A 56,534-nucleotide genomic window follows, 5' to 3' on the forward strand; every position below is an offset into this window, starting at 1 on the left:
CAGCCGGAACCGCAGCTCGTCCTCGGCCAGTTCGACGACCGGCAGGCAGAAGATGAAGCTGAGGTCGAGGTAGCGCAACGCGAAGCCGATCGCGTCGCGCAGGGTCGGGCTGCTGATGCAGGCGAACCCGAACACGCCGAAGGTCGTGACCCGGTAGCGCACCCCGGCGTCCAGCCCCAGGCCCGGCGGGTTTCCGAGCTCCCGCACGAGGTTGCGCGCCACGGCCAGCTCCTGGTGCGCGTCCACCTGCGCCGCCGGGTCGTCCAGCCGGGCCGGGGACAGCCCGGTCCCGCGCAGCAGGGCCTCCCGGGACACTCCGCGTTCGGCGCCGAACCGCACGAGCAACGCCGCGCTCGCGATACCCCGGGGGAAGTTCCAGTCGCGCACGGCGACGGGCAGCAGCTCAGCCATGGCCGGAAGTATGCACCCGGGGTGTCCGGAACTCTCGATTTCCTGGCCGCTGGTCTCTGGGGTTCCGCGCACCGAGCACCCTACTGTGGAGTAGCACCACCGGCACCGAGGAGCAGCATGGTATCGACCACCACCGGCCGACGGCCGTCCGTCCTGATCATCGGTGCCGGTTTCGGCGGCCTCGCCGTCGCGACCGAACTGGTCCGCGCCGGGTTCGCGGACTTCACCATCCTGGAGCGGGCGGAGGAGATCGGCGGCGTGTGGCGGGCCAACACCTATCCCGGTGCGGGCTGCGACATCCCGTCGCCGCTGTACTCGTTCTCGCACCGGCCGAACCCGGACTGGCCGAGGCGGTTCTCCCTCCAGCCCGCCATCAAGCGTTACCTGGAGGACGTGGCCCGCGAGTACGGCGTGACCGACCGGATCCGCTTCGGCACCGGCGTCGCCTCCGCCGAGTTCGACGAGAGCTCCCGGCGGTGGCGCGTGCACACCGAGGCGGGTGAGGTGATCGAGGCCGACGTGCTGGTCCCGGCCGTGGGCCAGCTGTCCCGCCCGGCGATCCCCGAGATCGCCGGCCGCGACTCCTTCCGCGGCCCGGCCTTCCACTCGGCGAACTGGGACCACGACTGCGACCCGGCGGGCAAGCGCATCGCGGTGATCGGCACCGGTGCCAGCGCGGTCCAGTTCGTGCCGCACCTGCAGCGGGTCGCGAAGCAGGTGACGGTGTTCCAGCGGTCCGCGCCGTGGGTGGTGCCGAAGAACGACGTGGCCTATTCGCGGTGGCAGCGCCGGCTGTTCCGGCGCCTGCCGGTGACCCAGAAGATCGAGCGGCTGCGCATCTGGCTGGTGTGCGAGCTGCTGTCGCTCGGGCTCGTCGACGTGCCGCTCGTGCGGTGGTTCCTCGGCCGGCTCGGCACCCGGCACCTGGCCCGGCAGGTACCGGACCCGCAGCTGCGGGACAAACTCACGCCGGACTACCCGCCCGGCTGCAAGCGGGCGCTGTTCTCCAACGACTACTACCCGGCCCTGACCCGGCCGAACGTGACCGTGGCGACCGAGAAGATCGTGGAGATCCTCCCCGCGGGTGTGCGCACCGCCGACGGCGTGGTGCACGAGGCGGACGTGCTGGTCTACGGCACCGGGTTCCACGCGACCGACTTCCTGGTCCCGATGACGGTCCGCGGGCGCGGCGGCATCGATCTGGCGCAGCGGTGGCGGGACGGCGCCTGGGCCTACCTCGGCATGACGGTTCCGGGTTTTCCCAACCTGTTCCTCGCCTACGGCCCGAACACCAACCTCGGCGGGAACTCGATCGTGTTCATGCTCGAGTCGCAGGCGCGCTACATCGTCCAGGCGGTCCGGGCGCTGGCGAGCCGGCCGGGGGCCGCGCTCGACGTCAAGCCGGAGGTGGCCGCCCGGTTCGACAGCGTGCTGCAGCGGCGGCTGGCCCGCTCGGTGTGGACCCGCTGCGCCAGCTGGTACCGGACCGAGACGGGCCGGATCGTCAACAACTGGCCGGGCACGGTCACCCGGTACCGGCGGCGGACGCGGAGACTGGACCTGCGCGACTACCGGGCGCTCACCGGCGAGGAGGCGGCATGACCGGCGAGCCGGACTACGACGTGGTGGTGATCGGCTCGGGGTTCGGGGGCAGCGTCAGCGCGCTGCGCCTGACCGAGAAGGGCTACCGGGTGGGGGTGCTGGAGGCGGGACGGCGGTTCGCCGACCACGAGTTCGCCAGGACGTCCTGGCGGCTGCGCCGGTACCTGTGGGCTCCGGCGCTGGGCTGCTTCGGCATCCAGCGGCTGACGTTGCTGCGCGACACCTTCGTGCTGAGCGGGGCCGGGGTCGGCGGTGGCTCACTGGTCTACGCCAACACCCTCTACGAGCCGCCGCCCGCGTTCTACGCGGACCGCCAGTGGGCGCACATCACCGACTGGCGCGCCGAGCTGGCGCCGTACTACGACCAGGCCAAGCGGATGCTCGGTGTCACCGCCTACCCCGGCACCTCCCGCGCCGACCGGGTGCTGCGCGAGGTGGCCGAGGACATGGGCATCGCGCACACGGTGCGGCCCGCCCCGGTCGGGGTGCTGTTCGCCACCGGCGGCCTGCGGCCCGGCCAGGAGGTGCCGGACCCGTTCTTCGGCGGCGCCGGCCCGCCGCGCCGGACGTGCACGCACTGCGGCGAATGCATGACGGGCTGCCGGCACGGCGCGAAGAACACCCTGGTCAAGAACTACCTGCACCTCGCCGAGCTGGCCGGGGCGCGGGTGCACCCGCTGACCACGGTGGTGGACGTCCGCCCGCGGCCCGGCGGCGGGTACGAGGTCGGCACCGTTCGCACCGGCTCGCGCCGGCACCGCCGGACGTTCACCTGCGAGCAGGTGGTGTTCGCCGCATCCGCGCTGGGCACGCAGCGGCTGCTGCACCGGCTGCGTGACTGCGGCTCGCTGCCGGAGCTGTCGCACCGGCTGGGGCACCTGTCGCGCACCAACTCGGAGGCGATCCTCGCGGTGCGGTCGCGGGACCGGCGCGCCGCCTACACCGACGGCGTGGCGATCACCTCCTCGATGCACCCCGACGACGTCACCCACATCGAACCCGTGCGGTACGGCAAGGGCAGCAACCTGATGAGCCTGCTCGCCACCGTGCTCGTCGACGGCACTGACGGACCCGACGGCACCGATGGCCGCGGGCGGCAGCGACGGTGGGTGCGGGGCCTGCGGGAACTCGCCCGGCACTGGCGTGAGCTGCCGCGCCTGCACAACCCGCGCCGGTGGTCGGAGCAGATGGTCGGCCTGCTGGTGATGCAGAGCGTGGACAACTCCGTCACCACCTACACGCGCCGCGGGTTGTTCGGTCGCCGGATGACCACCCGGCAGGGCGATGGTGCGCCGAACCCGGCGTGGATCCCGCACGGCCACGAGGTGGCCCGCCGCGTGGCGGAGAAGATCGACGGCGTGCCCCAGGGCGCCTGGACCGACTTCGCGAACATCCCGCTCACCGGGCACTTCATCGGTGGCTGCCCGATCGGGGACGCACCGGAGACCGGCGTGGTGGACCCTTACCAGCGCCTCTACGGCCATCCCGGGCTGCACGTGGTGGACGGCTCGGCGATCTCGGCGAACCTCGGCGTCAACCCGTCGCTGACGATCACCGCCCAGGCCGAGCGCGCGCTCGCGCTGTGGCCCAACAAGGGCGAGGCCGACCGGCGTCCCCCGCTGGGCGAGCCCTACGTCCGGCTGGACCCGGTCGCCCCGCGCACCCCTGTCGTCCCGGCGGCCGCGCCCGGTGCGTTGCGCCTGCCCGTCACCCCGATCTGAGGTCCCGATGGTTGATCCGGCCGGATACCCGCCCGAACCCTGGCACCTGCGTGGCCGGATGCACGCCTCCGTCTGGTGCGTCCCCGCCGCCGAACTGCCCGCGCTGCCGCCCGGGGTGCGCCCGCTGACCGTCGCGGGGCGCGCGTTCGTGATCGCCGCGTGGGCCGGCTACCAGCCACCCGGTGTGCTGTCCTACCGGGAGCTGATGGTCACCGTGGTGGTGCGGGGCCTGCCGTCGGTGACGATTCCGCACATCTGGGTGGACAGTCCGGTGTCCCTGGCCGGCGGCCGGGCCCTGTGGCACATCCCGAAGGAACTCGCCGAGTTCACGCTGGCCGACGAGCCGCACTTCACCGCAACGGCCCACGCGGACGGGAACCTGCTGGCGGGCGCGGAGTTCACCCGCCGCCGCACGGTGCCCGTCCGGCTTCCCGTGGCGTTCTCCGTGCGGCAACGCGGTCCCCGGCGCAGCCGGGTGCGGGTGACCGCCCGGCTGGGGGTGGCGCGTGCGGCCTGGCGGGTCGGCGCGAGCGGTCCACTGGCGTTCCTGGCCGGCCGCCGGCCGGTGATCAGCCTGGTCGCCCGCGACTTCCGGATGCGCTTCGGCGGCGCCTGACACCCAGGTGATCCGCGGGTACTTCACACCGGCGGGTTAAATTCATGATCGAATGCGCTGACGGTGCGTGGTCGCGGTGGTACCGCATCAGGCGCGTTTCGCCGCGGCACATCGCGCTGTCACGCACAGTGATAACGCTCTGTGAAGTAGGCGCGCACGGAAACTACCGGATCATCGCAGCGCACGACACGTGTGGGTTGGAAAAGGCCGATCCGCACGGAATGAAACGTCGTTCGTCCGGGTGATCGCGCGGTGGGCTCGAAATCGTCGCCGGGCGGCGCCGGCGGGCTGCTAGCGTCTGCCGTGCTCGTGACGGGACTCCCGTCGGGGCAGAACTGCAAGCGAGTCGATGGGAATCACAAGGTGCTCAAGAAGTCTGCAATTGTGGCGGCTGTCGCGGCCGGTTTCGTGATGATCGGTTCCCCGGCCTTCGCGGCCCAGGGTGCGTGGGACGAGGGCGGCGACACCGGTCAGGTCGGCCTGGTCAACGTCGACGACGTCCTCAACGACAACAACGTCGGCGCCTGCCACAACAACGTCAACGTCCTCGGCGTCCAGGTGGCCGACGCGCTGAACGGCGCCGGCCTGTCCGTTCCGGTGCTGTCCGGTGTCTCGCACGCCCACCAGGGCGAGGCCCCGGACACCTGCATCGCCGACGCCGAGAACTGATCCGGCCGCACGCCGGACCGGCCCGGTCCGGCTGATCAGGGGCGCGGGTGGGAATCACTGGTACTGATTCCCACCCGCGCCCGCTGTTGTCCGAGTGACAACGACGCACACCCGCATCCGAATCGGAGGCGGGTGTTTTGTCGTGCGCGCCTTTTCCGCACGTTGGGGCCGGCCGGGTGTGCCGATTGCCGGGAGACCGCCGGGATTTCGTGAAACGGACGGGAATGACTCGCCGGTACGTCACACGGCCGGGCTAATTGCCGGCTCACCTTCCTTCACCCGCCGTATCTGCTTCTCTACCTGATCGGAGGGTTTAGTGGCGGCCGGCCCGACCCGTTCGGGGCGGGATAACCGTCGGTGAAAACTCCGGGACAGGTGTGGAGTGGATAACCGCAGCACACCGCGTATGCGGGTGCGGAACACCCGGTGAGGTGCTGGTGAAACGTCGATCGACCGGGTGATGCCGGAACACGCGCCGATTTGCTTTCGACGTGCCCGTGCTGCTGATAATGTCTGCCGTGCTCGCGACGGAAGTCACGTCACGGCGAAACTGTAGTCGAGTCGATGGGGAATATAAGGTGCTCAAGAAGTCCGTAATTGTCGCCGCTGCTGCGGCCGGTTTCATGATGATCGGTTCCCCGGCCTTCGCCGCCCAGGGCGGCGGATGGGGTCACCACCACGGCGGCGGCGACACCGGTCAGATCGGTCTGATCAACGTCGACGACGTCCTCAACGACAACAACGTCGGCGTCTGCCACAACAACGTCAACGTCCTGGGTGTCCAGGTGGCCGACGCCCTCAACGGCGTGGGCCTGAATATCCCGATCCTGACCGGTGCGGCCCAGCAGGAAGCCGGCTCCGCCCCGGACACCTGCATCGCCGAGGTCGAGAACTGAGGCCGGATCCCGGACGGGGTTCCGCGCCGGAACGACTCTGATCCGGCCGAGAGTCCCGGCGGTCCGACTGCACTCCGGATGGCCCGGGACGGTTTTCTGGGTGAGAGCCGGCCGGATCGGAAAATGCGGGAACGGACGGGAACTACTGGTACTAGTTCCCGTCCGTGCCCGGTGTTCTTCGGGTAGTACGACGACAGGCACCCGTATTCGCATCGCGAATGCGGGTGTTTGCCGTGTCCGCGATTCTAGCGGCGTACCGGTGGTGGTGCGACCGCGTGACGGGCTGCGGTCAGCCGCTGCCACTCACGGTCGTTGAAACTCCACCACGACGTCGTAGAGGGCCGGGTTCGGGGAAACGGCGCCCGGCACTCCGCGCATCGCCGCCCGGAAGCCGGGTTCGGCGGTGGCGGCTTCCCACGCCTCGGCACTGTCCCAGTGCGCGACGTTGACGAGCTGGAAGCGGGTGTCCGGGAGCTGGGCCCGGTGCAACCGCGAGTCCCGGAATCCCGGCGCGTCCCGCATGAGCTTCGCGCGTTCCCGCCACTGCTCGACGAACGCGTCCACCTCGTCGGCGGGCAGCTCGATGACGTTGATGAAGGTGACACCTTTTTCAACCATGAATGAATTCTGGGACCTCGACCGCGGTGGAGGTCAAGAGGGCGGCCGGGATGTCCGCAACATCACCTCCCGGCGGCACCGCGGGCAGGTGATTCGTGTCTCCGCCGGATGGCGGGACGGGTTAGCGCTCCGCCGCCCGGGGTAGCCGGTTGACGAAGGGCTTCCGGCGGTGTGCGCGGCACCGCACCCGACGAACGCAAAGCAGGGGTAGGCACCATGTTGTGGCTGATGTTGTTAGTTCCGGTCGTGATCCTGATCAGCACGGTGAGCATGCAGAAGTTCGAGGCCGTGATGCTGGAGACCGACCCGCTGCGCGACCGCGACCGGTATCGATGAGCCATGGTCCGGGTGTTCCTCGTCGACGACCACGAGGTGGTCCGGCGCGGCGTCGCTGACGTCGTCGGGGCGGAGGCGGACCTGGAGGTGGCGGGCGAGGCGTCGACGGCGGGGGAGGCGCTGGCCCGCATTCCGGCGGTGCGGCCCGACGTCGCGGTGCTCGACCTGCGGCTGCCGGACGGCAACGGCATCGAGCTGTGCCGGGAGCTGTGTTCCCGCATGCCGGAGCTCCGTTGCCTGATGCTGACCTCCTACACCGACGAGCAGGCCATGCTCGACGCCATCCTCGCCGGCGCGCGCGGGTACGTCGTCAAGGACGTGCGCGGCATGGAGCTGGTGTCCGCGGTGCGCCAGGTCGGCGCCGGGAAGTCCTTGCTGGACAACCGGGCCGCTGCGGCGCTGATGGCCCGGCTGCGGAACGAGCCCGCCGTGCCGCGGGCCGTGGCCGGGTTGTCGGACCGGGAACGGGCGCTGCTCGACCTGATCGGGGAAGGCCTGACCAACCGGCAGATCGCCGAGCGGATGTTCCTGGCCGAGAAGACCGTGAAGAACTACGTCTCCCGGTTGCTGCACAAGCTGGGCATGCAGCGGCGTACGCAGGCTGCGGTGCTGGCCACGAGCCTGCGCCGGGAAGTGCCGGGCCGCCGCTGAGGCAGCCCGGCACGGCCGTCAGCGCATGTTGAAGGTGTCCGGGTCGGGACCGGTGCGCAGGCCCTTCTCCAGCTTCGCCAGCTCGGCGAGGTCGCCGCCGTCCAGCTCGAAGCCGAACAGGTCGAGGTTTTCCCGCACGCGGGAGGGCGTCACCGACTTCGGGATGACCACGTTGCCCAGCTGCAGGTGCCAGCGCAGCACGATCTGCGCCGGTGTGCGGCCGTGCTTGCCCGCGATCGCGGTCACGGCCGGCTCGGCGAGCAGCTCGCCGCCTTTCGCCAGGGGGCTCCACGCCTCGGTGACGATGCCGTGCGCGGCGTGGTAGGCCCGCAGCTCCGCCTGCTGCAGGTAGGGGTGCAGCTCGATCTGGTTGACCGCGGGCACGATGTCGCTCTCCTGCGCCAGCCGGTCCAGGTGGTGCGGCTGGAAGTTGGACACGCCGATCGCGCGGACACGCCCCTCGGCGTGCACCTTCTCCAGCGCGCGCCAGGTGCCGACGTAGCGGTCGGCGTCCGGGACCGGCCAGTGGATCAGGTAGAGGTCCAGGTGGTCCAGGCCGAGGTCGGCCAGGCTCCGGTCGAACGCACGCAGGGTCTCGTCGTAGCCCTGGTCGGAGTTCCACAGCTTGGTGGTGACGAACAGCTCCGCGCGCGGGAGGCCGGACCGGTGCAGCGCCCGCCCGACCGCGGCCTCGTTGCCGTAGGCGGTGGCGGTGTCGATGCTGCGGTAGCCGGCCTCCAGCGCGGTGGCGACCGCCTGGGTGGTCTCCTCGGCGGGGACCTGGAAGACCCCGAAGCCCACCCGCGGCATGGCCACGCCGTTGTTCAGATCGACCGTGGGAATGGTGGTCATGTGTGTCCTTTCGTTGTCGTCGGTCAGTGGAGGGCCGGGATCTCCGGCTCCGTCCGGTGCGCCGGGCGCCGGTCGAGCGCGCCGGAGAGCAGCGCGGCACCGAGCCCGGCGGCGGCCAGCACCGCGCCGATCCAGTTCGGCGCCGTGTAGCCGAGGCCGTGGGCGATCGCGAGGCCGCCGAGCCACGAGCCGCCCGCGTTGCCGAGGTTGAACGCCGCGATGTTCGCGGCCGAGGCCAGGGCCGGGGCGTCGCCGGCCTTGGCCATCACCCGGGCCTGCAGGGGCGGCACGGCCGCGAACCCGGCGACGCCGAACACCGCGATCGTGACGGCGGCCGGCAGCTGTGCGTGGGCGGTGAACACGAACACGACGAGCACGACGGCCAGCACCGCCAGGCTGACGTACAGGCTCGGCATGAGCGCGCGGTCCGCGCTCCGGCCCCCGATCACGTTGCCCACGACCAGGCCCCCGCCGAACAGGACGAGCAGCCACGCCACCGCACCGGAGGAGAACCCGGCGACCTCGGTCATCATCGGCGCGATGTAGCTGAACGCCGCGAACATGCCGCCGAAGCCGAGCGCGGTCATCGCCAGCGCGAGCCACACCTGGGGGCGGCGGAACACGGCCAGCTCGGAGCGCAGGCTGTGGCCCTCGGCGACCGGGCGGCTGGGGACCAGCGCGACGACGCCGATCAGCGCGATCACGCCGAGGACGGACACGGCCCAGAACGTCGAACGCCAGCCGAACTGCTGGCCCAGGGCGGTGCCGGCGGGCACGCCCAGGACGTTGGCCACGGTCAGGCCGGCGAACATGATCGCGATCGCGCTCGCCCGGCGCGACGGGGGCACCAGCGACGCGGCGACGACCGACCCGACGCCGAAGAACGCGCCGTGGGAGAGGGCGGCGACCACCCGGCCGGTCATGAGCAGACCGTAGCCGGGCGCCAGGGCGGAGACGAGGTTGCCGGCGATGAACAGCACCATCAGGCCGGTCAGCACCGTCTTGCGCGGGACCTTCGAGCCCAGCGCGGTGAGCAGGGGAGCGCCGACCACGACGCCGAGGGCGTACCCGGAGATCAGGAGCCCGGCCGTGGGCACGGAGACCCCGAGGTCGGTGGCGACGTCGGGCAGCAGGCCCATGATCACGAACTCCGTGGTGCCGATGCCGAAGGCGGCGATGGCCAGCGCGAGCAGGGCGACAGGCATGTCTTTCCTCGAGGTTGTGCTGCGTTGGTCGAACTACCGAGGTAGTTGCACACGCGGGTTATTTCGAACGACGACTACGTTAGCAGTCAAGGACATGAGGGGCAGGCTGCGCGGCCCCGTCGGGCGGTGAAACGGGTCACGAGGACGGGTGTATAACGCCCTATACGCGACGGCGATCAGCAGCCGAGCGTGGCGGCCAGCTCCGGGAAGCTCGAGACGACCACATCGGCCGGGACGTCGCCGGGCCGGTCCGCGGCCTGGTGTGGGCCCTTCTCCTCGGGCCGTTCCAGGAACGCGGTGCGCAGCCCGGCGGCGCGCGCACCGGTGAGATCCCACCCGTGCGCGGCGACCATCAGCATCTCGTGCGGCGCGACGTCCAGCAGGGCGGCCGCCGTGCGGTAGACCTCCGGGGCGGGCTTGTAGGTACGCGCCAGCTCCGCCGACAGGACGCAGTCGAACGGCAGCGCCGCATCCTTGATCAGGTGGGTCATCAGGGCGAAGCCGCCGTTGGACAGGGCCGCCACCACGAACCGCGACCGCAGCCGCGCCAGGCCCGCGGCGGAGTCGGGCCAGGCCGGCAACCGGTGCCAGGCCCGCACGAGCCGGTCGCGCTCCTCCTCGCCCAGCGTCACGCCGTGCTCCTCGAGCAGCGCGTCGAGGGACTCGCGGTGCAAGGTGTCCAGCACGGCCCAGCCGCGCGAGCCGTCCTGCACGCGCCGCATCGAGGGCAGGTACTCCGCGCGCCAGGCCGAGGCGAACTCACCCGCGTCCAGGTCCACCCCGGCGGCGCCGAACACCCCGGCCACCTGGTCCCGCACCCCGCGGTACCAGTCCACGGTGGTGCCGAAGATGTCGCAGGCGATGACACGGATGCCGCCGAGGTCGCTCATCCCGCCATCGTGCCGCAACACCACCCGCTCCCGCCGGGGACCGGCCCCGTAACGGTGGTCCCTGCCGCGGCTCGGCGGCTACCTCGCCGCCCGCGGGCTCCGGCCCGTCGAACCCCGCACCGCGAGCGCCGGCGTCGGCGAGATCACGCACCCGGGTGCCGGGCACGGGCAGAGCCTGGATCTAGGCTCGAAGGTGGACGGTACGCACGCGGAAACGGGGACAGTGTGACATCAGCGCAGGCCCACGACTTCACCTCGCTCTACCGGCACGGGTTCGTGCGGGTGGCCGCCGCGGTGCCCGAGGTCCGGGTGGCCGATCCCGAGTTCAACTGCGACGCAACGCTGGCACTGGCCCGCCGCGCAGCCGCGGACGGCGTCGCCATCACCGTCTTCCCCGAACTCGGTTTCTCCTCCTACACCGCCGACGACCTGTTCCACCAGAACGCGTTGCAGGCCGCGGTGGACGACGCGGTGGCGCGGTTCGTGCACGAGTCCGCGGAGCTGCCGGGCGTGTTCGCGATCGGGGCGCCGCAGCGGATCGACGGTCGCCTGTTCAACTGCGGCATCCTGGTGCACCGGGGCCGGGTGCTCGGCGCGGTGCCCAAGAGCTACGTGCCGGGTTACCGCGAGTTCTACGAGAAGCGGCAGTTCGTGGCCGGCCGGGACGCGGTGTCGGAGCGGGTCCGCATCGCCGGCCAGGACGTGCCCTTCGGCAGCGACCTGCTGTTCGACCCGCCGAACGTGCCGGGTCTGGTGTTCCACGCCGAGATCTGCGAGGACGGCTGGGTGCCGGTGACGCCGAGCGGGTTCGGTGCGCTCGCCGGGGCGACGGTGCTGCTGAACCTGTCCGCGAGCAACATCGTGATCGGCAAGGCCGGCTACCGCCGCACCCTGTGCACCGGCCACTCCGCGCGGTTCCTCGCCGCATACATCTACTCGGCGGCCGGACCGGGGGAGTCCACCACGGACCTCGCCTGGGACGGGCAGGCGGTGATCGCCGAGAACGGCTCCCTGCTGGCCGAGGGGGAACGGTTCGCCTCCGACCAGCTGGTGACCGCCGACGTCGACCTGGAGCGGCTGGCCGCCGACCGGCTGCGGCTGACCAGCTTCAGCGACAACGCGCACGACCACCGGGAGCGGCTCAAGCGGTTCCGCCGCGTGGACTTCGAGCTGGACCTGCCGCCCGGGCCGGTGCGGCTGCGCCGCGCGATCCAGCGCTTCCCCTACGTCCCGGCGAACACCGCCGACCGCAATGAGCGGTGCCGCGAGGTCCACCACATCCAGGTGCAGGGGCTGACGCAGCGGCTCGCCGCGACCGGGATCGAGAAGGTCGTCATCGGCGTCTCCGGCGGCCTGGACTCGACGCAGGCGCTGATCATCGCCGCGCAGAGCATGGACAAGCTGGGGCTGCCGCGGGAGAACGTGCTGGCCTACACGATGCCCGGTTTCGCGACCAGCAACCACACGCTGACCAACGCGCACAAGCTGATGAAGGCGCTGGGCACGTCGGCGCACGAGATCGACATCCGGCCCTCGGCCCGGCAGATGCTGGCCGACCTGGGACACCCGGCCGCGGACGGGTCGCCGGTGTACGACGTGACGTTCGAGAACGTGCAGGCGGGGGAGCGGACCTCGCACCTGTTCCGGCTGGCCAACCACCACGGCGCGCTCGTCGTCGGCACCGGCGACCTGAGCGAGCAGGCGCTGGGCTGGGCCACCTACGGCGTGGGCGACCAGATGTCGCACTACAACGTCAACGCGTCGGTGCCCAAGACGCTGATCCGGTACCTGATCGCGTGGGAGGTGGAGACCGAGCGGCTGGGGGCGGGCGCCGACGAGGTGCTGCGCTCGATCCTGGCCACGGAGATCTCGCCGGAGCTGGTGCCGGGCGAGGGGCCGGACGCGGGCCCGGCGCAGAGCTCCGAGGCCAAGGTCGGCCCCTACGAGCTGCAGGACTTCCACCTGTACTACCTGCTCCGGTTCGGGTACCGGCCCAGCCGCATCGCCTACCTGGCGCAGCACGCGTGGGGCGACGCCGGCACCGGCGCCTGGCCGGACCTGGTGCCGGAGTCCGACCGCACCAGCTACGACCTGCCCACGATCAAGAAGTGGCTGCGGGAGTTCCTGTGGCGGTTCATCCAGACCAGCCAGTTCAAGCGCTCGGCCATGCCGAACGGGCCGAAGGTCGGTTCGGGCGGTTCGCTGTCGCCGCGCGGTGACTGGCGCGCCCCGAGCGACGCGAGTGCGCGGGCCTGGCTGGACGAGCTGGAGGCCAATGTCCCCGGCTAGCCGCCGCGCCCGGCGAACCAGGCGAGCACGAGCCCGCCGGAGTTGAGCGCGACGTGCACCAGCGCGGGGGCCAGCACTCCGCGTCCGGCGTAGCGCAGTGCGCACAGCGCCACCCCGGCCACGGCGGCACCCGCCATCGCCAGGACCGACAGCACGGGGAGGGGAAGGGCACCCACCGCCGCGTCCACGCCGGCGTTGCGCCGCAGCGCCAGTGACGGCAGCAAGTGCCACAACCCGAACAACGCCGAGGCGCCGAGGACGGGCCGCCACCGCCAGCGTTCGCCGCCGCCGAGCAGGGCGGGCAGCACGCCCCGGAAGGCGACCTCCTCGACGACGACGGTGCCGAGCGGGATGCGGACCAGTGCCAGCCACACCAGGTCACCCGGCGACGGTTGCCCGACGCGTCCGTCGTGGAACAGCGGCCGCAGCGCCGGCACGGCCAGTGCGACGGCGAAACCGGCCGCGACGACGAGGCAGGTGAGACCGCCCGTCCGGGCCGCGTGCCGCCAGTCGCGCGGCGACAGACCCAGCTCGCCGGACCGGTACCCGGCCAGGCGGGCGAGTCCGATCAGGACACCCGCGGTCACCACTCCGCAGACGGGGTAGGCCCACCCGGGCAGAACCCGGTTGGCCAGCGTGGTGGCGGCGGCCAGGACCACGACGGCGCCGAGGGCGGCGGTCCGGCCGGACAGGCGGGGCGTGGCGGCGTTCTGGCGCATCCTCCCCAGTGTGCCTCGCCCGGCGATCAACGAATGTATAACGCCCTATACGACACGGCGTCGTGCGCACTAATTCTGTTCCGGCCCCTTCTTGCCCTCCCGCAGTTTCGTCGCAAGGACGGCGGCCTGAGTCCGCCGTTCCAGGCCGAGTTTGGTGAGCAGGCGGGAGACGTAGTTCTTGACCGTCTTCTCGGCGAGGAACATCCGTTCCGCGATCTGCCGGTTGGTCAGCCCTTCACCGATGAGGTCGAGGAGAGTGCGCTCCCGGTCGGTCAGCGCGGCGAGCGGACCGCGCTCCGCGGTGTCCGAGCGCAGCTTCGCCATCAGCGTCGCGGCCGCGCGCGTGTCCAGCTGGGAACGGCCCGAGCCGACCTCGCGCACCGCGGACAGCAGCTGGAGGCCCTGGACGTCCTTGATCACGTAGCCGCCGGCACCGGCGAGGATCGCGTTGAGCATCGCCTCCTCGTCGGTGTAGGAGGTCAGGATCAGCACGTTCAGCCCGGGCAGCCGGGAGCGCAGTTCCCGGCACAGCTCGATGCCGTTGCCGTCGGGCAGCTGCACGTCGAGCACCGCCACGTCCGGACGCAGCGCGAGCATCCGGGTCAGTGCCTGCCCCGCCGTGGACGCCTCGCCGACGACGGACAGCCCGGGGTCGGACTCCAGCAGGTCGGCGACGCCACGGCGGACGACCTCGTGGTCGTCGACCAGGAACACCTCGATCATCCCGCCACCTTTCGCCCTGCGCGGAATCTCCCAGGCTACGGACGCCCACGCCGCCCGGACACGGACGAAGGTCACCAGCGCTCAGGGCACGAGGACCGCAGCTGCGGTAACCCCGCGGGGCGGCAGGTCCCGAACCGCTACGAGACGGGCGCGGACCAGGTCAGGCGGGTGCCACCGCCCTCGGCGAGGGTCACCGAGCAGGTGCCGCCGGCCTGCGCGGCGCGTTCGCGCAGGTTGTGCAACCCGCTGTGGGCGACCCGGTCCGGGATCCCGGTGCCGTTGTCGACGACGTCGATCACGAGATCGTCGTCCACCGACACGGTGATCGTCAGCGTGGTGGCGCGGGCGTGGCGGACCGCGTTGGTCAGCGCCTCCCGCAGCACGGCTTCGGCGTGCTCGGCGAGTTCGCTGCCGATGACACCGATCGGTCCGGACATGCGCACGGTCGTGCGCAGGCCGGTGTCGCCGGTGACCTCGGCGATGATCTCGTTGAGGCGCTTGCGCAGCTGGGTGGTGCCGTGCAGGCCACCGTGCAGGTCGAAGATCGCGGTGCGGATCTCGGCGACGATGTTCTGCACGTCGTCGATCATGTCCGCCAGGCGCCGCTGGATCTCCGGGTTGCGGGTGCGCATGTGCGTGCTCTGCAGCGCGAGCCCGTGGGCGAACAGCCGCTGGATGACGTGGTCGTGCAGGTCCCGTGCGATGCGGTCGCGGTCGGAGACCACCTTGAGCTCGCTCAGCGAGCGCTGGTCCTCGGCCAGCTGGAGCGCGAGCGCCGCCTGGTCGGCGAACGCCGCGGCGAGCGGGAGCTGGGTGTGGTCGAACGGGTCCTGCCCGGTTTTGCGGAGCGTGACGAGCACGCCGGAGACGTGGTCGCCGGACGGGCGCAGCGGCAGCACCAGCGCGGGGCCGAACTCCGGAGACAGGTCGTAGGTGAGGTTGTCCACGCGGCGCGGCTGGGCGTCGGTGTAGGCGGCGCCGCAGCTGGAGCCCTCGACGGGGATGTCGCGGCCGGTCAGCGGGTTGTCGTCGAGACCGGTGGACACCGTGACGGTCAGGTGGGTGACATCGGTGGGTGGCAGGTCGGGGTCGTCGGGCTGGGCGATGAACGCGTAGTCGGCCCCGGCGAGGGCGAGCGCGCGGTTGGCGATGAGGGACAGGACGTCGGTGGGGTCGGCGGCGGCGAGGAGTTCGGCGCGGATCTCGCTGGTCGCTTCCTGCCAGCGTTGCCGCAACCGGGCTTCCTCGTAGAGGCGCGCGTTCTCCACGGCGATACCGGCCGCGGCGGCGAGCGCACGGACCACGACCTCGTCGTCCTCGGTGAACGGCTGGCCGTTGTTCTTCTCGGTGAGGTAGAGGTTGCCGAACACCTCGTCGCGGACCCGCACCGGTACCCCGAGGAAGGTGCGCATCGGCGGGTGGTGGGCCGGGAACCCGGCGGCGGCGGCGTGCTGGGACAGATCGTCCAGGCGCAGCGGTTCGGGTCGCTGGATGAGCAGCCCGAGCAGGCCGCGCCCGGTGGGCAGGTCGCCGATGCGGTGGCGGGTCTCCTCGTCGATGCCCTCGTAGACGAACTCGGCGAGTCCTTCGCGGTCCTGGTCGACCACCCCCAGCGCGCCGTAGCGGCAGTCGACGAGGTCGATCGCCGCGTGCACGACGCGGCGCAGGGTGGCGTCCAGTTCGAGGCCGCCGGCGACCGCGAGCATCGCCTCCAGCAACCCGTCCATCTGGTCACGCGACTGCACGAGTTGCTCGATGCGGTCCTGCACCTCCCGCAGCAGTTCGCGCAGGCGCAACTGAGACAGCGTCTCGCGCAACCCGGCGACGGGTGGAGCCGCGCCGGAATCGTCGGTCCCGGGCATCTCGCCAGAGTCGCATGTCACCTGGGCCGACACCAGTCAAAGGAGGCGTCTCGTGCGGCGATTTTCCGCCCCTCGGTGCGCCGCCGCGGTTAGCGACCGCCATGGCTGGGCATGTGTGGGGCATGGCCGTCGAAGAGTCCCTGCCCACGCTGCACCGGCTGGCCGATCTGGCCGAGCTCCTCATCCCCGGGTCGGTCGTCTACGTCCGCTACTCGCCCGGTCCGGAGGCGGACGCCGAGCACCCGAGCACCGATCACGAAAGCGGGCTCGAGATGCCCGGCGTATCGGTGAACCCGTTGAACGCGCCGGGTTGGTGGACGCTGCCGGTGGAGGACTGGCTGGCGCGCCGGATCTGCCAGTACCTGCACCAGCAGCAGGAGGGGGCGCGGCCGTGGGTGCTCACCGGCAAGGAGATCGACTTCGGACCGGACAACGAGCCGTTGCTGGTGGACGTGGAGCCCCTCGCGTGGATTTCCGGTGATCTGGTGCGGGAGGCGCGCGAGCGGTACCACTCCCGGTTGGACGCGGGGCGCGCGACGCACGAAGATTGACCGCACGGGGTTTGCTGTGTCCGGCGGCCGGGAAAGCGGGCCGGGAGGAGGTGCGCGATGGGCGTGGGTGACTGGCTGCGCTCGTGGCCGGTGTACCGGCAGCTGACCGGCGCCGACCCGCTGGGCCGGGGTAGCGCGGCGCAGTCGGCGCGGTCGCGGTCGCTGGTGCCGCGCACCGCCTCGGCGGACCGGGTGGTCCATTCGGTGTGCCCGTACTGCGCGGTGGGGTGCGCGCAGAACGTCTACGTCAAGGACGAGCAGGTCGTCCAGATCGAGGGCAATCCGGACTCGCCGATCTCGCGTGGCCGGCTGTGCCCGAAGGGGTCGGCCAGCAAGCAGCTGGTGACCGGTCCGCAGCGGGTGGAGAAGGTGCTCTACCGCGCGCCCTATGGCACGCAGTGGCAGGAGCTGGACCTGCCGACGGCGATGGACATGGTGGCCGAGCGGGTGCTGGACGCGCGGCGCAAGGGCTGGCAGGACCGCGACGAGCAGGGCAATACGTTGCGGCGCACGATGGGCCTGGCGAGCCTGGGTGGCGCGACGCTGGACAACGAAGAGAACTTCCTGATCAAGAAGTTGTTCACGGCGCTGGGTGCGATCCAGATCGAGAACCAGGCCCGTATTTGACACTCCGCCACGGTTCCCGGTCTGGGAGCCTCCTTCGGTCGCGGTGGTGCGACGGATTACCAGCAGGACCTGATCAACTCCGACTGTGTGATCATCATGGGCTCGAACATGGCCGAGGCCCATCCGGTCGGGTTCCAGTGGGTGGTGGAGGCCAAGGCGCGGGGCGCGAAGGTCTTCCACATCGACCCGCGGTTCACCCGGACCAGTGCGCTGGCGGACCGGCACGTGCCGTTGCGCGCCGGGTCGGACATCGCGTTCCTCGGCGGCGTGATCAACTACATCCTGAGCAACGGGCTGGAGTTCAGGGAGTACGTGCGGTCGTACACGAACGCGTCGTTCCTGGTGAGCGAGGAGTTCGCCGACACCGAGGACCTGGACGGGTTGTTCAGCGGCTACGACCCGGAGACGGCGTCCTATGACCCGGCGAGCTGGCACTACGAGAGCTCACGGCCGGGGCCGGGCGACGGCGCGCGGGCGAAGGAGCAGTCGGCGCCGGACCAGCACGGGTCGGGCGGGCCGCCGATCCAGGGCGGGGCCGACGACATCGCCGCGGATCCGTCGCTGGAGCACCCGCGGTGCGTGTTCCAGATCCTCAAGCGGCACTTCTCGCGGTACACGCCGGAGATGGTGGAACGTGCGTGCGGTGTGCCCGCCGAGCTGTTCCTCGAGGTCTGCCGGGCGTGGACGGAGAACTCGGGCCGGGAGCGGACCGCCGCGCTGGTGTACAGCGTGGGCTGGACGCAGCATTCGATGGGTGCCCAGTACATCCGGGCGGGTTCGATCATCCAGCTGCTGCTGGGCAACATCGGGCGTCCGGGGGGCGGGGTGTTCGCGCTGCGCGGGCACGCCTCGATCCAGGGCTCCACCGACATTCCGACGTTGTTCAACCTGCTGCCCGGGTACCTGCCGATGCCGGACACCTCGCACGAGGACATCGCCGCCTACCTGCGCGGCATCCCCGGTGAGCGGCAGAAGGGGTTCTGGCACAACGCCGACGCCTACCTGGTGTCGCTGCTGAAGGAGTACTGGGGCGAGCACGCCACGGCGGACAACGACTGGTGCTTCGACTACCTGCCGCGGATCAACGGTGATCACGGCACCTACCGGACCGTGATGGACATGATCGACGGGAAGGTGTTCGGGTACTTCCTGCTGGGGCAGAACCCGGCGGTGGGGTCGGCGCACGGCCGGTTGCAGCGGCTGGGCATGGCGAACCTGGACTGGCTGGTGGTGCGGGACCTGGCGATGATCGAGAGCGCCACGTTCTGGAAGGACTCGCCGGAGATCGAGACCGGGGAGATCGTGCCGGAGCGGTGCCGCACGGAGGTGTTCTTCTTCCCGGCGGCGTCGCACGTGGAGAAGTCGGGCACGTTCACGCAAACGCAGCGGATGCTGCAATGGCGGGACAAGGCGGTGGAACCCAAGGGTGATCAGCGCAGCGAGCTGTGGTTCTTCTACCACCTGGGCCGGATCCTGAAGGAGAAGCTCGCGGGGTCGGCGGACGAGCGGGACCGGCCGCTGCTGGACCTGTGGTGGGACTACCGGATGGAGGGGGAGGAACCCTCCGGTGAGGACGTGCTGCGGCGCATCAACGGGGTGAACCTGGAGACCGGGCGGGCGCTGAACGGCTACCTCGAGCTGAAGGCGGACGGCAGCACGGCGTGCGGTTGCTGGATCTACAGCGGGGTGTTCGCCGACGAGGTGAACCAGGCGGCGCGCCGCAAGCCGCACGACGAGCAGGGGCCGTACGAGTCGGAGTGGGGCTGGACCTGGCCGCTGAACCGGCGGGTGCTGTACAACCGGGCGTCGGCCGATCTGCAGGGCCATCCGTGGAGCGAGCGCAAGAAGCTGGTGTGGTGGGACGCGCAGAAGGGCGAGTGGACCGGGTACGACGTGCCGGACTTCGAGAAGACGAAGCCACCGGACTACCGGCCGGAGCCGGGTGCGTCGGGCCCGGCCGCGTTGCACGGTGATGATCCGTTCGTGATGCAGGCCGACGGCAAGGGCTGGCTGTTCGCGCCGAACGGCGTGCTGGACGGGCCGTTGCCGACGCACTACGAGCCGCACGAGTCGCCGGTGCGCAACCCGCTGTACGGGCAGCAGGGCAATCCGGCGCGCAAGGTGTACGCGCGGGCGGACAACCCGTCGAACCCGTCGCCGCCGGAGCAGCACGGCGAGGTGTTCCCGTTCGTGTTCACCGCGGCGCGGCTGACGGAGCACCACACGGCGGGCGGGATGAGCCGTCAGCTGCCGTACCTGGCGGAGTTGCAGCCGGCGTTGTTCGTGGAGGTCTCGCCGGAGCTGGCGGCCGAGCGCGGGCTGGTGCACCTGGACTGGGCGCACGTGGTGACGAGCCGCGCGGCGGTGGACGCGCGGGTGTTCGTCACCGAGCGGATGCGGCCGCTGCGCATCGAGGACCGGGTGGTGCACCAGATCTGGATGCCCTACCACTGGGGTTACACGGGTCTGGTCGACGGCGACGTGGTGAACGACCTGCTGGGTGTGGTGGCCGATCCGAACGTGTTCATCCAGGAGAGCAAGGTGGCCACGTGCGACGTCCAGCCGGGCCGCCGCCCGCGGGGCCCGGCCCTGCTGGCCTACCTGGAGGAGTACCGGAAGCGGGCGGGTGTCACCGTGGAGACGGGGACGCACATCGACACGGCCGCCGGAGCGGAGGGACGGTCATGACGAACGGTTTCTCCGGTCCGTTGCCGGACCCGGCGGGCAACGCCGGTTACCTGGAGCACCCGCCGCGGGTGGGGTTCTTCACCGACACCTCGGTGTGCATCGGCTGCAAGGCGTGCGAGGTGGCGTGCAAGGAGTGGAACGGGGTGCCCGACGACGGGTTCGACCTGCTGGGCATGTCGTTCGACAACACCGGGTCGCTCGGGGCGAACTCGTGGCGGCACGTGGCGTTCGTGGAGCAGGACCGGCCGGGTGCGGTGTCGCCGGAGCCGGTGGATCTGGGGCTGCCCTCGTTCGAGCTGCCGGGTGCCGGTGACGGCGCGGGGAGCCGGACGGATTTCCGGTGGCTGATGAGTTCGGACGTGTGCAAGCACTGCACGCACGCGGGCTGCCTGGATGTGTGCCCGACCGGTGCGTTGTTCCGCACCGAGTTCGGGTCGGTGGTGGTGCAGCCCGACATCTGCAACGGCTGTGGCTACTGCGTGTCCGGCTGCCCGTACGGGGTGATCGAGCGGCGTGAGGACGACGGGCGCGCGTGGAAGTGCACGTTGTGCTACGACCGCTTGCGGGACGGGCTGGAACCGGCGTGCGCGAAGGCGTGCCCGACCGATTCGATCCAGTTCGGGCCGCTGGACGAGCTGCGGGAGCGGGCCGCGCGCCGGGTGGACGCGCTGCACGAGGCCGGGGTGGCCGAGGCACGGCTGTACGGCGAGAGCCCGGACGACGGTGTGGGCGGGGACGGTGCGTTCTTCCTGCTGCTGGACGAGCCCGAGGTGTACGGCCTGCCGCCGGATCCGGTGGTGCCCACCAAGGACGCCGGGTCGATGTGGCGGTACGCGGGCATGGCCGCCTCCGCGCTGGTGGCCGCCGCGGTGTCGGTCTTCTTCGGACGGGGCAGGGGATGAGGGAACAGGTCGCGGTGCCGAAGGCGGAGTTCCGGTCGTACTACGGGCGGCCGGTGCTCAAGCCGCCGGTGTGGGAGTGGAAGATCCCGGCCTACCTGTTCACCGGCGGGTTGTCGGCCGGGTCGGCGCTGCTCGGTGCGGGCGCGGACCTGACGGACCGGCCGGTGCTGCGGCGGGCGGGCCGCCTGGGCGCGCTGGGTGCGCTCGCGGCGAGCATGTACCTGCTGGTCGCCGATCTGGGCCGGCCGGAGCGCTTCCTGCACATGCTGCGGGTGGCCAAGCCGAGTTCGCCGATGAGCATGGGCACCTGGATCCTGGTGGCCTACGGGCCGGGCGCCGGGGTGGCGGCGGTGGCCGAGCTGGTGCCGGCGAGGCTGGCGAGGACGTGGCCGGGGCGGTTGCTGCGGTGGGCGGCGCGACCGGCCGGGCTCTCCGCGGCGGCGATCGCGCCCGCGGTGGCGTCCTACACGTCGGTGCTGCTGTCGCAGACGGCGGTGCCGGGGTGGCACGCGGCGTACCGGCAGCTGCCGTTCGTGTTCACCGGGTCGGCCGCGGCCAGTGGCGCGGGGCTGGGGCTGGTGTGCGCGCCGGTCGCCGAGGCGGGCCCGGCGCGGCGGCTGGCGGTGGTTGGCGCGGCGGCCGAGGTGGTGGCGTCGAAGCTGGTCGACCAGCGGCTCGGCCTGATCTCGCAGGCGTACACGACGGGCAGGGCGCACCGGCTGCGGAGGTGGGCGGAGTACCTGACCGTCGGGGGCGCGGTGGGTGCGCTGGCGGGTCGTCGCAGCCGTGCGGTGTCCGTGGTGTCGGGACTGGCGTTGCTGGCGGGTAGCGCGTTGCAGCGGTTCGGGGTGTTCGAGGCCGGGGTGGAGTCCACGAAGGACCCGAAGTACGTGGTGGTGCCACAGCGGGAGCGGGTCAGCCGGGCGCGCGGGCGCTGATCAGGTTCGCCAGCGGGAAGCTCTCGCCGCGCGCGAGCAGGCGCACGTCGGTGGCCGGATGCCGCCGGGCGGCCTCGGCGAGGAAGTTCGACACGGGTGAGGTGAACTTGCCGTAGTCGTCGAAGTGGACCGGTACCACATGGGTGGGGTTCATCAGCTCCAGCATGTGGCCGCCCTGGCGGTCGTCCATGCTGACCAGCACGCCGAGCACGCGGGTGCCGCCCAGGTGCAGCACGGCGACGTCGATGTCGGGGTAGCGCCGGCGGATCTGGCTGAGTTCGTCGTGGATGATCGTGTCGCCGCTGACGTAGAGGCGCAGTGCGGCGGCGCCGGGGTGCGGGGTGTACTCCCAGATGCTGCCCATCACCGGTGGCAGGATCCGGTCGAGCGGGCCGCGGGAGTGCCGGGCGGGGACGGCGGTGACGGTGAGGGTCGCGTCGCCGTCGGCGAGGGTTTCGCTGTGCCAGGTCGGCAGGGCGATGGTGGCACCGAAGCCCTTCTTGGACAGCCGGGTCGCGGCGTGCTCGGTGGTCAGGATGGGCACGTCGGCGGGCAGGTCGCGGCGGGCGATGCGGTCGAAGTGGTCGCCGTGCAGGTGGGACAGCACCACCCCGTCCAGGGGCGGCAGGTCGGCCACCTGGGCGGCGGGTTCGGTGCGGCGCCGGGAGACCAGCCCCTGGCCGAAGTGGGACCACTGGCCGCGGTGCAGGAAGTTCGGGTCGGTGAGCACGGTGAACGGCCCTAGCCGGATGAGGGTGGTGGCGGTGCCGATGAAGGTGAGCGAGTCGGCGGGGAACATCGGCGCCCTTTCGGCCGGAGGTGGTGACGGGGCGGGGCTACCCCGGGCGGGCCGGATGATTCACCGGCGGACGGGCGGGAACCCGGCCGTCATGGCACCTGCCCTCGTCCGACCCGTGTTCGGCGCGCTGGCCCGACTGCGCAAGGCGCGCGTGTTCCACCCCCGTGGGCTGCTGCTGCGGGGCACGCTGGAGACGCTGGATCCGGACGCGTTGCCGCTGCCGGCGGGCGGCGGTCCGGTGGTGGCGCGGCTGTCGAAGGGCGCCGGGCTGCGTGGCGGCGCGCCGGACATCCTCGGGCTGGCGCTGCGCATCCCGACCGACGACGGGCCGTGGGACCTCACCCTCGCCAGCGCGCGCGCCCGGTTGCTGCTGTGGCCGTCGGCCGGGTGGCGGCGGGCGCGGTTCAGCAGTCTGGTGCCCTACCGCACGGCGGCCGGGCTGCGGTGGGTACTGGCCGGTGTGGACGGTCCGGAGGGGGCGTCGCTCGACGCGCTGGCCGGGGAGGTGGCGTCCCGGCCGGTGACCGTCCGGTGCGCCACGGCGAAGCTCACCGGCCCGCCGGTGCCGGTGGCGCGGATCGTGCTGGACGCCCTGCTCGGTGATGGTGAGCGGCCCAGTTTCGACCCGATGCTGCACAGCCCGCCCGGGGCGCGGCTGTACCCGGAGTGGCTGTCACGCCTGCGGGAGCCGGCCTACCAGGGCAGCCGCGCCGGGCGCCGCTGACCCGGCGCCGGGCGGGACGACGGTGATTGACATGTCAGATCGGGAGCACCCCACGGCGGTGGTGATCCCGCTGTGTGCGGGGGATGGCCAGCACCGCGGTGCCGTGGACGTGCGTATGGGGGCCGAGGTCGGTCAGGTCGACCGACAAATGCTCCGCTGCCGCCCAGGCCCCGAAGAGTAGGTTTTGCTCCCACGTCGCTGCTGTTGGTCTGCCGTCCTCGTCGAACTCTTCGGCGGCGTCGTGTTCGTCCGGGAGGCGATCGTCGCCGTGACGTTCGCCCAGGACGTCTTCGTATGCTTCGGCTCTTTCTTCGTCATCCCGTCGGTTCGCGCGACCGATGTCGTGGGCTTCGATCCAGGCCTTCAGTTCGCCGAGGGAGTCCACCGGGTTCGATTCCTCGCACCGGTAGACCCAGACGTCGTCGGAGGACACGCAGTGCATGCGGACCTCGCCGTCCCGGGCGATGCACCATTGTGACCACGTCAGGTCGGTGTAGTCGTCGACGACGAAATGCTCGTACCAGTGTGCCGATCCGAATCGTCGGCTCAGTTCTTCCAGCCGCTGGTACAGGTCGTGCCGGTGTTCGGTCGAGACCGCTCTCGGGGCCAGTCCACCCAGTACCTCGTTCTTGCAGTATGCGACGGTCCACCCGTCCAGTGCCGGCGTGACGAAGACCTCGGGGTTGGGTTGGTCGGGGTAATAGCTTGATCGCTCCATGACAGCGCTCCCCATGCGCAGTGTCGCGGGAACCGGGTCGGTGAGGTCGAGCGCGTCCAGGACCGCGGCCTGATCGGTGGTCGGGAAGGCGTACCATCCCCCGTGGGCGTCCAGCACCGGCAGTGGTTCGGGTGTTTCACTCACTTGCTTGATGCGGATCAACCGCTGTAGCGCCCTCCTGTCCTCGGCGGGGATGTGATCCCACCCGAATCCGGCCAGCAGGAGCAGTGCATTTCGTCGAGCGGCGGGAAGCGACCGTCGCGCGGACCGCAACAGATCGGTCGCGCCGGGACCGAAACCCTCGACGAGGTTCATCGCCTCGTCCCTGACCGCGTGCAGCGAACTGCCCAGCAACGCGATGGAAAGAGGCAAATGCGGGCACTCATGTGCGGCGACAACACCGCTGCACCAGGTGAACGGCCAGCAGTGGACCTGTGTGGAACATCCCTCGGGCGACACTTCGAGTAATGGGGTCGCGGCGGGCAGGCCGAGCGCGACCGACAGCCTTTTCCGCAAATCCGGCGGCGCCTCGATGTACTCGCTCACCAAAGTTTTGACCGGAGGGTCGCGGCGCAACACCTCGATGCATTCCGGCCAGGCGTACTCGAAACGATCGTCGGCCAGCAGCTCCAGCGCTGTTGTGTGGCGCGACGGATATCCGACGACGACGATGTTCACCCAGCCCGCTCGGTTCCGCACCACCGGGTCAGGATCGGCCAGCAGTCTTCGGAACTGCTCGGGCTCGAGGTCGCGCAGCACGAGTGCGAAGAGGTCGGCTCGCGTGGAGTTGTCGACGACCAGATCGAGCGCGTCCCAAGCTTGCCGGCGGACAGTCGGATCCGGGTCCATGACCAGCTCACGGGCCTCCTCCAGCAACTCTGCTGGTTCGCGCTCGTAGCGCGCCCGCTGGGCGAGCTCGTGCACCGTGCCCTCCGCCAGCAGGGTCTTGAGCCGGTCCGAGTTGATCTTCCCCATCGCGGCAATGTAGCAACGACTGCGTTGCCACTGTGTTTGCGGCCTCCGGCGCGGATCGTGTGGTAACTCCGGAGCCACGGCTCATCAGGGATCCGGGCAAATGACCTGGCTACCCACTCATCTCAATGCCATTGCGGTACCAGAACCGGTGGGTGTTCTCACCGCAGGCCGGCAAAGGAGCGGCAGTCGATGAATATGTCACGCACGTACCAGTCGTGCACAACACCCGCGCACACGACGGCCAACCCCTCCGCGGCGCCGCCTGATGCGAATACCTTTTGCCTTTAATGCGAATATTTTTTTCTGGCGTATTCGGCGCCGCCCCTGACTCGGCTGGGTGCTCCGGGTTGTCTGGACGGGCTATCTGGGGGCGAGGCTGCACCCGAGAACGACGGGGACGCCGACACGTCCCGGGAGCCCGTGTGACCGGCTCAACTGAGCCGCAGGCCAGATGGGGACGGCGGACGAGGCGGAAGCCGACGCTCCGCTCGCTCTTCGGGGCCGCTTCGGGAGAAGGACTCGCCTCGCCAGGTCGGTGACAGCTCGTCTTGGGGCTACGGCAGATATTGGATCAGCTGAACTAAAAGTCTGGTACCGTGCACCCGCAACGCACATCCCGGCCACCCGGCCGGCTCGGAAAGGACGTCAGCTCATGGCAGCAACACCCGGCCGGAAGGCGGCCCGCTGATGCCCCTCGCGGTCTTCGTCCTCGGCTTCGCGATCTTCTGCCTCAACACGACAGAGGTCATGGTGGCCGGACTGCTCCCGTCGCTCTCCGGCGGCCTCGGCGTCTCGATCACCGCCGCGGGCAATCTGGTCACCGTCTTCGCGCTGGGCATGGTCTTCGGCGGCCCGGTGCTGACGCTCACGCTCCGCAAGGCGCCGCCCAAGCAGGCGATGGTCATGATGTTCGTGCTGTTCCTGGCGGGGCAGACCATCGGCGCCCTCGCCACCGCCTACTGGGCGATGGTGCTCGCCCGCGTCGTCACGGCCCTGGCGACCGCGGCCTTCTTCGGGCTCGCCGCCTCCGTGTGCGCCAACCTCGTCCCGGCGGACAAGATCGGCCGTGCCCTGGCCATCGTGTTCGGCGGCTTCATGGTGGCCAACGTCTTCGGCCTGCCCCTGGCCACCTTCATCGACCAGCTCATGGGGTGGCGGGCCGCGTTCTGGGCCGTGGACATCCTCGTCGCCCTGTGCCTCGTCCTGGTCGTCTGCACCGTCAAGGCCGTCCCGGCACCGCAGGCGCCGGACGTGCGTTCCGAGCTGTCGGTGTTCCGCAGCGGGCGGCTCTGGGGCGCGTTCGCCACCAACGCCCTGCTGATCGGCGCGGTGTTCGCCACCTTCGCCTACCTCGCTCCGGTGCTGACCGAGGTGGCGGGCTTCTCCGCCGCCGTCGTCCCGCTGCTGTTCGTGCTCTACGGCGTGGGCACCGTCGTGGGCAACATCGTGCTGGGGCGCCTGGCGGACGCGCACACGATGCGCGTCCTGTGGCTCGGCGGCGTGGTCCTGGCGGTGCTGCTGGGCCTGTACGCGCTGGTCGCGAGCAGCCAAGCGCTGTCCGTCGTGGCGTTGTTCCTGCTGGGATTCACCGGGATGCCGCTCAATCCGGCCATGGCGTCACGGGTCATGCGCCTGTCCAACAGCGGCGCCCTGATCAACACCATGAACACCGCGACGATCTGCGCGGGCATCACCGTGGGCAGCTGGCTCGCCGGGCTCGGCGTCGACGCCTTCGGTTACCGGGCCCCGATGTGGACGGGTGCGCTGCTCGCGGTCGGCGCTCTGGTGAGCCTGCTGCTCGCGCGGGCCGCCGGAGGACGCCGCACCACCAGCGCCGGTCCCGTCCCCCAGGTCTCCAGCCCGCACTGAGCACCGGGTTTTTTGACAACCGATCCAAAAGGGTTAGGTTGGCGGCATGGGCAGGCCCAGGAAGTTCGACGAGACCAGCGCGCTCACCGCGGTCATGAACACGTTCTGGCAGCGCGGGTACGAGGCGACGACGACCCGCGACCTGGCCGAATCGACGGGCATGGGGCTGTCCAGCCTGTCCAACGCCTTCGGGGACAAGCGGCAGCTCTACTTGCGCGCGCTGCGCCGCTACTACGAGACGAACACCGCGGTGCAGGTCGAGCTCCTCGGCCGGCCGGGGCCGGTCAAGGACCGGCTGCGGAACCTGATGACCCAGGCCATCGACCTCGACCTGGCCGATCCGCCCTCCCTGGGCTGCCTCGTCATCAACGCCTCGATCGAGATGGCGAACACCGATGCGGAGGTGGCGCAGGAGGTGCGCCGCCACTTCACCACGGTCGAGCGCGCGGTGCACGCCGCGGTGGCCCACGGGCAGCGCACCGGGGAGATCACCCGCGACCGGACCGCGACGGCGCTGACCCATCACGTGCTGACCAGCTACTACGGTCTGCGGGTGCTCGCCCGCGTCCAGCCCGACCGGACGGCGCTGATGGACGTGGTGGACACGATGGTGGCCAAGCTGTGACCGCCGGACCGGGCATCGGGAGCGCGACGAACGACCCGGGCCGCCACCACGCCGAGCTGCTCGCTCGCCCGGCGGCCCGTCGGTAGGTTGGCCGGTATGGCAAGGCCGAACAGCACCGTCGTCGTGCTCACCGGTCCCGCTGCCGGGGAGGTGCTGGCCGGGCTGGACGGGCTGGCGAACGTGCGCGTGGCCCGGTCGGGCAGCGCCGCGGCACTGGTGGGGCAGACGCACGCGGCCTACGTGGTGCACGACCAGGACCCGCTGGGTGGGGTGGCGCATGCGTGGGCCGCGTTCTTCGACCAGCAGGCGCCGGCCGGCACCCTCGAGGTCGCCATCGAAAGCGCGGTCGCCGACCTGCGGCGGGGCGCCGCACTGCTGCCGGACTACTACGTCGTCCTCGACCCGGAGTCGCTGCCGGCTACGGGCAAGCACTGGTGGCTGGGTGTGCTCGCCGGCGCCGCGCCCAGCCGGGTCGTGCCCGCCGCGCCGACGGTGTCCGCCGTGCGGCACGTTCTCTCGCGGTTGCCGTCGGGGCGGTGGTGGCCCGATGACGTGGAGACCTGGCTGCGCGACCTGGTCCGCGCGGTGCCCGATCAGGTGGGGCTGCCGGTACCTCTCGCGACGGTTCCACGGGATAGCCGCTGACCAGGCCGGACGCGGCTGCCTCGGACGTGTACCGGCTCGACGATGCCGGCGTCAGCCCGGCACGCCCCAGTCCCGGATCACGTCCTCGGTGTCCGCACCCGGGGTGGCCGGCGGCTTCGGGTCCGTGGCGGGGGTGCGGGAGAACCGTGGCGCGGGCGCGGCCTGGGTGACACCGTTGAGCTCCCGCACCGAGCCGCGGGCCACCAGGTGCTCGTTGCGGGCCGCCTCGGCGAAGGACAGCACCGGCGTCACGCAGGCGTCGGTGCCGACGAACACCGCCGCCCACTCGTCGCGGGTGCGGGTGGCGATCACCTCGGTGAACCGCTGCCGCAGCTTCGGCCAGCCGTCGCGGTCGCCCTGGGCGGGCAGGTCCTCGCCGTCCAGCTCCAGCCCCCGCAGCAGCTCGGCGTAGAACTGGGGCTCCAGCGCCCCCACCGCGATGTACTCGCCGTCGGCGCAGCGGTAGGTGTCGTAGAAGGGACACCCGGTGTCCAGCAGGTTCGTGCCGGGTTCGTCGGACCAGGCCCCCTGCGCGCGCATCGCCCACATCATCTGCAGGAGCACGCTCGCCCCGTCGACCATCGCCGCGTCCACCACCTGGCCACGCCCCGAGCGCTCCCGCTCCAGCAGTGCCGCGAGCACCCCGGCGACCAGGAACATCGACCCGCCGCCGAAATCGCCGACCAGGTTCAGCGGCGGGATCGGCTTGCCCGCCGGGTCACGCACCGCGTACAGCGCGCCGGTGAGGGAGATGTAGTTGATGTCGTGCCCGGCGCGCTCCGCCATCGGGCCGTCCTGTCCCCAGCCGGTCATGCGGCCGTAGACCAGGCGCGGGTTGCGGGCGAAGCAGTCCTGCGGGCCGACCCCGAGCCGTTCGGCCACTCCGGGCCGCAGTCCCTCCAGCAGCACATCGGCCTTCGTCACCAGCTGCCCGACCAGCCGCCCGCCCTCGGGGGTCTTGAGGTCCGCGGCGATCGACCGGCGGCCGCGCAGCAGGTGGTCCCGCGCCTCGGGCGGCATCATGCGCAACCCGCCCGAGGGTCGCTCGACCCGGACGACGTCGGCACCGAGATCGGCGAGGATCATCGCCGCATGCGGTCCCGGGCCGATGCCCGCCAGTTCCAGCACCTTGATCCCGGCCAGCGGCCCCATCGGCACCCGCTCCCCACTCCTCGACGTGCTCCTGCCCCGGATTCTGCCAGCCGCGGTCGGCGGGTAGTGAGGCGCTTTCCACCACCCCGGGGCGCGGTCCGGCGGCACCGGACCGCACTCCGCAACCAGGCGCATCATGGAGTCAGGAGCACCCGCGCCGGGTGCCCGCCGTGGTGAGGGAGCTGCCGATGCCCTACCAAGACCTGGGAGCGTTCGTCTGGCCCGTCATGGTGCTGATCTGGGTGCTGGCCGCGTCCTACTCCCGCGCGGCGATGCACCACCGCTGGCAGGCCCGTGCGCACCCGCCGCCGAAGCCACCCGCCCGTCCGGTGGACGCGCCCGACGCGGGCGAGTCGCTGCGCGCGCTGTGGGAAACCGCCCGGGTCCGCTACGCACGGATCGCGGGGGAGTACGGCGCCTACGAGGCCGACCCGAAGCAGGTTCTGCGGCGGCCCGCGCTGGCCGACCCCGCGGTGCCCTCGACCGGCCGGTTCATCGACGCCTTCCACGAGGCGATGGCCCTGCACACCGAGTCCTACCCGCCGGTGGACCTGGCGAAGAAGTACGTGGAGGCGACCGAGAACGCGGAGAAGGCGTGGACAGCCGCGTGCGCCGCGGCGGACAAGCTGCGGGCGTCCCGGTTCACCACCGACGAGCGCGCCCTGATCAACCAGGGCATCAAGCTGCTCGAACTCGCCGAGGGTGCCGCCACCCCGGCCGAGCAGGAAGCGGCCTACGCGGCCGCCCGGCAGGTGCTGGCCAAACTCGAACGCAGTGCCGGCACCCGGCTGGACTGGCGGGTGCCGCGGCCCGCCCGGCAGGCCATCGACCGGCTCGGCAAACCCACGCTGCCCCCGTCGTGACGCGGAAGGGGCCCGGCTCACCGAGCCGGGCCCCTTCCCACCAGTACCTGCCTACCGGCGAGCCTGGGCGGTCTTGCGGTCGTTGGCCTTCTGGATGGCCTTGACCAGCTCGTCCTTGCTCATCGACGAGCGGCCCTTGATGTCCAGCTTCTTGGCCACGTCGTACAGGTGCTGCTTGCTGGCCGAGGCGTCCACGCCGCCGGCGGTCTTCGTCGGCTTGCGGCCGGCGCCGCGCGCGGCCTGCTTGTCGGAGGGGCCCTTGCGACCCTTCTCCTCCCAGTGGTCCCCGACCTTTTCGAACGAGTGCTTCAGCGACGCGTACGCCGTCTGGTGCGCCCGCCGGCCCTCGCCGTAGGTCTCGACCGCCGAGTCGTGGGTTTTCACCCACGTGTCCTGCGCCTTCCTCGACGACCGCTTCAGCGTGCTGGGCAGGGCTTCACGTCCGGGCATCGGAGCACCTCCAGTCTCCTCTCGTGCCTGATCACGGATTTCCCGGGACACCGGCCGTCAAACGTCACCGTCCTCGACCCGCATCGCCTGCTGCTCGGCACCGCCCGCCGGCCGCTGGCGGCCTTCCGCCGCGCCGATCTCGGTGCCCTCGGCGTCGACGAGCTCGTTCGAGCGGTCCGGCGCCGCGAACTGCTCGCCCGGCGCCTCGGAATCCGGCTCGACGGCCCGGTCCGGATCGGTCACCCGCCAGGACACCGGGTCCTCCAGCGGTGCCGGCTCGGCGTCGAGTTCCAGGTTCTCCTGCTGCTCGGATCGCATCCGGTCCTCGCTCATCTTTTCCTCCTCAGCCCGGCAGCGTCTCGCCGCCGAGCGCGGCGAGCACCTCGCCGGTGTAGTAGGACGACAGCCGCCCGGCTGCGAAGAACACGTAGGACGGTGCCAGCTCGTCCGGCTGCGCCGCCCGGCCCATCGGCACCTGCTGCCCGAACTTCTCCACGTGCTCGGCCGACATCGTCGCCGGGATCAGCGGTGTCCACACCGGACCCGGCGCGACCGCGTTGATCCGGATCCCCCGGTCGGCCAGTGCCTGCGCCATCGCGTAGGTCCAGGCGATCACCGCGCCCTTGGTGGCCGAGTAGTCGATCAGCGACTTGTTGCCGCGCAACCCGTTCACCGAGGCCGTGTTGATGATCGCCGAACCCTCGCCCAGGTGCGGCAGCGCCGCGTGCGTCACCCGGAAGTAGCTGTGGATGTTGACGTCGAAGGTGCGCATCCACTGCTCGTCGGTCAGGTCCTCGGGTGCGTCCAGCTCCTGCTGCGTGGCCACGTTGTTGACCAGCACGTCCAGTCCGCCGAGCTCGCGCACCGTCTCGTCCACGATCTTGCGGCACTGCTCGCGCGACCCCAGGTCCCCGGGCAGGAGCAGGCAGCGGCGGCCCTCCTTGCGGACCAGCTCGGCGGTCTCCTCGGCGTCGGAGTGCTCGTCCAGGTAGGCGATCGCCACGTCCGCGCCTTCCTTGGCGAAGGCGATCGCCACGGCGCGGCCGATACCGGAGTCCCCGCCGGTGACCAGCGCCCGCTGGTCGCGCAGCAACCCGCGCCCGGTGTAGCCCGCCATCCGGTCCTGCGGCCCGGGCTCCATCTCGTCCGTCACACCCGGCGGTTCCTGCTGCTGCCGTGGCTGTCCCATGCACGCCCCTTTCCTCGTGTGCCCGGTGGTGTCCCCGCTCGGGCGACAGCCAAACCCGGCGGTTGACCGTCCGGTGCGGCGGGTAACCGGATCCCCATGAACTCGCCAGCGAGCAGCGGTCTGCGCGTCGTCGTCACCGGGGCCAGCGGCAACCTGGGCACCAGCACCGTCGAGGCGCTCAGCCGCGACCCCGCGGTCGCGTCGATCCTCGGCGTGGTGCGGCGGGAGCCGCAGTGGACCGCCCCGAAGCTGGAGTGGCGCGCCGCGGACCTGGCCGAGGACCAGATCGGCCACCTGGTGCGCGGTGCCGACGTGGTGATCCACCTGGCGTGGTTGTTCCAGCCCACCCACGATCCGGCGACCACGTGGCGCGTCAACGTCCTCGGCGCTATCCGCGTGTTCGAGGCGGTCGCCCGGGAGGAGGTGCCCGCCCTGGTGTACTCGTCGTCGGTCGGCGCCTACTCGCCGGGCCCGAAGGACCAGCCGGTTCCGGAGAGCTGGCCCACCCACGGCTGGCCCGGCGCGGCCTACCCGCGGGAGAAGTCCTACCTGGAGCGCTACCTGGACGGGTTCGAAAACAACCATCCCGGGGTGCGGGTGGTGCGGCTGCGGCCGGGGTTCGTGTTCAAGCGCGAGGCGGCCTCGGCGCAGCGCCGCCTGTTCGCCGGGCCGTTCGTCCCCGGCAGCCTGGCGCGGCCCTCGCTCATCCCGCTCGTCCCGGACGTGCCGGGGCTGCGCGTGCAGGCCGTGCATTCCGCCGACATCGGCGAAGCGTTCCGGCTGGCCGCGCTGACCGAGGTGCGCGGCGCGTTCAACGTGGCCGCCGACCCGGTGATCGACGCCAAGGCACTGGCCGGGCTGCTCGGTGCCCGTACCGTTCCGGTGCCGGCCTGGGCGTTGCGTGCCGCCGTCTCCGCCGGCTGGTACGCGCACCTGCTGCCCGCCTCCCCGGGCCTGCTGGACACGGTCCTGCGACTGCCGATCATGGACACCACCCGTGCCCGCGACGAGCTCGGCTGGATCCCCCGGCACACCGCCCTCGACGCGATCAGCGAGTTCCTGGCCGGTCTGCGCTCCGGTGCGGGCATGGCCACGCCGCCGCTCACCGCGGACAGCGCGTCCGGCCGCATCCACGAGGCGAGTACCGGGATCGGCTCGCGGCCCTGAGCCCTCCGCCGCGCCGGAGTGGTAGGAATGGCGGCGTGAGCATCGAGATCGCGGCCGACGAAGCCGTCACGCTGACCAGCGAACTGATCCGCATCGACACCACCAACACCGGTGATCCGGACACGCTGGTGGGGGAGAAGGCCGCGGCGGAGTTCGTGGCGGAGAAGCTCACCGAGGTCGGCTACGACATCGAGTACGTGGAGTCCGGCGGCCGCAACCGGCACAACGTGATCGCCCGCCTCGCCGGTGCCGACCCCGGCCGCGGCGCCCTGCTGGTGCACGGCCACCTCGACGTGGTACCCGCCGACGCCTCCGAATGGTCGGTGCACCCGTTCTCCGGGGCGGTCCAGGACGGCTACGTGTGGGGCCGCGGCGCCGTGGACATGAAGGACATGCTCGGCATCATGCTGGCGCTGGCCCGGCACTACAAGCGCGAGAACATCGTCCCGCCCCGCGACATCATCTTCGCGTTCCTCGCCGACGAGGAGGCCGGCGGCAAGTTCGGCGCCCAGTGGCTGGTGGAGAACCGCCGCGACCTGTTCGAGGGCGCCACCGAGGCGATCAGCGAGGTCGGCGGCTTCTCCATCAACTTGACCGACGATGTGCGCACCTACGTGGTGGAGACCGCCGAGAAGGGCATCCGGTGGATGAAGCTGCGCGTGCGCGGCACCGCCGGGCACGGCTCGATGATCCACCGCGACAACGCGGTCACCAAGCTCGCCGCCGCGGTCGCCCGGCTCGGCGAGCACCGGTTCCCGCTCGTGCTGACCGACTCGGTGCGCGAGTTCCTCGCCGGCGTCACCGAGATCACCGGCTGGGACTTCCCCGAGGACGACATCGACGGCGCCGTGGCCAAGCTCGGCGCCGTCTCCCGCATGATCGGCGCGACCCTGCGCGACACCGCGAACCCGACGATGCTCACCGCCGGGTACAAGTCCAATGTGATCCCCTCGGTGGCCGAGGCCGCGGTGGACTGCCGGATCCTGCCCGGCCGGGAGGAGGCGTTCGACCGCGAGCTCGACGCGATCCTCGGCCCGGACATCGAGAAGGAGTGGATGGAGCTGCCCCCGGTCGAGACGACCTTCGACGGCGCGCTCGTGGACGCGATGACCGCCTCGATCGCGGCCGAGGACCCGGGCGCGAAGGTGCTGCCCTACATGCTTTCCGGCGGCACCGACGCGAAGTCGTTCCAGACCCTGGGCATCCGCAACTTCGGGTTCGTGCCGCTGCGGCTGCCCGCCGATCTGGACTTCTCCGGCCTGTTCCACGGCGTGGACGAACGCGTGCCGGTGGACGCGCTCAAGTTCGGCACCCGTGTGCTGGACCGGTTCTTCCGCGCCTCGTGACCACCGTCGCGCAGCTGCGCAAGGCCGCGGCCTACCTCCCCGAGGCGGTCGAGGACGGCGGGGTGTTCACCGTGGCCGGCAAGCCGTTCGCCGCGCTGGCGGAGGACAGGCGCGCCCACCTGCACCTGTCCGCTGCCGACGCGGCGGAGGTCGTCGCGGCCTGCCCGTCGGCCGAACGCGTGACCGGCGGCGTGCGGATCCCGCTCGCGGACATCACCGGCCAGCAGCTCAACCACTGGGTGCGCCGCGCCTGGCTGGCGCAGGCACCGGAGCGGCTCGCTCGGCAGGCCGGGGCCGCCGAGACCGCGACGGCCGGGGCGGTCGGCGACCTGCCGGCGGGCATCGGGCGGCCGGCGACCCGGGCGCTGACCGCCGCCGGGATCACCGCGCTCGACCAGGTCGCCGGGCTGACCGAGGACGAGCTGCTGGCCCTCCACGGCGTCGGCCCGAGGGCTGTCCGCATCCTCCGCGAGACCCTCGCGAACACGGGCCGCTCGCTGGCGGGGTGAGTCAGACCAGGACTTCGGGCAGGCCGGTCGCGGGCTGGCGCTTGCGGCGCAGCCAGACGCGCCGGGTTCCGTCGGAGTAGAGCCGGACCGTCGACAGCTCCCACCCGCCGTACTCGGCGTTGATGGACAGCTGGGTCGCCGCGGCCCGCCGGGACACGCCGGGTGGCAGTTGCAACGGGCGGTACTCCCAGTCCTCGTCGACCACCGCCTCCTGGTGCTTCATGGCTGGATCACCTGCACCCCTTCTCCCGCCGCGGAGCCGACGAACACCCGCCCGCTCCGCTCCTCGACGGTAACCGAATTCGGCTGCCGGACCGTCGGGAAACGGTACTTCTCGACCGGTTCGCCGCCGCGCACGTCGAACCCGACGACCTCGTTGCGCCCGGTGAGCGTGACCCACGCCAGCGCGCGCTGCGCGTCGTAGGCGAGGCCGTACGCCCCGCCGGGCACCGGGTACCGCTGCCGCAGCAACAACGGCCCGGTGGAGAACGCCAGGAGAGCCCCGGTGCGGGTGTCGACCACCAGCACCCGGCCGAACGAGTCGGCGACCGCGTGGGTCGCGCCGTCGCCGGCTCGCAGCCCTTCGGCCATCACGCCGCCGTCCACGTCCACCGAGAACACCGCGGTGCGCAGCTCGTCCAGCACCACGGTGTTCCCGCTGGCCTGCAGCACGTCGTCGGCGCTGTAGAGCTGGCCCTGGATGCTGCGGGTGAGCCGGTCACCGGTGAACACGTCCACGGCCTTGCGGTCGCGAACCGCGACCAGCGTCCGGTCGCCTTCCACGACCGCACCGGCCGGCTGACCCGCGACGGTGAGCGTGCTGACCTGGCCGGTGGGCAGCGCGATGCGGGCGACCTGACCCGCGGCCGGCAAGGTGGCCAGCAGGACACCCCCGCTGACCCGCAGCTGCTCGGCCCGGCCCGCCACCGGCACGCGCAGCGGCGCCGCCGAGAGGTCGCCGGTGCGGTACAGCAGGACGGCGTCCGGAACCGCGACGGCGAGCACACCGGTGGCCGGGTCGGCCGCGACCGCGCTCACCTCGCCCGGCGCGCCGATCACCGTGCCCGCGGGGGCGGCCGCGGGCGGGGGCGAGGCGGGCGCGGTGGCGGCCACCGGGTTCGCCACGACCTGCAGCGTGTCACCGCTGTCACCCTGCTTGCCCGAGCAGCCGGACAGCGCGAGGGCGCAGGTCACCAGCACAGCGGTGCCGACGGTGGCCGACGAGCGCACGAGACCTCCGGGTCGCATCCTTGTCCTGCCTCCAGCATTCCCTGAAAATCCCGCCGCGTCACCCGTTGTCCACCGGGCGATCACCGGGTGCCCCGCTCCGGGTAACCGAACTCGACCGCGCTGACGTCGTCCAGCGCCGAGGAGATCGCGACCGGCAGCGTGATCTCCTCCGCCGCGAGCGAGCCGGTGAGCTGCCCGGTGTCCCGCGCCCCCACCACCGGCGCCACCACGCCCGGCCGGTCCCGCACCCAGGCCAGCGCCACCACCAGCGGCGACACCCCCAGCCCGTCGGCCGCGGTGGTGACCGCTTCCACGATGCGCGCCGCCCGCTCGGTGCGGTGCTGCTCGACGTACCCGGCGTACTCGGCGGAGGCGCCGCGCGAGTCCGCGGGCGTGCCCTTGCGGTACTTGCCGGTCAGCACCCCGCGTCCCAGCGGCGCCCAGGGCAGCACCCCGAGCCCGTGGTAGCGGGCCGCCGGCACCAGCTCGCGCTCCACGCCCCGCTCCACGAGCGAGTACTCCGCCTGGGTGGCGATCAGGCCGGTCGTGCCGAGCGCGGCGGCCGAGGCCAGCTGCCAGCCGGAGTAGTTGCACACGCCGGTGTAGCGGACCTTGCCGGAGGTCACCGCATGGTCCAGCGCCGAGAGGGTCTCCTCCAGCGGCACCGACTCGTCCCACGCGTGCAGCTGCCACAGGTCCAGGTGGTCCACGCCGAGCCGCCGCAGCGAACCCTCCAGCGCCGACAGCAGCGCGCCCCGGGAGGCGCCGCCGCCGAACGGGCCGTCGGTGCGGCGCGCGACCGCCTTGGTCGCCACGACGATCTCGTCGCGTGGCACCAGGTCGCCGAGCAGGCCACCCAGGATGCGTTCGCTCTCCCCGTCGGCGTAGATGTCCGCGGTGTCGACGAGGGTGCCGCCGGCCTCCACGAACGCGACGAGCTGGCTGGCTGCCTCGTCCGCATCGGTCCCGGCGCCCCAGGACATCGTGCCGAGCGCCATCCGGGAGACCCGCAATCCCGACCTGCCCAGCTGTCGCTTCTGCATGCACGAAGAGTAACCAAGGTCGGGTAAAGAACTTGACGAAGGCGGCTCATCCGGTGATCCGTGCCGCAGATAGCCTCTCCCACCGTGCGAACGCGACTGACTTTCCCGAAGGCCCGGTGAGCATGGGCTGGTTCGAAGCACTCGTTCTCGGCCTGGTCCAGGGCCTGACCGAGTTCCTGCCGATCTCCTCCAGCGCCCACCTGCGCATCACCGCCGCGCTCGCCGGCTGGGACGACCCCGGTGCGGCGTTCACCGCGGTCACCCAGATCGGCACGGAGCTGGCGGTCATCCTGTACTTCGCCAAGAAGATCGGCCGTGTCCTGGCCGCCTGGTGGCGCTCCCTGTACCGGCCGGAGTGGCGCCGGCACCCGGACGCGCGACTGGGCTGGCTGATCATCGTCGGCTCGCTGCCGATCGTCGTGCTCGGCCTGCTGCTCCAGGACGCCATCGACAGCGCCTTCCGCGACCTGCGGATCACCGCTACCACGCTGATCGTGTTCGGTGTCCTGCTGCTGATCGCCGACCGGGCCGGCCGCCAGTACCGGACGCTGGACCACCTGACCGTCCCGCACGGGCTCGGGTACGGCTTCGCGCAGGCGATGGCGCTCATCCCCGGCGTGTCCCGCTCCGGCGGCACCGTCACCGCCGGCCTGCTGCTCGGCTACACCCGCTCCGACGCCACCGAGTACGCGTTCCTGCTGGCCGTGCCGGCGGTGTTCGGCTCCGGGCTGTACAAGCTCACCGACATCGGCGGCGACCACAGCCCGCAGTGGGGGCCGACGATCCTCGCCACCCTGGTCGCCTTCGGTGTCGGGTACGCGGTGATCGCGTGGCTGATGAACTTCATCAAGACCAAGAGCTACGTCCCGTTCGTGATCTACCGCATCGCCCTCGGTGTGCTGCTGATCGTGCTGGTCACCACCGGTGTCCTTGATCCGGACGCGGGACCGGCCCTGTAGGTTGGCGGCGTGGCTACCGTGATCCTGCTGCGGCACGGCCGCTCGACCGCCAACGGGTCGGGCGTGCTGGCCGGGCGGACCCCCAAGGTCGGGCTCGACGACACCGGCCGCGCGCAGGCCAAGGCGCTCGTCGAGCGGCTGGCCGGCGTGCCGCTGGCCGAGGTTGTGGTGTCCCCGCTGCTGCGCTGCAAGAACACCGTGGCCCCGCTCGTCGCCGACCGGGGCCTGACCCGCACCGTCGACCCGCGGCTGTCCGAAGTGGACTATGGCGAGTGGACCGGCCGCGAGCTGAGGGCACTGGTGAAGGAACCGCTGTGGCGGGTGGTGCAGGCCCACCCGTCGGCGGCGGTGTTCCCCGGCGGTGAGGGCCTGGCCGGCATGCAGGCGCGGGCGGTGGCGGCGGTGCGTGAGCACGACGCGCGGATCAGCGCCGAGCACGGCGACCACGCCGTGTGGCTGCTGTGCAGCCACGGCGACGTGCTCAAGTCGATCCTGGCCGACGCGCTGGGCCAGCACCTGGACTCGTTCCAGCGGATCGTGGTGGACCCGGCGTCGATCTCGGTGGTGCGCTACACCGAGGTGCGGCCGTTCGTGGTGCGCGTCAACGACCACAGCGCCGACCTGGCCGGGGTGGTGCCGCCGCCGCCGAAGCGCGGTAGGAAGAAGAAGACGTCCTCCGACGCGGAGATCGGGGGATCGACAGGACAGAAGGGTCGCGCTGGATGACACCCGACAACCCGTTCGCGCAGGCGAGCGACCTGCCCTACGGTCTGCCGCCGTTCGACCGGATCGACGACGAGCACTTCGGGCCGGCGTTCGAGGCGGGTCTGGCCGAGCACGCCGCCGAGATCGCGGCCATCGCCGGCAATCCGGAGCCGCCGACCTTCGAGAACACGATCGTGGCGCTGGACACCTCCGGCCGCCTGCTGCGGCGCGTGTCGTCGGTGTTTTTCAACCTCACCTCCTCCGACACCAATCCGGCGCGGCAGGAGCTGCAGGCCGCGATCGCGCCGAAGCTCACCGCGCACTCCGACGCGATCCACCTGAACCCGGCGCTGTTCGCGCGGGTGCGTGACCTCTACGAGCGGCGGGACCAGCTGGGCCTGGACCCGGAGTCGGCGTGGCTGCTGGACCGCACCTACACCGGATTCCAGCGCGCCGGCGCCGGGCTCGACGAGGACCAGCAGGCCACCCTGCGGGTGCTCAACGAGGAACTGTCCACGCTGTCCAACCGGTTCCAGGAGAACCTGCTGCGCGACACCAACGACCTCGCCGTGCTGGTCGACGACGTCGCGGAGCTCGCCGGGCTGTCCGAGGGCACCATCGCCGCCGCGGGTGCGGCCGCCGCGTCCCGGGGCGAGACTGGCAAGTACCTGCTCACCCTGAACCTGCCCACCTCACAGCCGCTGCTGAGCTCGCTGGCCAACCGGGCGCTGCGCGAGCGGCTGTACACCGCGTCGATCTCGCGCGGCAACCGTGGCAACGCGGCCGACAACACCGCCGTGCTGGCGCGGATCGCGCAGCTGCGCGCGCAGCGGGCCGCGCTCCTCGGCTACTCCAACCACGCCGCCTACGTGATCTCGGACGAGACCGCCCGCACCGCCGAGGCCGCGGCCGGGCTGCTGGAGCGGCTCGCCCCGGTGGCGGTCGCCAACGCGCGCCGCGACGCCGAGGAATTGCAGAGCTACCTCGACCAGGACCACCCGGGCGCGACGCTCGAGCCGTGGGACTGGGCCTTCTACGCCGAACGCGTCCGCAAGGCGCGCTTCGACCTCGACGACGCCACGCTGCGGCCCTACTTCGAACTGGACCGGGTAGTGCGCGACGGGGTGCTGTTCGCGGCGGGCGAGCTGTACGGGCTGAGCTTCACCGAGCGGCACGACCTGCCCGTGTACCACCCGGACGTGCGCGTGTTCGAGGTGTTCGACGCCGACGGCAGCCCGCTGGGCCTGTTCCTCGGTGACTACTACGCGCGCGAGTCCAAGCGCGGCGGCGCCTGGATGAACACCTTCACCGACCAGTCGCGGCTGCTCGGGGAGCGGCCGGTGGTGGTGAACAACCTCAACATCGCCAAGCCGCCGGCGGGCGAGCCGACGCTGCTCAGCTTCGACGAGGTCACCACGCTGTTCCACGAGTTCGGCCACGCCCTGCACGCGTTGTTCTCGGACGTGCGGTACCCGAGTTTCTCCGGCACCAACGTGCCGCGGGACTTCGTGGAGTACCCCTCGCAGGTCAACGAGATGTGGATGCTGTGGCCGGAGGTGCTGGCCAACTACGCCAAGCACCACGAGACCGGTGAGCCGCTGCCGCGGCACCTGGTGCGGCGGCTGGAGGAGTCGGCCCAGTACGGGCAACCGTTCGCCACCACCGAGTACCTCGCGGCGGCCTTGCTGGACCAGGCGTGGCACGGGCTGGGCACCGACGACGCGATCGGCGACGTCGCCTCGTTCGAGGCGGCGGCGCTGGAGAAGGCCGGGGTGGCGGTGCCGGCGATCCCGCCGCGCTACCGCAGCACCTACTTCGCCCATGTGTTCAGCGGCGGCTACTCGGCCGGGTACTACTCCTACATCTGGAGCGAGGTGCTCGACGCCGACACGGTGGAGTGGTTCAGGGAGAACGGCGGCCTGAAGCGCGCCAACGGTGACCACTTCCGCCGCACGCTGCTGTCCCGCGGCGGCAGCGGTGATCCGATGGAGTTCTTCCGCACCTTCCGCGGCCGCGACCCGGAGATCGGGCCCCTGCTCGCGCGGCGCGGGCTGGCCGGGGCGTGAACGAGGCCGTCGGGTCGTCGGCGTAGTAGCCGAGGCGGGCCGGGCTGCCGTGGCCCGCTGGTGCGCTGTTCATGCTCGCCGGTGCCGCGGTGTGGGCGGTGCGGGCCGTTGATCCGCGGTGAGCGGGGCTTGACCCTGACGCAGGGTCAAGCCCGCACCATGGCCGGCATGACCACGACCCAGAACTTCACGATCCACCACGACGGCGTCACCATCGCCGCGACCCGCGGCGGCCGGGGACGCCTGGTGGTCCTGTGCCCCGGGCTCAACTCGACGCAGGCCGACCTGCAGGAGCTGGCCGGGCTGCTGCGGCGTGACCACGACGTGGTGACCTTCGACCTGCGCGGTCACGGTCTCAGCTCGGCCGCCGGCCAGTACTCGTTCAGCGCGTTCCTCGGCGATCTGGTGGCGGTCATGGCGGAGCTGGGACACCGTGACCCCGACGCCGCGCCGCTGCTGGTGGGCTACTCGCTGGGCGCCGACCTCGCCGTGCACTACGCGGCCGGGCACCCGGGCACCGTGTCCGGTCTCCTGCTCATCGACGGCGCCAACCCGGTGCCCGAACCGTTCCTCACCGAGGCCGTCCTGCCGGAGTTCCGCGCGATGTGGGAGGACCTCGCGGCGCGCCAGCAGGCCCGGCGGGGCACCGCCCGCCAGGTGCTGCTGACCGGGCAGGAGATCCTCGACCTGAACGTGGAGATCGACCAGGTGCGGGCCGGGATCCTCGCCCGGTACGCCGTGATCGGCCGGCCCATCACCATGATCATGTCCAGGTCCATGGCCGGGGAGGGTGACGGCGAATTCGTGCGGTCGCTGAACCGGAACTGGCGGGCCGGGGCCGAGCGGCTCCAGCGCGAGCACCCGCGCATCGCCACCCACTGGCTGGACGCCGACCACCAGCTGGTGTTCACCCACGCCATGGACATCGCGGCGATCACGCGCACACTGGTCCCATGTTGACCATCGGGGAGCTGGCGGCCTCCGCGGGAGTGACGGTGCGCGCGGTGCGGCACTACCACGCCAAGGGGCTGCTGCCCGAACCGGAACGGGACCACTCCGGCTACCGGCGGTACGACGCCGGCGCCGTGATCCAGCTCATCAAGATCCGGACCCTCGCCGAGGCCGGCGTCCCGCTGGCCCGGGTGCGGGAGCTGCTCCGGGCCGGTGCCGAGGAGTTCGCCGCGGCTGTCCGGGACATCGACCGGCAGCTGCAGGCCGAGATCCGGCAGCGGCAGCGGCACCGCGAGCAGATCGCCCGGCTCACCACCGGGGACCACCTGGCGCTGCCCCCGGAGGTCGTCTCGTACCTCGACCGGTTGCGGGCGCTCGGCGTCCACGAGCGGATCCTCCAGGCCGAACGGGACGGCTGGATCGTGCTGGCCGCGCGCTCACCGGGGCGGGTGGCGGAGTGGGCGGCCCGCAAGCGCGACCAGACGGCGGACGGCCGGCTGCTCGGCTTCTACCGCATCCTCGGGGAGGCCCTCGACCACGACGGGGACGACCCCCGGCTGGTCGAGCTCGCCGACGAACTGGCCGCCTACTTCTCGCGGCTGGCCGACGAACAGGGCGAGGACTACGTCGACGACATCGATCTGGAGCCCACGCTGGTCCAGCTGATGGACACCCTGGCCTTCGACACCGTGCCGCCGGCGCGCCGGCTGATCCAGCTGCTCACGGAACGAGGCTGGACCGGCTGGACCAAGCTCGTGCGCGTCCCGCCGCGAGCGGATGCGGCGTCCCGGTGACGAACGTGCGGAGGGCCGGCCCGTGCGGGCCGGCCCTCCGATGACGCGACGGCCTCAGATCAGGCCGAGCTTCTTCACGGCCTCGCGCTCCTCGGTGAGCTCCGCGACGGACGCGTCGATGCGGCCGCGGGAGAACTCGTTGATCTCCAGGCCCTGCACGATCTCGTACTTGCCGCCCTTGCAGACGACCGGGAACGACGAGATCAGGCCCTCCGGCACCCCGTAGGAGCCGTCGGACGGGACGGCCATCGAGGTCCAGTCACCCTCGGCGGTGCCGTTGACCCAGGTGTGGATGTGGTCGATGGCGGCGTTGGCGGCCGACGCGGCCGAGGACGCGCCCCGGGCCTCGATGATCTCGGCGCCGCGCTTGGCCACGCGCGGGATGAACTCCTCCGCCAGCCACTTCTCGTCGTTCACGGCCTCGGCGGCGTTCCGGCCGCCGACCTCGGCGTGGAAGACGTCCGGGTACTGGCTGGCGGAGTGGTTGCCCCAGATCGTGAGCTTGCGGATTTCGCTCACCGGCGCGTTGAGCTTCTTCGCCAGCTGGGCCACGGCGCGGTTGTGGTCCAGGCGGGTCATCGCGGTGAACCGCTCGGCCGGGACGTCGGGCGCGTGCGACTGCGCGATCAGGGCGTTGGTGTTGGCCGGGTTGCCGACCACCAGCACGCGGACGTCGTCGGCGGCCCCGGCGTTGATCGCCTCGCCCTGCGGCTTGAAGATGCCGCCGTTGGCCTCCAGCAGGTCGGCGCGCTCCATGCCCTTGGTGCGCGGGCGGGCGCCCACCAGCAGCGCGATGTTGGTGCCCTCGAAGGCCCGCTTCGCGTCGTCGAAGATGTCGGTGCCGGCCAGCAGCGGGAACGCGCAGTCCTCCAGCTCGAGCGCCGTGCCCTCGGCCGCCTTGACCGCCTGCGGGATCTCCAGCAACCGCAGCTTCACCGGGGTGTCCGGGCCGAGCAGCTGACCGGACGCGATGCGGAACAGCAGCGCGTAGCCGATCTGGCCGGCGGCGCCGGTTACGGTGACGTTGACGGGGGCTTGGGTCATTGCGTACTCCTGCGGACGGAATTCTGGCTTGTGCTCGTGACCTTATCGCCCTCTGCCTGCACTGACGTGGTGCGTCGGCTCACGTTCTGCTGAACCGATCGAGTCGAGTCGGTCACCGGAACCTCGAACGCCCTGCCCAGTGCGACGGTCCCGGCCTCCATCCGGCCCAGACTGGTGAGCACGGAGCGTGCCTGCGCGTTGTCCGCCTCGTGGACGTCGGGTGCGCTGGTGTTGCGGGTCAGCGTGCGGCGCTCGTCCCCGTCCAGGGCGTCGCGGATCACGTCGATGTTGCGGCTGATCCGCTCGATCAGCGCGGTCAGCCGGTCGTCGGCGGGCAGCAGGCCCGGTTCGGCGCGGGCGGCGACCTGCCGCGCCCGGAACGCGAGCCGGTCCAGGGTGCTCAGCACGTACCAGCCGTAGTCGCGGCGGCTGGCGAGGCTGATCGGGTGGGTCAGCGGCTCGATCGTGGCGCGCACCTTCTCCACCGAGCGGTCCAGCTCCCGGGACAGTTCGATCACGTTCACGTTCTCCCGCCCGGACAGCAGCGCTTCCGCGCCGGCCAGGAACTCGCACAGGTTCACCAGTGCGGTGTCGATGTCGGACACCATCACGGTGCGGGTGCGCACCGGCACCACCAGGACCGCCGCGACGAGCCCGGCCGCCGCGCCGACCGCCGTCTCGGCGACCCGAAGCCACAGCACCTCGACGCTGAACGTGCCGAGCAGGCTGTAGAGCACGCCCAGCATGCAGGTGATGAAGAACGCCATCATCAGCTGCGACACCCGCGCCACGTAGACCAGGCAGAACACGCACACCAGCAGCAGCGCCACGGTGGCGGCCGTGTTGCCGCTGACCAGCAGCGCGAGCAGCATGCCGCCGAAGATCCCGGCCAGCGTGCCGGTGACCCGGCGGAACCCCTTCACGAACGTGGCCCCGGCGGTCGAGGTGTTGAGGAACACCACGAACACCGTCAGGACCGCCCAGTACCAGCGTGCGTGGGACAGCAGCTCCCCGCCCAGCACCGCCAGCCCGCCACCCACCATGGCCTGGATCGCGCTGCGGGTGCGGTTGTCGTAGGCGAAGACCGTGCTGGACCCGGAAGCCTCCGCAGACCCGGTCGGCTCGCCCGGCTCGCCGGTCCCGGCGCGCTCGTCCTCACCCTGCCCGGGCAGCTCGGTCTCGGCCGAGTAGTCCCGCTCGGCCACGCGCTGGGCGTTGACGTCGGCCAGCGCCAGCTCCGCGATCGCGCGGCGCACCTCGTCACCCGGCGCGGTGCGGTCGGCGAGGCGGCTGCCCGCGACCAGCATCTTGCTGAACTCCGCGGTCTCGCTGATCACCGGCAGCTCCCGCGGATCGCGCTCGATCAGCGAGTCCAGCCGCAGCAGGCCCGCCACCAGGTCGGCCCGGACGTCATCGGGCAGGTCCGCCGCCTCGCTGGCGCGGCGCACCGTGATCGCGAGCCACTGGCAGGCCAGTTCCACGGCGAGCAGCCGGCGGCGCAGCAGCTGGGTGCCGGTCTCGTCGAACAGGTCGCCGATGGTGTCCTCGATCATGAGCACCGCCTCGTGCAGGCGGGTGTCGGCCTTGCGCAGCTGGGTGATCCGCCACTCGCTGCCGCCGCTGGCCAGTGACGCGGCCGCGGCCCGCACGACCGCGCTGATCCGGGCGCGGAACGCGCGCCGGGCGCGCAGCAGCTCGGCCTCCGGCCGCCGCCGCAGCACCCCGAACCGCATCACGGCGTTCGCGGCCAGGCCGACCGCCAGCGCCGGGAGGTACTGGGGTAGCTGGCTGGGGTGGATCGCGAGGAACATCGCGAAGAAGAACATGAAGAACGACAACGCGCCCATCGCCGTGCCGCGGGGCGCGAACCGCTGCGCGTAGACCGCGAGGAAGATCAGCAGCACGAACAGGACCGGATCCAGCAGCGGCACGGCGGCGCCGAACGCGGCGACCGTGAGCGAGGCCGACCCGCACAACAGGACCAGCACCAGCGTGATCGCCTGGTCCTTCTCGGTCTTGTCGTTGACGCTGAACGCCGAGTTCATCGCCGCGATCGAGGCCACCATGATCGCCGGGAGCGGACGGCCGAGCAGCACCAGCACGATGATCGACAGCACGATGCCGCCGACCGCGATGCCGGCCAGCCGTAGCCGCACCAGGCCCGGGTCGGTGGCGACCAGCCGGTCCAGGGCCACCTTCGCGAACCTCATACCCGGCTCCCGAGCAGTTCCCATTCGGTCAGCGCGGTGCGCCGCCCCGTCGCCGCGGTGATCCGCAGGCGGTAGGCCCGGTAGGGCCCCGGCTCGGCGACGGAGAACGGCCGGGTCTGGCGCCGCCACCGGAACACCTCCCCGCGCCGCTCGTCCAGCCGCACCCAGGACCTCCCGTCGATCGTGCCCTCCAGCACCCAGTCGCTCGGGTCGCCACCGCGTGCGGCGGAGGTCAGGGTGTACAGCTCGACCGGCGCGGGTTCGCGCACCGCGCACTCGATCACCGGGGTGCGGGAGCGGAACGTGACCTGGCCGGCGGTGGTGTCGGCGAACAACGCGGTGACGTCGGTGCCGTCGTCGCAGGTGCCCGTGCCGGTGACGTCGGTCAGTGGTGCCGGTGGCGCGTCGCCCCCGGTCAGCGACGGTGGTGGCGTGCCCCAGCCGGTGGGCGTGCCGGTGACGTCGAACTCCAGGTGCTCGGCGCCGGCCAGTTCCTCGTGCGACAGCCAGGTGGAGGTGTGCGGCCGGCCGTCGATGGTCAGGCCCCGCACGTACGGCTGGGCGCCGGGTGCGCTGATCGTCACCGTCCGGCCGTTCTCCAGGCGCAGCCGGGCCCGCTCGAACAGCGGTGCGGTGACCACGTAGCCCGGGCTGCCCACCGCCAGCGGGTACAGCCCGAGCGCGGCGAGGACGTACCAGGCCGACATCTCGCCGTTGTCCTCGTCACCGGGATAACCCTGCCCGATCTCGCTGCCCAGGTAGCAGCGCGTGAGCACCTCCCGCACGAGAGCCTGCGACTTGGCCGCGGCTCCGGCGTGGCAGTACATCCACGGGATGTGGTGGCTGGGCTGGTTGGAATGCCCGTACTGGCCGAGCCGGACGTCGCGCGCCTCGGTCATCTCGTGGATGATCCCGCCGTAGGAGCCGGGCGCGCGACCGGTTTCCGGGGTGGCGAAGAACGTGTCCAGTGCGGACTCCAGCGCGGCGCGGCCGCCGAGCAGGTTCGCCAGCCCGGCGCCGTCGTGCGGCACCGAGAACCGCGTGTTCCAGCCGTTGGTTTCGGTGTAGTCGAACCCCCACAGCGCCGGGTCGTAGTGTCCGGGTTCCCAGCGCCACCGGCCGTCGCGGTGCCGGCCCTGGAAGAACCCGGTGCGCGGGTCGAAGTGGCGCACGTACGCCAGCGCCCGCTGCCGGAAGTAGCGCGCGTTGTCCCGGTGTTCCGCCCGGCCGGTCCGCGCGTGCAGCGCCTCGGACAGGTTCGCCAGGCCGAAGTCGTTGAGGCAGCCCTCCAGCGCCCAGGACAGGCCTTCGTGGGTGGTCAGCGGGGTGAAGCCGAGGAAGATCGACTCGTGCAGGCCCTTCCGCCCGACGCCGCGGTCCGGTGGGGTGACGGTGGCGTTGCGGATCGCCGCGTCGTAGGCGGCCTGCACGTCGAAGGTGCGCACCCCGCGCAACCAGGCGTCGGCGAAGGCGACGTCGGAGCTGGTGCCGGTCATCAGGTCGGCGTAGCCGGGGGAGGACCAGCGGGCGATCCACCCGCCCTCCCGGAACTGCTGCACGAACCCCTCGATCAGCTCACCGCAGCGGCGCGGCGACAGCAGCGCGAGTGCCGGCCACACCGTGCGGTAGGTGTCCCAGAAGCCGTGGTTGACCGACATCGGCCCGTCCACGACGTGCGCTCCGGTCCGGGTGCGGGTGCTGGGCCGCCACCGGCGCCGCACCGGGCTGGCGTGGCGCATCCCGCTCGGGGTCTGCTCGTGCGCCGAGTTCGGGTAGAGGAACAGCCGGTACAGGTTGGAGTAGAAGGTGGTGAGCTGGTCCGGGGTGGCGCCGTCGAGTTCGACGCGGCCTAGCACGTCCTGCCACGCCGCGCGGGCGCGTTCGCGGACCTGCTCGAACGTGGTGCCGGCCGGGATCTCCTGCTCGAGGTTGCGGCGGGCCTGGTCCAGGCTGATCAGCGAGGTGGCGATCCGCAGCTCGACCCGCGGTTCGCCGAACGCCAGGTACCCGGTGTTCGGCCACCGCAGCCGGCGGCCACCGGTGGCGGGCCGGTCGAACGTGCCGTGGACGAACATCCGCCGCGCCCCCGCGGACAGCCGGCTCCGGGCCCAGGTGTGCCCGGTGACCACCCCGCGTGCGGGGTCGACGCGCAGCCCGCCACGCCGGTCGACGTTGTCGAACAGCACCCACCCGCCCTCGCCGGGGAAGGTGAACCGGACCAGCGCGGCGTGGTCGGTGGGGGTGAGGTCGACGGTGATGCCGTTGTCGAAGCGCACGCCGTAGTGGTGCGGCCGGTCGGTCTCGTCGTCGTGCGTGAACGGCAGGGCCCGGGCGGCCCGGTCCACGGTCACCGGACCGATTCCCGGCAGGAATTGGAAGGAGTGGCGGTCGCCCATCCACGGGCTCGGCTGGTGGCTGACCGCGAACGCCTGCAGCGCCGGCCGGTTGTCGGCGTTGTTGCGCCGGTGGTACTCGTACAGCCAGGTGGTGGACCCGGCATCGGTCACCGGGGTCCAGAAGTTGAACCCGTGCGGCACGGCGGTGGCCGGGAAGGTGCTGCCGCGCGAGATCTCGTTGCTCGACTGCGTGCCGCGGGTGGTGCGCACCCAGTCGACCGGGTCACGCGGGCCGGGTGGCGGTACGTCGGCCAGCCGGACGTCGTCGATCCAGCCCGACACCGGCTCGCCCGGTGGTGGCTCGACGAGCAGCACGATCGCCCGCGCCACGCGGCCCGCGGCCCCGGCCAGCGCGTGGTGCACCGCATTCCACTGGTCCAGGTAGAGCGTCTTGGACTCCCCGGCGCTCCGGGCCGATCCGCCCACCAGGGTGCCGTCGTCCAGCTCCACCGCCAGCGCCACGAACGTGCTGCGCCAGCTGGGCCCGGCGTCGGCCTCCGGAAAGACCACATAGGACAGCTCGGTGTCCGGGCCGATCTCGGCGTCCATTTCGAACAGCACGTGACGTGCGGCTTCGCCGGCCGTGTAGCGGGCGGCCCGCGCCCCGGTGAACCCGGCACCGGACTTGGCCGCCGGTGCGCGCTCCGGGCCCGAGCCGACGGTGACGACGGCACCGGCGCGGGGCAGCGGATCCCCGGCCTCGAACGACGAGAAGAAGTGGGTCCGGCTCACGTCGCCTACCGTAACGGGCGGCGCCGCTCACTTCCCGCCGAGCAGCTCCACCTCGGCCAGCCCGGGCGCGCCGCCGCTGCTGCCGGTGATCCGCAGCCGGTAGTGGGCGTAGGCGCCGGGCGCGGCGACGGTGAAGGCGCGGGTCTGCCGGCGCCAGGGGAACGTCTGCCCGGACCGGGTGTCCAGCGGCGTCCAGGTCCGCCCGTCGGCCGAGCCCTCGAGCACCCAGCCGCTCGGGTCGCCCGCCTCCGCGCCGGAGGTGAGGGTGTAGGAGGTGGCCGTCACCGGCCCGGGCACCGGGCAGTCGACCGTCGTGAGCGGCCGGGCCTGGGTGGCCGAGGTGTTGTCGAACAGCGGTGACCCGCCCGGCACGGTCAGGTCCGCCGGTGGCCGCGGCGGCTGGTCGCCCCGGGTGAGCGAGGGTGGCGCGTCCGCCGCCCCGGTACCCCAGCGCGACGGGGCCGGCCCCATCGCGAAGTCCAGCGTGCCGCCCGCGGCGAGCACGTCGTGCGGCAGCGCGGTGGAGGTCCAGGCCTGTCCGTTGACCCGCAGGCCCTGCACGTAGACGTTGCGGGCGTTGTTCTCCGGCGCGTTGATCACCAGGTCACGGCCGTTCTCCAGGTGCACGGTGGCCTTGGTGAACAGCGGTGAGCCGACGGCGTACTCCGGGCTGCCCATCCGCAGCGGGTAGATCCCGAGCGCGCTGAGTACGTACCACGCCGACATCTCGCCGTTGTCCTCGTCGCCGGGATAGCCCTGCCCGATCTCGCTGCCCAGGTAGAGCCGGGACAACGCCTCCCGCACCCCGGCCTGCGTTTTCCACGGCTGCCCGGCGTAGTCGTACATGTAGAGGATGTGGTGGCTGGGCTGGTTGTTGTGGGCGTACTGGCCCATCCGCACGTCGCGGGCCTCGCGCATCTCGTGGATCAGCCCGCCGTAGGCGCCGGGGAACCCGGCGGTCTCCGGGGTGGCGAAGAACTGGTCCAGCTTGCGGGCCAGCGCCTCCCGGCCGCCGTAGAGGTTCGCCAGACCCTGCCCGTCCTGCGGCACCGTGAAGGCCATGTTCCAGCCGTCGGTCTCGGTGTAGTCGTAGCCCCACACCCGCGGGTCGTACCGGTCCGCCGGGACGCGGAACGTGCCGTCGGCGTTGCGGCCCTGGAAGAACCCGGCGGCCGGGTCGAACACGTGCACGTAGTTGAGCGCCCGGTCCCGGAAGTAGGCCGCGTTGTCGGCGTACTCGCGGCGCCGCGGGTCGTCCGGCGCCGCCTCGTCGGCGAGCTTGCGGGACAGGTTCGCGATGCCGAAGTCGTTGAGGTAGCCCTCGATCGCCCACGACATGCCCTCGGCGGTCGACGTCGGGGTGTAGCCGAGGAAGATCGACTGCTCCAGCCCCTTGCGGCCGACGTTGTCGTTCGGCGGCGCCACGGTGGCGTTGCGGATCGCCGCGTCGTAGGCGGCGTGCACGTCGAATCCGCGCACGCCCTTGAGGTAGGCGTCGGCGAAGGCGACGTCGGAGCTGGTGCCGGTCATCAGGTTGGCGTAGCCGGGCGAGGACCAGCGGGCGATCCACCCGCCGTCGCGGTACTGCTGGACGAACCCGTCGATCATCTTCCCGGCCATGCCGGGCGACAGCAGCGAATAGGCCGGCCAGGCGGTGCGGTAGGTGTCCCAGAACCCGTTGTTGACGTAGATCTCGCCGTCCACCACCTTCGCCCCGGTCTGCACCGGGGTGTCCGGACCGGTCCTGGGTGAGACGGGGCTGGCGTAGGCGTGCCGCGTGGGGGCGACGTTCTCGAAACCGGAGTTGGGGTAGAGGAACAGCCGGTACAGGTTCGAGTAGAGGGTGGTCAGCTGGTCGGCGCTCGCGCCCTGCACCTCGATCACCCCCAGCGCGCGGTCCCATGCGGCCTGGGCGGCCGCGCGGACGGTGTCGAACGCGGTGCCGGCCGGAATTTCCTGTTCCAGGTTCCGCCGCGCCTGCTCCAGGCTGATCAGGGAGGTCGCGATCCGCATGGTCACCGTGCCGGCGCGGGCCGGGTCGAACCGCAGGTACCCGCGGACGTGGTCCCGGCCCTGCCCGGGCAGCATCGAGCCGGCGGTGGCGGGCCGGTCGAAGGTGGCGTAGACGAACATCCGCCCGGCGCCGGCCGAGTTGCCGCTGCGCACGTCGGTGAACCCGGACAGCGTGCCGCCCGCCGGGTCGAGGGCCAGTCCGCCCGCGTCGGTGACGTTGTCGAAGATCAGGCTCGCGTCGGGGCCCGGGAAGGTGAACCGGAACATCGCGGCGTGGTCGGCCGGCGCGATCTCGGCGTGGATGCCGTTGTCGAACTCCACGCCGTAGTAGTGCGGTTTCGCGGTCTCGCGGGCGTGGTCGAACGACAGCGCCCGTGCGGCCCGGTCGCCGTCCGGCACGCCGGTCGCGGCCGAGGGCATCACCTGGAAGGTCTGCCGGTCGCCCATCCACGGGCTCGGCTCGTGGGACAGCGCCAGCGCCTGCAACGCCGGCCGGTTCCGCGCGTCGTTGCCCTCCTGGTAGCGGTAGAGCCAGTCCGTCGCCCCGGCGTCGGTGACCGGGGTCCAGAAGTTGAAGCCGTGCGGGACCGCGGTGGCCGGGAAGTTGTTGCCGCGGCTGAACGTGCTGTTGGCGTTGGTGCCGCGGGTGGTGAGCACGTGGTCGGACAGGTGGGTGACGCGGGCCTGCGGCGCGGCGGGGCCGAGCCGGATGTCGTCGACCCAGCCGCCGAACGCACCGCCCCCGTCCGGGTTGTCGTAGGCGAGGAGGATGCGTGCCACGGTCTTGCCGCGTGCGACCGTGCCGAGGGCGGAGCGGATGCGGTTCCACTGCTCGACGTACAACGACTTCGCCGCGCCCTGGCCGCGCGGGGACACCGGGAAGCCGTACTGGTCGGCCGCGCCCAGGTCGGACAGGTGGGTGCCGTCGGTGAAGGCCAGGTCCACCGCGACGTGCGTGCTCCGGTACGCCGGGTCGTCGCCGATGAGTTCGGGGAACACCGTGTAGGACAGCTCGGTGTCCGCGCGGACCGGGATGTCCACGTCGAACACCGTGTTCCAGGAGTAGCCGTGCGGCGCGGTCTGGGTGCCGCCGTAGTGGTAGGCGTGCAGCCCGGTGAACCCGGTGTGCGGCTTGCTGGTGTACCCGGCGGGTGGGCCACTGTCCGGATAGGACCGCATGCCGGGCGGCAGCGGGGCGGGCTGGTCCCCGGCGAGCAGCAGCTCGGCCAGCTGCACGCTGCCGGCGCCGTGGTTGGCGGTGATGTCCAGCCGGTAGAAGCGGTGGGTGGCGGCCGCGGCGAGCCGGAATTCCCTGGCCTCGAACCGGGCGCCGAACGTCTGGCCGGTCCGGGTGTCCAGCGTGGTCCACGTGGTGCCGTCGTCGGAACCGAGCAGCGCCCAGTCCCGCGGGTCACGCTCCGGGGCGTCGTCGGCCGAGGTGAGCCCGTACCGGGTGATGGTGACCGGTTCGGCGAACGCGGCCTGCACCCACCCGGTGGGGGAGAACGCGAGCCACTTCGACTCCGGTCTGCCGTCCAGGACGTTGGCCGCGACCTCCCCGGTGCCGGTGTTCTCCGCGCTCGCGGTCGCGCCCGTGGCCAGGCCGCGCACGTCACCGGGGATGGCCGAACCGGCGGCGCCGGTGACCCCGGAGGTCCGCGGCCGGCCGTCCGGTCCGGTCTCGACGGTGTCCACCGCGGGCGCCGGATCACCCGGTTCGAACGACGACGCGAACGTCCCGCCCGCCTGTGCCCCGGCGGGCGGGGCGGGTGCCAGGCATGTGATCAGCAGGACGACGGCCAGCGCGCGAATGGTTCGGACCATCCACGCAGCGAAACGCGCGCCGGGCCGGTCGTCAAGCGGGCGCGCCACGGCGGCCCCGAACCGGACAGAGTCGGGTGAACGCCGCGGTCGCGGATTCGGCAACCGGGCGTGCCCGGCTCACCCGGCCTGGCTGACCACGGGACAGGTCATGGCGAGTTGGAGCGTGGGCCCGAAGATCTGTCGCAGCCGAGCGCGACCACACGCGGGGACCTGCGGCGGGACCATGTTGTCCGGGCTGATTCCGCGTTCTGCGAACACTTCGACCGTGAGTCCTTCGATCGCTTCACGGGTCGTGTCTTCCGGGCCTCGGGGTGCCCCTGTCACGAGTTCTTTCCGGGAGTTCCGGGGTGGGGAGTTAGTTCGCCGCGGCGGCGGCGCGGTCGGGGGCGTTGAGGATCGCTTCGAGGAGGCCCGGGAACCGCCTTTCGAGGTCTTCCCGGCGGACGCGGACCACTCGTTTGCGCCCCTCGACGACCGTGCGGGTGAGCCCGGCCTCGCGCAGTATCCGGTAGTGGTGCGAGATCGTCGGGTTGCTCAGGCCCAGGCCGGTCTGTTCCACCAGTACCGCGCAGTCGACGGGTTCGGGGGCCCGGTACATCGCGGTCAGCAATGCCCGCCTGCTCGGATCGGCCAGCGCGCTGAGGATGACGGTCAGGTCCAGCGAGTCGATCGACGGCTCAGGAAGCGTCCGGGACACGGGGGACTCCTTTCGACGCTTTGACCACTATCAAATCATAGTCTACGCTTCTCGGTGTGACGATTCGACAAGCATCGAATGATAAGTGGGCCTGGCGTCTGGTGATCCTCGCTGTGGGCACGTTCGTGCTCGGGGTGGACGGTTTCGTAATGCCGGGGCTGCTTCCCGAGATCTCGTCGGACCTGGCGGTGAGCGTGGCGACCGCCGGACAGCTGACGACCGTGTTCGCCGTCTCCTACGCGGTGGGATCGCCGGTCATCGCGACCCTCACCGGGCGGCTGGACCGCCGGATCGTCATCGGCGCGGGCATGGTCTCGTTCCTGCTCGGGATGGTGCTGCAGGCTGCCGGGCCCACGTATGGGGTCGTGCTGGCCGGGCGGGTCGTCGCCGCGCTCGGAGCGGCCGCGTTCCAGGCCAACGCGTTCGCCGTGGCCGGTGTGCTCGCGCCGCCTGATCGGCGGGCCCGGGCGTTCGCGGTGATCGGCGCGGGTTCCAGCCTCGCGGCCGTTCTCGGGGTGCCGTTCGGGCTGCTGATCGGTCGGGTCTGGGGCTGGCGCGGTACCTTGTGGACGATCGTCGCGCTGGCGGTGGTCGCCGCGGTGCTGGCCGGGCTGTTCGTTCCGTCGATCACCCTGCCGGCCACCACGATGCGGGACCGGCTCACGGTGCTGGTGAATCCGCGGATCCTGGTGCTGCTTGCGGTCAGTGCTCTGGTGCTGGCGCCGTTGTTCCTGCTGGCCGCCTACGCCTCGGCGGTGGTCGGCATCAGCTCCCCGGGCAGCGACAACGCCATCCTCGTCGCTCTGCTGGTCTACGGTGCGGGCTCTTTCCTGGGCAACCGGCTCGTCGGGCTGTTCGCCGACCGGTTCGCCTCGCTGTCGGTGATCGTGGCCGGGCTCGGCATCGTCGCGCTGGCCTCCGGGTTGCTCGCCGTCGTCCAGCACTGGTTCGTGCCCACGCTGGCCGTCCTGTTCGTTCTGGGCGTGCTGGGGTCCTCGCTGTTCATCCCCCAGCAGAACCGGGTTTTCGACGCCGGTGGTGATCTCGCCGCGGTCGCGCTGAGTCTCAACGGCTCGATGAACTACATCGGTACCGCCATCGGCGCCGGCCTGGGTGGGATTGTGCTCGCGACCGCAGGGCCGCTGTGGCTCGGGCCCGCCGCGGCGGTACTGGCGGCCGCGGTGATCGCGATCGCCGTGACCACCGCCCCGGAACGCCGCACCAGGACGACCACACTCGCCACCTCGCAGTGACCCGCCTCGACGCGGGCGGTGACGTCGAGAGCATTCAGGGCGGTCGTGTTGCTCCCAGCGGCCGGTCAGCAGTGTGTCAGGAAATGCTCCAGCACCTGCTTGCCGAAGTGCAAACCCTTTACCGGAACCCGCTCGTCGACACCGTGCGCCATCGCCCGGTAGGGGAAGCCCTCGGGCAGCCACAGCGGTGCGAAGCCGTAGCAGGCGATGCCCAGCGGGCTGAACGCCTTCGCGTCGGTGCCGCCACCCATGCAATAGGGCACCACCACCGCGTCCGGGTCCTGTGCGCGCAACGCGTCGGCCATCGCGGAGAACCACGGCGAGTCCACCGGTGCCTGCACCGCCGGCTGGTTGGCCACGAACTCGCGTGTGATGTCCGGCCCCAGCAGCTCGTCGAGCCCGGCCAGCAGCTGCTCCTCGGTGCCCGGCAGCGTCCGGGTGTCGATCTGCGCCTGGGCCAGGCTCGGAATCACGTTCACCTTGTACCCGGCGTCCAGCATCGTCGGGGTGGTGCTGTTGCGGATGGTCGGCTCCACCAGCTTCGCCGCCGGTCCGAGCCGCGCCACCGTGCCTTCCACATCGGACAGATCGACCTCGACGCCCAGCGCCTCGCCGGTGCGGACCAGGAACGCCTCCACCGTCGGGGTCAGCGTGACGGGCCAGGCGTGCGCCGCGATCCGGTGCAGCGCGTCGATCAGGCGCACCACGGCGTTTTCGTGGTTGGGGCGGGATGCGTGCCCCGCCCGGCCCCGCGCGGTCAGCCGCATGTGCGCGGTGCCGCGTTCGGCGGTGCCCACCGGGTAGAGCCGTTTGACCGACCCGTCCGCGGCCGGTACGTGGTAGGTGTAGCCGCCGGACTCGCTGATCGCCGCCACGCACCCGTCGAACAGGTCGCGGTGCTCAGCCGTCAGCCAGTGCGCCCCGTACTCGCCGCGGTCCTCCTCGTCGGCGACGAACGCCAGCACCAGGTCGCGCCGTGGCGTCAGCCCGTCCGCCAGCGCGCACAGCACCATCGCGATGAAGTCCTTCATGTCCACCGCGCCCCGGCCCCACAGGTAGCCGTCCCGGATCTCCCCGGCGAACGGTGGCACCGTCCAGTCCGCGGCGTCGGCCGGCACCACGTCCAGGTGCCCCTGCACCAGCAGCGCGGGCAGGGTCGGGTCGGTACCCGGGACGCGGGCGACCACGTTGGTCCGCCGCGGAGCGGACTCCAGGATCAGCGGCTCGATCCCGGCACCGGCGAGCACGCCCGCGACGAACTCCGCCGCGTCCCGCTCGCCCTCGGCGTCGCCGTGGCCGCGGTTGGTGGTGTCGAACCGCAGCAGCTGCGCGCACAAACTCTCGACGTTAGCCATACTTCCCCTGCACCGCGCCCGCGGCGATCGCCGTGACCACCTTGAACGCCTTCATCGCTTCGGTCATCGTGGCGGCCTCGAAGCCGACCCGGCGGACGCCGGTCTGCTCGACGGTCGGCACCACCGCGGCGGCCTGCGCCAGGTGGGTCGCGTCGAACTCGACCTCGATGCGGTGCGCGGCGGCCGTGGCCGGTGTCCGCACCGCTCGGTCCATGCTCGCCCGCGCGGCCGCGGTCAGCATCTCGGCGGTGCGCGCCGGGGGCAGGCAGATGGCCGCGTACCGGCTCACGCACTCCTTCACCGCGACCAGTTCGGCGCCCGGCGCGTAGCTCGCCGCGTCCGCGCACGTCCGGTCGTCCCCGGACACCAGCAGCACCGGCACGCCGTGTTCGGCGGCCAGCGCGGCGTTGAGCCGGCCCTCACCGGCCGGTTCGCCGTCCAGCCACACCCCGGTGATCTGGTTCT

The 56,534-nt window shown here is 71.7% G+C and carries 49 protein-coding genes (2 of these 49 running past the window's edge); 25 read left to right on the forward strand and 24 right to left on the reverse strand.

All coding sequences use genetic code 11. The features are described 5' to 3' along the window. Positions 1–411, reverse strand: partial view of an AraC family transcriptional regulator gene (locus FHX45_RS01320; protein ID WP_167096206.1) — the 5' portion only. The gene continues 630 nt to the left of window position 1, outside the view; the window shows 411 of its 1,041 coding nt (coding positions 1–411); it begins with the start codon at positions 409–411; its stop codon lies beyond the left edge, outside the window. A gap of 117 nt (positions 412–528) precedes the next feature. Here FHX45_RS01320 and FHX45_RS01325 point away from each other — a divergent pair, with 117 nt between their 5' ends. From FHX45_RS01325 to FHX45_RS01345, 5 genes are all read left to right on the forward strand, one after another. After that, positions 529–2,013: a flavin-containing monooxygenase gene (locus FHX45_RS01325; protein ID WP_167096207.1), complete on the forward strand. Its 1,485-nt coding sequence runs from the start codon at positions 529–531 to the stop codon at positions 2,011–2,013. Further along, entirely contained in the window at positions 2,010–3,734 is a 1,725-nt protein-coding gene (locus tag FHX45_RS01330; RefSeq protein WP_167096208.1) for a GMC oxidoreductase, read from the forward strand. The genes FHX45_RS01325 and FHX45_RS01330 overlap by 4 nt, the downstream gene beginning before the upstream one ends. A 7-nt stretch (positions 3,735–3,741) precedes the next feature. Beyond that, positions 3,742–4,350, forward strand: coding sequence for an acetoacetate decarboxylase family protein (locus tag FHX45_RS01335; protein WP_167096209.1), 609 nt, complete (start codon positions 3,742–3,744; stop codon positions 4,348–4,350). A gap of 384 nt (positions 4,351–4,734) precedes the next feature. Then, entirely contained in the window at positions 4,735–5,019 is a 285-nt protein-coding gene (locus FHX45_RS01340) for a hypothetical protein (RefSeq protein WP_424923783.1), read from the forward strand. Positions 5,020–5,510: 491 nt separating this feature from the next. Beyond that, on the forward strand, positions 5,511–5,915 hold the full coding sequence (locus tag FHX45_RS01345; RefSeq protein ID WP_341771301.1) for a hypothetical protein: 405 nt from the start codon (positions 5,511–5,513) through the stop codon (positions 5,913–5,915). 303 nt (positions 5,916–6,218) lie between these two features. On the opposite strand, the gene FHX45_RS01350 is transcribed toward FHX45_RS01345, so the two are convergent. Continuing rightward, positions 6,219–6,533: an antibiotic biosynthesis monooxygenase family protein gene (locus FHX45_RS01350; protein ID WP_167096211.1), complete on the reverse strand. Its 315-nt coding sequence runs from the start codon at positions 6,531–6,533 to the stop codon at positions 6,219–6,221. A gap of 339 nt (positions 6,534–6,872) precedes the next feature. On the opposite strand from FHX45_RS01350, the gene FHX45_RS01355 reads away from it, so the two are divergent. After that, positions 6,873–7,520: a response regulator gene (locus tag FHX45_RS01355; protein WP_167096212.1), complete on the forward strand. Its 648-nt coding sequence runs from the start codon at positions 6,873–6,875 to the stop codon at positions 7,518–7,520. An 18-nt stretch (positions 7,521–7,538) separates the two neighbouring features. Here the strand turns inward: FHX45_RS01355 and FHX45_RS01360 are convergent, their stop codons facing one another. The 3 genes from FHX45_RS01360 to FHX45_RS01370 all read right to left on the reverse strand — a co-directional run bounded on the left by FHX45_RS01360 (position 7,539) and on the right by FHX45_RS01370 (position 10,467). Next, positions 7,539–8,372, reverse strand: a complete 834-nt coding sequence (locus tag FHX45_RS01360) for an aldo/keto reductase (protein ID WP_167096213.1) — start codon at positions 8,370–8,372, stop codon at positions 7,539–7,541. Between the two features lie 23 nt (positions 8,373–8,395). Next, positions 8,396–9,577, reverse strand: coding sequence for an MFS transporter (locus tag FHX45_RS01365; RefSeq protein ID WP_167096214.1), 1,182 nt, complete (start codon positions 9,575–9,577; stop codon positions 8,396–8,398). Positions 9,578–9,753: 176 nt separating this feature from the next. Then, the gene (locus FHX45_RS01370) at positions 9,754–10,467 is read right to left on the reverse strand and encodes a haloacid dehalogenase type II (RefSeq protein WP_167096215.1); all 714 of its coding nucleotides are present in this window, start codon (positions 10,465–10,467) and stop codon (positions 9,754–9,756) included. Positions 10,468–10,692: 225 nt separating this feature from the next. Between FHX45_RS01370 and FHX45_RS01375 the strand changes: the two genes are divergently transcribed. Then, on the forward strand, positions 10,693–12,756 hold the full coding sequence (locus FHX45_RS01375; protein ID WP_167096216.1) for an NAD(+) synthase: 2,064 nt from the start codon (positions 10,693–10,695) through the stop codon (positions 12,754–12,756). Here FHX45_RS01375 and FHX45_RS01380 read toward each other — a convergent pair. The 3 genes from FHX45_RS01380 to FHX45_RS01390 form a co-directional block, all read right to left on the reverse strand. Beyond that, positions 12,753–13,475, reverse strand: coding sequence for a CPBP family intramembrane glutamic endopeptidase (locus FHX45_RS01380; RefSeq protein WP_167096217.1), 723 nt, complete (start codon positions 13,473–13,475; stop codon positions 12,753–12,755). The two genes, FHX45_RS01375 and FHX45_RS01380, sit on opposite strands and share 4 nt — an antisense overlap. A 69-nt stretch (positions 13,476–13,544) precedes the next feature. Continuing rightward, entirely contained in the window at positions 13,545–14,198 is a 654-nt protein-coding gene (locus FHX45_RS01385; protein WP_167096218.1) for a response regulator, read from the reverse strand. A gap of 137 nt (positions 14,199–14,335) precedes the next feature. Further along, on the reverse strand, positions 14,336–16,060 hold the full coding sequence (locus tag FHX45_RS01390; RefSeq protein ID WP_167096219.1) for a GAF domain-containing sensor histidine kinase: 1,725 nt from the start codon (positions 16,058–16,060) through the stop codon (positions 14,336–14,338). Positions 16,061–16,182: 122 nt separating this feature from the next. On the opposite strand from FHX45_RS01390, the gene FHX45_RS01395 reads away from it, so the two are divergent. Genes FHX45_RS01395 through nrfD form a run of 4 tightly spaced genes read left to right on the forward strand, consistent with a single transcriptional unit; the run spans position 16,183 to position 21,766 of the window. Further along, on the forward strand, positions 16,183–16,611 hold the full coding sequence (locus tag FHX45_RS01395) for a DUF6098 family protein (RefSeq protein WP_167096220.1): 429 nt from the start codon (positions 16,183–16,185) through the stop codon (positions 16,609–16,611). Between the two features lie 57 nt (positions 16,612–16,668). Beyond that, positions 16,669–19,926, forward strand: a complete 3,258-nt coding sequence (gene fdh, locus FHX45_RS01405) for a formate dehydrogenase (RefSeq protein WP_243868902.1) — start codon at positions 16,669–16,671, stop codon at positions 19,924–19,926. Continuing rightward, entirely contained in the window at positions 19,923–20,828 is a 906-nt protein-coding gene (locus FHX45_RS01410) for a 4Fe-4S dicluster domain-containing protein (RefSeq protein WP_167096222.1), read from the forward strand. The genes fdh and FHX45_RS01410 overlap by 4 nt, the downstream gene beginning before the upstream one ends. After that, positions 20,825–21,766: an NrfD/PsrC family molybdoenzyme membrane anchor subunit gene (gene nrfD / locus FHX45_RS01415; protein WP_167096223.1), complete on the forward strand. Its 942-nt coding sequence runs from the start codon at positions 20,825–20,827 to the stop codon at positions 21,764–21,766. The genes FHX45_RS01410 and nrfD overlap by 4 nt, the downstream gene beginning before the upstream one ends. On the opposite strand, the gene FHX45_RS01420 is transcribed toward nrfD, so the two are convergent. Beyond that, on the reverse strand, positions 21,744–22,565 hold the full coding sequence (locus FHX45_RS01420) for an MBL fold metallo-hydrolase (RefSeq protein WP_167096224.1): 822 nt from the start codon (positions 22,563–22,565) through the stop codon (positions 21,744–21,746). The genes nrfD and FHX45_RS01420 overlap by 23 nt on opposite strands. Before the next feature lie 91 nt (positions 22,566–22,656). Between FHX45_RS01420 and FHX45_RS01425 the strand changes: the two genes are divergently transcribed. Next, positions 22,657–23,289 (forward strand): hypothetical protein, encoded by a 633-nt coding sequence (locus tag FHX45_RS01425; RefSeq protein ID WP_167096225.1) that lies wholly within the window; start codon positions 22,657–22,659, stop codon positions 23,287–23,289. Positions 23,290–23,323: 34 nt separating this feature from the next. Here the strand turns inward: FHX45_RS01425 and FHX45_RS01430 are convergent, their stop codons facing one another. Then, on the reverse strand, positions 23,324–24,982 hold the full coding sequence (locus FHX45_RS01430; protein ID WP_167096226.1) for a hypothetical protein: 1,659 nt from the start codon (positions 24,980–24,982) through the stop codon (positions 23,324–23,326). A 687-nt stretch (positions 24,983–25,669) separates the two neighbouring features. Between FHX45_RS01430 and FHX45_RS01435 the strand changes: the two genes are divergently transcribed. The 3 genes from FHX45_RS01435 to FHX45_RS01445 all read left to right on the forward strand — a co-directional run bounded on the left by FHX45_RS01435 (position 25,670) and on the right by FHX45_RS01445 (position 28,121). Further along, entirely contained in the window at positions 25,670–26,851 is a 1,182-nt protein-coding gene (locus tag FHX45_RS01435; RefSeq protein ID WP_167096227.1) for an MFS transporter, read from the forward strand. Positions 26,852–26,897: 46 nt separating this feature from the next. Beyond that, positions 26,898–27,476, forward strand: coding sequence for a TetR/AcrR family transcriptional regulator (locus FHX45_RS01440; RefSeq protein ID WP_167096228.1), 579 nt, complete (start codon positions 26,898–26,900; stop codon positions 27,474–27,476). A 96-nt stretch (positions 27,477–27,572) separates the two neighbouring features. After that, positions 27,573–28,121, forward strand: coding sequence for a hypothetical protein (locus FHX45_RS01445; protein WP_167096229.1), 549 nt, complete (start codon positions 27,573–27,575; stop codon positions 28,119–28,121). Between the two features lie 51 nt (positions 28,122–28,172). Here FHX45_RS01445 and FHX45_RS01450 read toward each other — a convergent pair whose 3' ends face one another. Next, positions 28,173–29,273, reverse strand: a complete 1,101-nt coding sequence (locus FHX45_RS01450) for a CaiB/BaiF CoA transferase family protein (RefSeq protein WP_167108183.1) — start codon at positions 29,271–29,273, stop codon at positions 28,173–28,175. A gap of 188 nt (positions 29,274–29,461) precedes the next feature. Here FHX45_RS01450 and FHX45_RS01455 point away from each other — a divergent pair, with 188 nt between their 5' ends. Then, a complete protein-coding gene (locus FHX45_RS01455; RefSeq protein ID WP_167096230.1) occupies positions 29,462–30,136 on the forward strand; it encodes a hypothetical protein in 675 nt (224 codons plus the stop codon). Between the two features lie 51 nt (positions 30,137–30,187). Here the strand turns inward: FHX45_RS01455 and FHX45_RS01460 are convergent, their stop codons facing one another. Genes FHX45_RS01460 through FHX45_RS01470 form a run of 3 tightly spaced genes read right to left on the reverse strand, consistent with a single transcriptional unit; the run spans position 30,188 to position 31,775 of the window. Continuing rightward, positions 30,188–30,586: a ChaB family protein gene (locus FHX45_RS01460; protein ID WP_167096231.1), complete on the reverse strand. Its 399-nt coding sequence runs from the start codon at positions 30,584–30,586 to the stop codon at positions 30,188–30,190. 57 nt (positions 30,587–30,643) lie between these two features. After that, positions 30,644–30,919, reverse strand: a complete 276-nt coding sequence (locus tag FHX45_RS01465; protein WP_167096232.1) for a hypothetical protein — start codon at positions 30,917–30,919, stop codon at positions 30,644–30,646. Positions 30,920–30,929: 10 nt separating this feature from the next. Further along, complete coding sequence (locus FHX45_RS01470; RefSeq protein ID WP_167096233.1) at positions 30,930–31,775, reverse strand: SDR family oxidoreductase; 846 nt, start codon at positions 31,773–31,775, stop codon at positions 30,930–30,932. Between the two features lie 96 nt (positions 31,776–31,871). Between FHX45_RS01470 and FHX45_RS01475 the strand changes: the two genes are divergently transcribed. Genes FHX45_RS01475 through FHX45_RS01485 form a run of 3 tightly spaced genes read left to right on the forward strand, consistent with a single transcriptional unit; the run spans position 31,872 to position 34,797 of the window. Further along, the gene (locus tag FHX45_RS01475; protein ID WP_208405764.1) at positions 31,872–32,942 is read left to right on the forward strand and encodes an NAD-dependent epimerase/dehydratase family protein; all 1,071 of its coding nucleotides are present in this window, start codon (positions 31,872–31,874) and stop codon (positions 32,940–32,942) included. A gap of 35 nt (positions 32,943–32,977) precedes the next feature. Further along, positions 32,978–34,288 carry a M20/M25/M40 family metallo-hydrolase gene (locus FHX45_RS01480; protein ID WP_167096234.1) on the forward strand — a complete coding sequence of 437 codons (1,311 nt, stop codon included), beginning with the start codon at positions 32,978–32,980 and terminating at the stop codon, positions 34,286–34,288. Continuing rightward, positions 34,285–34,797: a hypothetical protein gene (locus tag FHX45_RS01485; RefSeq protein WP_167096235.1), complete on the forward strand. Its 513-nt coding sequence runs from the start codon at positions 34,285–34,287 to the stop codon at positions 34,795–34,797. The genes FHX45_RS01480 and FHX45_RS01485 overlap by 4 nt, the downstream gene beginning before the upstream one ends. 1 nt (position 34,798) lies before the next feature. Here the strand turns inward: FHX45_RS01485 and FHX45_RS01490 are convergent, their stop codons facing one another. From FHX45_RS01490 to FHX45_RS01500, 3 genes are all read right to left on the reverse strand, one after another. Next, complete coding sequence (locus tag FHX45_RS01490) at positions 34,799–35,020, reverse strand: DUF5703 family protein (protein ID WP_167096236.1); 222 nt, start codon at positions 35,018–35,020, stop codon at positions 34,799–34,801. Beyond that, entirely contained in the window at positions 35,017–36,045 is a 1,029-nt protein-coding gene (locus FHX45_RS01495) for a YncE family protein (RefSeq protein WP_167096237.1), read from the reverse strand. Before FHX45_RS01495 ends, FHX45_RS01490 begins: the two co-directional genes overlap by 4 nt. A gap of 62 nt (positions 36,046–36,107) precedes the next feature. Further along, complete coding sequence (locus tag FHX45_RS01500) at positions 36,108–37,070, reverse strand: aldo/keto reductase (RefSeq protein ID WP_167096238.1); 963 nt, start codon at positions 37,068–37,070, stop codon at positions 36,108–36,110. A 122-nt stretch (positions 37,071–37,192) separates the two neighbouring features. Here FHX45_RS01500 and FHX45_RS01505 point away from each other — a divergent pair, with 122 nt between their 5' ends. The 5 genes from FHX45_RS01505 (at position 37,193) to FHX45_RS01525 (ending at position 42,545) form a co-directional block, all read left to right on the forward strand. Beyond that, complete coding sequence (locus FHX45_RS01505) at positions 37,193–38,029, forward strand: undecaprenyl-diphosphate phosphatase (protein ID WP_167108189.1); 837 nt, start codon at positions 37,193–37,195, stop codon at positions 38,027–38,029. 9 nt (positions 38,030–38,038) lie between these two features. Beyond that, a complete protein-coding gene (locus tag FHX45_RS01510; protein ID WP_167096239.1) occupies positions 38,039–38,755 on the forward strand; it encodes an MSMEG_4193 family putative phosphomutase in 717 nt (238 codons plus the stop codon). Next, on the forward strand, positions 38,752–40,800 hold the full coding sequence (locus FHX45_RS01515; protein ID WP_167096240.1) for a M3 family metallopeptidase: 2,049 nt from the start codon (positions 38,752–38,754) through the stop codon (positions 40,798–40,800). Before FHX45_RS01510 ends, FHX45_RS01515 begins: the two co-directional genes overlap by 4 nt. Before the next feature lie 168 nt (positions 40,801–40,968). Further along, positions 40,969–41,760 (forward strand): alpha/beta fold hydrolase, encoded by a 792-nt coding sequence (locus tag FHX45_RS01520; protein ID WP_208405765.1) that lies wholly within the window; start codon positions 40,969–40,971, stop codon positions 41,758–41,760. After that, on the forward strand, positions 41,754–42,545 hold the full coding sequence (locus tag FHX45_RS01525) for a MerR family transcriptional regulator (RefSeq protein WP_167096241.1): 792 nt from the start codon (positions 41,754–41,756) through the stop codon (positions 42,543–42,545). Before FHX45_RS01520 ends, FHX45_RS01525 begins: the two co-directional genes overlap by 7 nt. 54 nt (positions 42,546–42,599) lie before the next feature. Here FHX45_RS01525 and FHX45_RS01530 read toward each other — a convergent pair whose 3' ends face one another. From FHX45_RS01530 to FHX45_RS01550, 5 genes are all read right to left on the reverse strand, one after another. Next, the gene (locus FHX45_RS01530) at positions 42,600–43,589 is read right to left on the reverse strand and encodes a malate dehydrogenase (protein WP_167096242.1); all 990 of its coding nucleotides are present in this window, start codon (positions 43,587–43,589) and stop codon (positions 42,600–42,602) included. Beyond that, complete coding sequence (locus FHX45_RS01535; RefSeq protein WP_167096243.1) at positions 43,586–45,799, reverse strand: FUSC family protein; 2,214 nt, start codon at positions 45,797–45,799, stop codon at positions 43,586–43,588. Before FHX45_RS01535 ends, FHX45_RS01530 begins: the two co-directional genes overlap by 4 nt. Further along, entirely contained in the window at positions 45,796–48,927 is a 3,132-nt protein-coding gene (locus FHX45_RS01540) for a GH92 family glycosyl hydrolase (RefSeq protein WP_167096244.1), read from the reverse strand. The genes FHX45_RS01535 and FHX45_RS01540 overlap by 4 nt, the downstream gene beginning before the upstream one ends. A gap of 27 nt (positions 48,928–48,954) precedes the next feature. Next, a complete protein-coding gene (locus tag FHX45_RS01545; RefSeq protein ID WP_167096245.1) occupies positions 48,955–52,764 on the reverse strand; it encodes a GH92 family glycosyl hydrolase in 3,810 nt (1,269 codons plus the stop codon). A gap of 355 nt (positions 52,765–53,119) precedes the next feature. Then, positions 53,120–53,461, reverse strand: coding sequence for a helix-turn-helix domain-containing protein (locus FHX45_RS01550; protein ID WP_167096246.1), 342 nt, complete (start codon positions 53,459–53,461; stop codon positions 53,120–53,122). A 56-nt stretch (positions 53,462–53,517) separates the two neighbouring features. Between FHX45_RS01550 and FHX45_RS01555 the strand changes: the two genes are divergently transcribed. After that, positions 53,518–54,714: an MFS transporter gene (locus tag FHX45_RS01555; protein ID WP_341771302.1), complete on the forward strand. Its 1,197-nt coding sequence runs from the start codon at positions 53,518–53,520 to the stop codon at positions 54,712–54,714. A gap of 65 nt (positions 54,715–54,779) precedes the next feature. Here FHX45_RS01555 and FHX45_RS01560 read toward each other — a convergent pair whose 3' ends face one another. Together FHX45_RS01560 and FHX45_RS01565 are read right to left on the reverse strand one after the other, a co-directional pair. Then, positions 54,780–56,069: a M20/M25/M40 family metallo-hydrolase gene (locus tag FHX45_RS01560; RefSeq protein WP_167096247.1), complete on the reverse strand. Its 1,290-nt coding sequence runs from the start codon at positions 56,067–56,069 to the stop codon at positions 54,780–54,782. Further along, positions 56,062–56,534, reverse strand: the 3' portion of a protein-coding gene (locus FHX45_RS01565) for a M55 family metallopeptidase (RefSeq protein WP_167096248.1). The gene runs 355 nt beyond the window's last position; 473 of the gene's 828 nt are visible here — the last part of the coding sequence; its start codon lies off the right edge, out of view — the gene reads right to left on this strand; the stop codon is at positions 56,062–56,064. The genes FHX45_RS01560 and FHX45_RS01565 overlap by 8 nt, the downstream gene beginning before the upstream one ends.

It is taken from the genome of Amycolatopsis granulosa (genome assembly GCF_011758745.1).
Lineage (GTDB): Bacteria > Actinomycetota > Actinomycetes > Mycobacteriales > Pseudonocardiaceae > Amycolatopsis_E > Amycolatopsis_E granulosa.

Bases quoted from the DNA above. Each gene is read 5' to 3' on its own strand.
- FHX45_RS01475 (WP_208405764.1), top strand. From the start codon at position 31,872: ATGAACTCGCCAGCGAGCAGCGGTCTGCGCGTCGTCGTCACCGGGGCC.
- FHX45_RS01350 (WP_167096211.1), bottom strand. From the start codon at position 6,533: ATGGTTGAAAAAGGTGTCACCTTCATCAACGTCATCGAGCTGCCCGCC.
- FHX45_RS01450 (WP_167108183.1), bottom strand. From the start codon at position 29,273: ATGGGGCCGCTGGCCGGGATCAAGGTGCTGGAACTGGCGGGCATCGGC.
- FHX45_RS01460 (WP_167096231.1), bottom strand. From the start codon at position 30,586: ATGCCCGGACGTGAAGCCCTGCCCAGCACGCTGAAGCGGTCGTCGAGG.
- FHX45_RS01445 (WP_167096229.1), top strand. From the start codon at position 27,573: ATGGCAAGGCCGAACAGCACCGTCGTCGTGCTCACCGGTCCCGCTGCC.
- FHX45_RS01420 (WP_167096224.1), bottom strand. From the start codon at position 22,565: ATGTTCCCCGCCGACTCGCTCACCTTCATCGGCACCGCCACCACCCTC.
- FHX45_RS01390 (WP_167096219.1), bottom strand. From the start codon at position 16,060: ATGCCCGGGACCGACGATTCCGGCGCGGCTCCACCCGTCGCCGGGTTG.
- FHX45_RS01370 (WP_167096215.1), bottom strand. From the start codon at position 10,467: ATGAGCGACCTCGGCGGCATCCGTGTCATCGCCTGCGACATCTTCGGC.
- FHX45_RS01535 (WP_167096243.1), bottom strand. From the start codon at position 45,799: ATGAGGTTCGCGAAGGTGGCCCTGGACCGGCTGGTCGCCACCGACCCG.
- FHX45_RS01530 (WP_167096242.1), bottom strand. From the start codon at position 43,589: ATGACCCAAGCCCCCGTCAACGTCACCGTAACCGGCGCCGCCGGCCAG.
- FHX45_RS01515 (WP_167096240.1), top strand. From the start codon at position 38,752: ATGACACCCGACAACCCGTTCGCGCAGGCGAGCGACCTGCCCTACGGT.
- FHX45_RS01500 (WP_167096238.1), bottom strand. From the start codon at position 37,070: ATGCAGAAGCGACAGCTGGGCAGGTCGGGATTGCGGGTCTCCCGGATG.
- FHX45_RS01525 (WP_167096241.1), top strand. From the start codon at position 41,754: ATGTTGACCATCGGGGAGCTGGCGGCCTCCGCGGGAGTGACGGTGCGC.
- FHX45_RS01455 (WP_167096230.1), top strand. From the start codon at position 29,462: ATGCCCTACCAAGACCTGGGAGCGTTCGTCTGGCCCGTCATGGTGCTG.
- FHX45_RS01505 (WP_167108189.1), top strand. From the start codon at position 37,193: ATGGGCTGGTTCGAAGCACTCGTTCTCGGCCTGGTCCAGGGCCTGACC.
- FHX45_RS01385 (WP_167096218.1), bottom strand. From the start codon at position 14,198: ATGATCGAGGTGTTCCTGGTCGACGACCACGAGGTCGTCCGCCGTGGC.
- FHX45_RS01330 (WP_167096208.1), top strand. From the start codon at position 2,010: ATGACCGGCGAGCCGGACTACGACGTGGTGGTGATCGGCTCGGGGTTC.
- FHX45_RS01430 (WP_167096226.1), bottom strand. From the start codon at position 24,982: ATGGGGAAGATCAACTCGGACCGGCTCAAGACCCTGCTGGCGGAGGGC.
- FHX45_RS01380 (WP_167096217.1), bottom strand. From the start codon at position 13,475: ATGCGCCAGAACGCCGCCACGCCCCGCCTGTCCGGCCGGACCGCCGCC.
- FHX45_RS01395 (WP_167096220.1), top strand. From the start codon at position 16,183: ATGGCCGTCGAAGAGTCCCTGCCCACGCTGCACCGGCTGGCCGATCTG.
- nrfD (WP_167096223.1), top strand. From the start codon at position 20,825: ATGAGGGAACAGGTCGCGGTGCCGAAGGCGGAGTTCCGGTCGTACTAC.
- FHX45_RS01435 (WP_167096227.1), top strand. From the start codon at position 25,670: ATGCCCCTCGCGGTCTTCGTCCTCGGCTTCGCGATCTTCTGCCTCAAC.
- FHX45_RS01440 (WP_167096228.1), top strand. From the start codon at position 26,898: ATGGGCAGGCCCAGGAAGTTCGACGAGACCAGCGCGCTCACCGCGGTC.
- FHX45_RS01465 (WP_167096232.1), bottom strand. From the start codon at position 30,919: ATGAGCGAGGACCGGATGCGATCCGAGCAGCAGGAGAACCTGGAACTC.
- FHX45_RS01410 (WP_167096222.1), top strand. From the start codon at position 19,923: ATGACGAACGGTTTCTCCGGTCCGTTGCCGGACCCGGCGGGCAACGCC.
- FHX45_RS01495 (WP_167096237.1), bottom strand. From the start codon at position 36,045: ATGCGACCCGGAGGTCTCGTGCGCTCGTCGGCCACCGTCGGCACCGCT.
- FHX45_RS01470 (WP_167096233.1), bottom strand. From the start codon at position 31,775: ATGGGACAGCCACGGCAGCAGCAGGAACCGCCGGGTGTGACGGACGAG.
- FHX45_RS01335 (WP_167096209.1), top strand. From the start codon at position 3,742: ATGGTTGATCCGGCCGGATACCCGCCCGAACCCTGGCACCTGCGTGGC.
- FHX45_RS01490 (WP_167096236.1), bottom strand. From the start codon at position 35,020: ATGAAGCACCAGGAGGCGGTGGTCGACGAGGACTGGGAGTACCGCCCG.
- FHX45_RS01360 (WP_167096213.1), bottom strand. From the start codon at position 8,372: ATGACCACCATTCCCACGGTCGATCTGAACAACGGCGTGGCCATGCCG.
- FHX45_RS01520 (WP_208405765.1), top strand. From the start codon at position 40,969: ATGACCACGACCCAGAACTTCACGATCCACCACGACGGCGTCACCATC.
- FHX45_RS01560 (WP_167096247.1), bottom strand. From the start codon at position 56,069: ATGGCTAACGTCGAGAGTTTGTGCGCGCAGCTGCTGCGGTTCGACACC.
- FHX45_RS01425 (WP_167096225.1), top strand. From the start codon at position 22,657: ATGGCACCTGCCCTCGTCCGACCCGTGTTCGGCGCGCTGGCCCGACTG.
- FHX45_RS01355 (WP_167096212.1), top strand. From the start codon at position 6,873: ATGGTCCGGGTGTTCCTCGTCGACGACCACGAGGTGGTCCGGCGCGGC.
- FHX45_RS01545 (WP_167096245.1), bottom strand. From the start codon at position 52,764: ATGGTCCGAACCATTCGCGCGCTGGCCGTCGTCCTGCTGATCACATGC.
- FHX45_RS01365 (WP_167096214.1), bottom strand. From the start codon at position 9,577: ATGCCTGTCGCCCTGCTCGCGCTGGCCATCGCCGCCTTCGGCATCGGC.
- FHX45_RS01325 (WP_167096207.1), top strand. From the start codon at position 529: ATGGTATCGACCACCACCGGCCGACGGCCGTCCGTCCTGATCATCGGT.